At 71.7% G+C, this 57177-nt stretch carries 51 protein-coding genes, 2 tRNA genes and 1 pseudogene (2 of these 54 cut by a window edge); 33 read left to right on the top strand and 21 right to left on the bottom strand.

What is annotated here, in order from left to right; translation table 11 throughout:
* Positions 1–1415, bottom strand: partial view of a hypothetical protein gene (locus AC3EU2_RS07560; protein ID WP_488179096.1) — the 5' portion only. It extends 139 nt beyond the left edge of the window; only the first 1415 of its 1554 coding nucleotides appear in the window; the start codon lies at positions 1413–1415; its stop codon lies beyond the left edge, outside the window.
* A gap of 93 nt (positions 1416–1508) precedes the next feature.
* Between AC3EU2_RS07560 and AC3EU2_RS07555 the strand changes: the two genes are divergently transcribed.
* The 3 genes from AC3EU2_RS07555 to AC3EU2_RS07545 all read left to right on the top strand — a co-directional run bounded on the left by AC3EU2_RS07555 (position 1509) and on the right by AC3EU2_RS07545 (position 6939).
* Positions 1509–2960 (top strand): protealysin inhibitor emfourin, encoded by a 1452-nt coding sequence (locus AC3EU2_RS07555; RefSeq protein WP_488179095.1) that lies wholly within the window; start codon positions 1509–1511, stop codon positions 2958–2960.
* A gap of 131 nt (positions 2961–3091) precedes the next feature.
* Positions 3092–6118, top strand: coding sequence for an alpha/beta fold hydrolase (locus tag AC3EU2_RS07550; protein WP_488179094.1), 3027 nt, complete (start codon positions 3092–3094; stop codon positions 6116–6118).
* Positions 6115–6939, top strand: a complete 825-nt coding sequence (locus AC3EU2_RS07545) for an ABC transporter permease (protein WP_488179093.1) — start codon at positions 6115–6117, stop codon at positions 6937–6939. The genes AC3EU2_RS07550 and AC3EU2_RS07545 overlap by 4 nt, the downstream gene beginning before the upstream one ends.
* Here the strand turns inward: AC3EU2_RS07545 and AC3EU2_RS07540 are convergent.
* A complete protein-coding gene (locus AC3EU2_RS07540; RefSeq protein WP_488179092.1) occupies positions 6932–9622 on the bottom strand; it encodes an AMP-binding protein in 2691 nt (896 codons plus the stop codon). The two genes, AC3EU2_RS07545 and AC3EU2_RS07540, sit on opposite strands and share 8 nt — an antisense overlap.
* Positions 9623–9706: 84 nt before the next feature.
* Between AC3EU2_RS07540 and AC3EU2_RS07535 the strand changes: the two genes are divergently transcribed.
* From AC3EU2_RS07535 to AC3EU2_RS07465, 15 genes are all read left to right on the top strand, one after another.
* A complete protein-coding gene (locus AC3EU2_RS07535; RefSeq protein WP_488179091.1) occupies positions 9707–10738 on the top strand; it encodes an extracellular solute-binding protein in 1032 nt (343 codons plus the stop codon).
* 21 nt (positions 10739–10759) lie between these two features.
* A complete protein-coding gene (locus AC3EU2_RS07530) occupies positions 10760–12451 on the top strand; it encodes an ABC transporter permease (protein WP_488179090.1) in 1692 nt (563 codons plus the stop codon).
* Positions 12448–13542: an ABC transporter ATP-binding protein gene (locus tag AC3EU2_RS07525; RefSeq protein ID WP_488179089.1), complete on the top strand. Its 1095-nt coding sequence runs from the start codon at positions 12448–12450 to the stop codon at positions 13540–13542. The genes AC3EU2_RS07530 and AC3EU2_RS07525 overlap by 4 nt, the downstream gene beginning before the upstream one ends.
* A gap of 216 nt (positions 13543–13758) precedes the next feature.
* Positions 13759–14772, top strand: coding sequence for a methionine ABC transporter ATP-binding protein (locus AC3EU2_RS07520; RefSeq protein ID WP_488179088.1), 1014 nt, complete (start codon positions 13759–13761; stop codon positions 14770–14772).
* Positions 14769–15446: a methionine ABC transporter permease gene (locus AC3EU2_RS07515; RefSeq protein ID WP_488179087.1), complete on the top strand. Its 678-nt coding sequence runs from the start codon at positions 14769–14771 to the stop codon at positions 15444–15446. The genes AC3EU2_RS07520 and AC3EU2_RS07515 overlap by 4 nt, the downstream gene beginning before the upstream one ends.
* Positions 15447–15560: 114 nt before the next feature.
* Positions 15561–16412, top strand: coding sequence for a MetQ/NlpA family ABC transporter substrate-binding protein (locus AC3EU2_RS07510; protein WP_488179086.1), 852 nt, complete (start codon positions 15561–15563; stop codon positions 16410–16412).
* Between the two features lie 234 nt (positions 16413–16646).
* Positions 16647–17120, top strand: a complete 474-nt coding sequence (locus AC3EU2_RS07505; protein ID WP_488179085.1) for an acyl-CoA thioesterase — start codon at positions 16647–16649, stop codon at positions 17118–17120.
* Between the two features lie 32 nt (positions 17121–17152).
* Positions 17153–17911 carry a hypothetical protein gene (locus tag AC3EU2_RS07500; RefSeq protein WP_488179084.1) on the top strand — a complete coding sequence of 253 codons (759 nt, stop codon included), beginning with the start codon at positions 17153–17155 and terminating at the stop codon, positions 17909–17911.
* A 314-nt stretch (positions 17912–18225) separates the two neighbouring features.
* Complete coding sequence (gyrB, locus tag AC3EU2_RS07495) at positions 18226–20292, top strand: DNA topoisomerase (ATP-hydrolyzing) subunit B (RefSeq protein WP_488179451.1); 2067 nt, start codon at positions 18226–18228, stop codon at positions 20290–20292.
* A gap of 237 nt (positions 20293–20529) precedes the next feature.
* Positions 20530–23292 carry a DNA gyrase subunit A gene (gyrA, locus tag AC3EU2_RS07490; protein ID WP_488179083.1) on the top strand — a complete coding sequence of 921 codons (2763 nt, stop codon included), beginning with the start codon at positions 20530–20532 and terminating at the stop codon, positions 23290–23292.
* Positions 23293–23504: 212 nt separating this feature from the next.
* The gene (locus AC3EU2_RS07485) at positions 23505–23819 is read left to right on the top strand and encodes a DUF3566 domain-containing protein (RefSeq protein ID WP_488179082.1); all 315 of its coding nucleotides are present in this window, start codon (positions 23505–23507) and stop codon (positions 23817–23819) included.
* A gap of 151 nt (positions 23820–23970) precedes the next feature.
* Positions 23971–24047, top strand: a tRNA-Ile gene (locus AC3EU2_RS07480).
* Between the two features lie 30 nt (positions 24048–24077).
* Positions 24078–24242, top strand: a complete 165-nt coding sequence (locus tag AC3EU2_RS07475; protein WP_488179081.1) for a DLW-39 family protein — start codon at positions 24078–24080, stop codon at positions 24240–24242.
* Between the two features lie 28 nt (positions 24243–24270).
* Positions 24271–24346, top strand: a tRNA-Ala gene (locus AC3EU2_RS07470).
* 676 nt (positions 24347–25022) lie between these two features.
* Positions 25023–26210 carry a heparan-alpha-glucosaminide N-acetyltransferase domain-containing protein gene (locus AC3EU2_RS07465; protein WP_488179080.1) on the top strand — a complete coding sequence of 396 codons (1188 nt, stop codon included), beginning with the start codon at positions 25023–25025 and terminating at the stop codon, positions 26208–26210.
* Between the two features lie 101 nt (positions 26211–26311).
* On the opposite strand, the gene AC3EU2_RS07460 is transcribed toward AC3EU2_RS07465, so the two are convergent.
* On the bottom strand, positions 26312–26746 hold the full coding sequence (locus AC3EU2_RS07460; RefSeq protein ID WP_488179079.1) for a MarR family winged helix-turn-helix transcriptional regulator: 435 nt from the start codon (positions 26744–26746) through the stop codon (positions 26312–26314).
* 84 nt (positions 26747–26830) lie between these two features.
* On the opposite strand from AC3EU2_RS07460, the gene AC3EU2_RS07455 reads away from it, so the two are divergent.
* Positions 26831–27454, top strand: coding sequence for a mycothiol-dependent nitroreductase Rv2466c family protein (locus AC3EU2_RS07455; RefSeq protein WP_488179078.1), 624 nt, complete (start codon positions 26831–26833; stop codon positions 27452–27454).
* A 19-nt stretch (positions 27455–27473) separates the two neighbouring features.
* Positions 27474–28160 carry a maleylpyruvate isomerase family mycothiol-dependent enzyme gene (locus tag AC3EU2_RS07450; protein ID WP_488179077.1) on the top strand — a complete coding sequence of 229 codons (687 nt, stop codon included), beginning with the start codon at positions 27474–27476 and terminating at the stop codon, positions 28158–28160.
* Here AC3EU2_RS07450 and AC3EU2_RS07445 read toward each other — a convergent pair.
* The 6 genes and pseudogenes from AC3EU2_RS07445 to AC3EU2_RS07420 all read right to left on the bottom strand — a co-directional run.
* Positions 28157–29107, bottom strand: a complete 951-nt coding sequence (locus AC3EU2_RS07445) for a glycoside hydrolase family 130 protein (protein WP_488179076.1) — start codon at positions 29105–29107, stop codon at positions 28157–28159. The two genes, AC3EU2_RS07450 and AC3EU2_RS07445, sit on opposite strands and share 4 nt — an antisense overlap.
* A complete protein-coding gene (locus AC3EU2_RS07440) occupies positions 29082–30086 on the bottom strand; it encodes a glycosyltransferase family 4 protein (RefSeq protein ID WP_488179075.1) in 1005 nt (334 codons plus the stop codon). The genes AC3EU2_RS07445 and AC3EU2_RS07440 overlap by 26 nt, the downstream gene beginning before the upstream one ends.
* A gap of 7 nt (positions 30087–30093) precedes the next feature.
* Positions 30094–32373 (bottom strand): glycosyltransferase, encoded by a 2280-nt coding sequence (locus AC3EU2_RS07435; RefSeq protein ID WP_488179074.1) that lies wholly within the window; start codon positions 32371–32373, stop codon positions 30094–30096.
* 2 nt (positions 32374–32375) lie between these two features.
* Positions 32376–32585 carry a hypothetical protein gene (locus tag AC3EU2_RS07430; RefSeq protein WP_488179073.1) on the bottom strand — a complete coding sequence of 70 codons (210 nt, stop codon included), beginning with the start codon at positions 32583–32585 and terminating at the stop codon, positions 32376–32378.
* 145 nt (positions 32586–32730) lie between these two features.
* Positions 32731–33165, bottom strand: coding sequence for an NAD(+)--rifampin ADP-ribosyltransferase (arr, locus tag AC3EU2_RS07425; RefSeq protein WP_488179450.1), 435 nt, complete (start codon positions 33163–33165; stop codon positions 32731–32733).
* Positions 33166–33189: 24 nt separating this feature from the next.
* Positions 33190–33573, bottom strand: a pseudogene (locus tag AC3EU2_RS07420) (OsmC family protein); the annotation flags it as partial.
* A gap of 73 nt (positions 33574–33646) precedes the next feature.
* On the opposite strand from AC3EU2_RS07420, the gene AC3EU2_RS07415 reads away from it, so the two are divergent.
* Positions 33647–34045 (top strand): hypothetical protein, encoded by a 399-nt coding sequence (locus AC3EU2_RS07415; RefSeq protein ID WP_488179072.1) that lies wholly within the window; start codon positions 33647–33649, stop codon positions 34043–34045.
* A gap of 24 nt (positions 34046–34069) precedes the next feature.
* Here the strand turns inward: AC3EU2_RS07415 and AC3EU2_RS07410 are convergent, their stop codons facing one another.
* The 3 genes from AC3EU2_RS07410 to AC3EU2_RS07400 form a co-directional block, all read right to left on the bottom strand.
* Entirely contained in the window at positions 34070–35392 is a 1323-nt protein-coding gene (locus AC3EU2_RS07410; protein WP_488179071.1) for a glycoside hydrolase domain-containing protein, read from the bottom strand.
* 149 nt (positions 35393–35541) lie between these two features.
* On the bottom strand, positions 35542–36654 hold the full coding sequence (locus AC3EU2_RS07405; protein WP_488179070.1) for a PLP-dependent cysteine synthase family protein: 1113 nt from the start codon (positions 36652–36654) through the stop codon (positions 35542–35544).
* Between the two features lie 117 nt (positions 36655–36771).
* Positions 36772–37662, bottom strand: a complete 891-nt coding sequence (locus tag AC3EU2_RS07400) for a hypothetical protein (protein ID WP_488179069.1) — start codon at positions 37660–37662, stop codon at positions 36772–36774.
* 118 nt (positions 37663–37780) lie between these two features.
* Here AC3EU2_RS07400 and AC3EU2_RS07395 point away from each other — a divergent pair, with 118 nt between their 5' ends.
* The 3 genes from AC3EU2_RS07395 to AC3EU2_RS07385 all read left to right on the top strand — a co-directional run bounded on the left by AC3EU2_RS07395 (position 37781) and on the right by AC3EU2_RS07385 (position 40502).
* Positions 37781–38299: a peptidylprolyl isomerase gene (locus AC3EU2_RS07395; RefSeq protein ID WP_488179068.1), complete on the top strand. Its 519-nt coding sequence runs from the start codon at positions 37781–37783 to the stop codon at positions 38297–38299.
* 51 nt (positions 38300–38350) lie between these two features.
* Complete coding sequence (locus tag AC3EU2_RS07390) at positions 38351–39493, top strand: serine hydrolase domain-containing protein (RefSeq protein WP_488179067.1); 1143 nt, start codon at positions 38351–38353, stop codon at positions 39491–39493.
* Positions 39494–39569: 76 nt separating this feature from the next.
* The gene (locus AC3EU2_RS07385; protein WP_488179066.1) at positions 39570–40502 is read left to right on the top strand and encodes a rhomboid family intramembrane serine protease; all 933 of its coding nucleotides are present in this window, start codon (positions 39570–39572) and stop codon (positions 40500–40502) included.
* A 455-nt stretch (positions 40503–40957) separates the two neighbouring features.
* Here the strand turns inward: AC3EU2_RS07385 and AC3EU2_RS07380 are convergent, their stop codons facing one another.
* Positions 40958–41212 carry a cell division protein CrgA gene (locus AC3EU2_RS07380; RefSeq protein WP_488179065.1) on the bottom strand — a complete coding sequence of 85 codons (255 nt, stop codon included), beginning with the start codon at positions 41210–41212 and terminating at the stop codon, positions 40958–40960.
* 70 nt (positions 41213–41282) lie between these two features.
* Between AC3EU2_RS07380 and AC3EU2_RS07375 the strand changes: the two genes are divergently transcribed.
* Genes AC3EU2_RS07375 through AC3EU2_RS07360 form a run of 4 tightly spaced genes read left to right on the top strand, consistent with a single transcriptional unit; the run spans position 41283 to position 43628 of the window.
* Positions 41283–42032 carry a DUF881 domain-containing protein gene (locus AC3EU2_RS07375; RefSeq protein ID WP_488179064.1) on the top strand — a complete coding sequence of 250 codons (750 nt, stop codon included), beginning with the start codon at positions 41283–41285 and terminating at the stop codon, positions 42030–42032.
* On the top strand, positions 42029–42736 hold the full coding sequence (locus AC3EU2_RS07370) for a class E sortase (RefSeq protein WP_488179063.1): 708 nt from the start codon (positions 42029–42031) through the stop codon (positions 42734–42736). Before AC3EU2_RS07375 ends, AC3EU2_RS07370 begins: the two co-directional genes overlap by 4 nt.
* Entirely contained in the window at positions 42736–42969 is a 234-nt protein-coding gene (locus AC3EU2_RS07365; RefSeq protein WP_488179062.1) for a hypothetical protein, read from the top strand. The genes AC3EU2_RS07370 and AC3EU2_RS07365 overlap by 1 nt, the downstream gene beginning before the upstream one ends.
* On the top strand, positions 42966–43628 hold the full coding sequence (locus AC3EU2_RS07360) for an aminodeoxychorismate/anthranilate synthase component II (protein WP_488179061.1): 663 nt from the start codon (positions 42966–42968) through the stop codon (positions 43626–43628). The genes AC3EU2_RS07365 and AC3EU2_RS07360 overlap by 4 nt, the downstream gene beginning before the upstream one ends.
* Before the next feature lie 58 nt (positions 43629–43686).
* On the opposite strand, the gene pknB is transcribed toward AC3EU2_RS07360, so the two are convergent.
* The 8 genes from pknB to AC3EU2_RS07320 all read right to left on the bottom strand — a co-directional run bounded on the left by pknB (position 43687) and on the right by AC3EU2_RS07320 (position 53436).
* Positions 43687–45558: a Stk1 family PASTA domain-containing Ser/Thr kinase gene (gene pknB, locus AC3EU2_RS07355; protein WP_488179060.1), complete on the bottom strand. Its 1872-nt coding sequence runs from the start codon at positions 45556–45558 to the stop codon at positions 43687–43689.
* A 7-nt stretch (positions 45559–45565) separates the two neighbouring features.
* Positions 45566–47023, bottom strand: coding sequence for a peptidoglycan D,D-transpeptidase FtsI family protein (locus tag AC3EU2_RS07350; RefSeq protein WP_488179059.1), 1458 nt, complete (start codon positions 47021–47023; stop codon positions 45566–45568).
* Positions 47020–48402 (bottom strand): FtsW/RodA/SpoVE family cell cycle protein, encoded by a 1383-nt coding sequence (locus tag AC3EU2_RS07345; protein WP_488179058.1) that lies wholly within the window; start codon positions 48400–48402, stop codon positions 47020–47022. Before AC3EU2_RS07345 ends, AC3EU2_RS07350 begins: the two co-directional genes overlap by 4 nt.
* Positions 48399–49784, bottom strand: a complete 1386-nt coding sequence (locus AC3EU2_RS07340; protein WP_488179057.1) for a PP2C family protein-serine/threonine phosphatase — start codon at positions 49782–49784, stop codon at positions 48399–48401. The genes AC3EU2_RS07345 and AC3EU2_RS07340 overlap by 4 nt, the downstream gene beginning before the upstream one ends.
* A 3-nt stretch (positions 49785–49787) precedes the next feature.
* Positions 49788–50330, bottom strand: a complete 543-nt coding sequence (locus AC3EU2_RS07335; protein WP_488179056.1) for an FHA domain-containing protein FhaB/FipA — start codon at positions 50328–50330, stop codon at positions 49788–49790.
* Between the two features lie 19 nt (positions 50331–50349).
* The gene (locus AC3EU2_RS07330; protein ID WP_488179055.1) at positions 50350–51264 is read right to left on the bottom strand and encodes an FHA domain-containing protein; all 915 of its coding nucleotides are present in this window, start codon (positions 51262–51264) and stop codon (positions 50350–50352) included.
* Between the two features lie 160 nt (positions 51265–51424).
* A complete protein-coding gene (pcaD, locus tag AC3EU2_RS07325; protein ID WP_488179054.1) occupies positions 51425–52216 on the bottom strand; it encodes a 3-oxoadipate enol-lactonase in 792 nt (263 codons plus the stop codon).
* Positions 52216–53436 carry an acetyl-CoA C-acetyltransferase gene (locus tag AC3EU2_RS07320; protein ID WP_488179053.1) on the bottom strand — a complete coding sequence of 407 codons (1221 nt, stop codon included), beginning with the start codon at positions 53434–53436 and terminating at the stop codon, positions 52216–52218. Before AC3EU2_RS07320 ends, pcaD begins: the two co-directional genes overlap by 1 nt.
* Positions 53437–53543: 107 nt before the next feature.
* Between AC3EU2_RS07320 and AC3EU2_RS07315 the strand changes: the two genes are divergently transcribed.
* The 5 genes from AC3EU2_RS07315 to AC3EU2_RS07295 all read left to right on the top strand — a co-directional run.
* Entirely contained in the window at positions 53544–54446 is a 903-nt protein-coding gene (locus AC3EU2_RS07315; RefSeq protein WP_488179052.1) for a LysR substrate-binding domain-containing protein, read from the top strand.
* A gap of 301 nt (positions 54447–54747) precedes the next feature.
* Positions 54748–55851 carry a mandelate racemase/muconate lactonizing enzyme family protein gene (locus AC3EU2_RS07310; protein ID WP_488179051.1) on the top strand — a complete coding sequence of 368 codons (1104 nt, stop codon included), beginning with the start codon at positions 54748–54750 and terminating at the stop codon, positions 55849–55851.
* 50 nt (positions 55852–55901) lie between these two features.
* On the top strand, positions 55902–56780 hold the full coding sequence (gene catA / locus AC3EU2_RS07305; protein WP_488179050.1) for a catechol 1,2-dioxygenase: 879 nt from the start codon (positions 55902–55904) through the stop codon (positions 56778–56780).
* A gap of 19 nt (positions 56781–56799) precedes the next feature.
* Positions 56800–57120: a muconolactone Delta-isomerase gene (locus AC3EU2_RS07300; RefSeq protein WP_488179049.1), complete on the top strand. Its 321-nt coding sequence runs from the start codon at positions 56800–56802 to the stop codon at positions 57118–57120.
* Positions 57071–57177, top strand: the 5' portion of a protein-coding gene (locus AC3EU2_RS07295) for a 3-oxoacid CoA-transferase subunit A (protein WP_488179048.1). Its footprint extends 565 nt past the window's final position; only the first 107 of its 672 coding nucleotides appear in the window; it begins with the start codon at positions 57071–57073; the stop codon falls past the right edge of the window. Before AC3EU2_RS07300 ends, AC3EU2_RS07295 begins: the two co-directional genes overlap by 50 nt.

Genomic DNA, 57177 nt, shown 5'->3' with positions numbered 1-57177 from the left:
CACGTCTCCTGCTTCGCCCCCTGCGACCCCTGGCCGTCGGCGTGCAGGAGCCACTGGATCTCGTCGAGCGAGGTGTCGAGGCGCTCCCGGTCGCGGATCATCCTCAGGTTGAACTGGTGCAGGGTGAGCACCTTGGGCGGCAGGTCGTGGTCGCGGACGATCCCGGCGAGCCAGGCCCCGACCTCGTTGACCTCGTCGATGCCGACCGAGCCGATCTGGGTGAGGTGCACCTGGTCCGGGCGCAGCCGCCACTCGGGGTCGAGGGCGAGTCCCACCCAGGGACGCCGGAGCAGCTCCTCGTAGGCCTTGGCCTGGGTGAGGAAGTCGGAGCGGCCGGGCTGGAGGTCGAGGACGACGTAGACCCCGGCGTCCTCGGCGGCCTCGATCCACGGCAGGAGGGTCGAGATCTTCGTGCGGGTGGAGTAGGAGCCGTCCTGCTTCGACACCGAGGCCACGGTGGCGATGAGCTCGAACGCGGGGACGACGCGCGTGTCGGTCAGCGCGGCATACTCCTCCGCCAGCTCGGTGGCCCGCTCCACGGCCTCCGCGGGCCTCTGCTCGCCGAGCATCCCCAGCGCCGCGGTCAGCGGGTGTCCGTAGAGCGCGACCATCATCCGGTCCGGGAACGGCAGGAGCCCGCCACCGGGCAGCTCGGGGGCCCGGGCCGTGGTGCGCACCCGCTGGGCCAGCACGTGGTCCTCCCCGAAATCGGCGCCGAGGGCGAGCACCGGGCCGTTCGGGCTGGATCTCAGGGCCTCCCGGGCCGCGGTCGAGGTGCGGACGTCCGTCACCGTGACCTCCACGGGTGCGGAGCCGGCGAGGTGCAGCCAGGGCTCGAGCGCCGGAGGGACCGGGGTGCCGGCGCGAAGCAGGACCGTCGCCGCTCCCTTGCGGGGGGTCGCCGGCAGCCCGGGCAGGTCCGGGAGGTCTGCCACGGCCGTGCCCTCGACGACCTCGCGGTCACCGAGCTCCTCGGGGCCGTCGGGGCCGTCGGGGCCGGCTGGGCCGGCGGGCGGGCGAGGTGCGCGGGCGGCATACCGGATCACCGTGTGGGTGGCGAGCCGGTCGAGCTCGGCGACGAGCGCGGGCCCGGCGACGAGCAGCGGGACGCCGAGGTGGAGGGCCGCGGCCACGGCGTCCGCGAGGTCGGCGTCGTCGGTCGAGCTGACGACCACGGTGGTGGCACGGTCGAGCAGGGCGCGGGACGCGGCGGCGGTCACCTCGTCGAGCCCCGGGCCGGCCGGGTCCACGGCACCGGCGGTGCCCGTCGGCCGGAACGTCAGCTCGTGAGCCCGGTCCTCGCGGTCCTCCGTCCCGCCCGGGATCGAACAGGCGGCCACGGGTCCGCTCGCCAGGACGACGACGGCCGCGGCGACGGATCGGAGGGCGACACGGCGGGGCAAGGGTGTGGTCATGCGTGGTGACTCCGGGGGCGACAGGCGTCGGGCTGCCTCCACCATGACACGTCTGCAGGTGCGACTGTCGGAGGTGCGGGTGAGGATGGGCTCATGACGACGGACGAGCCGCAGGACACCACGACCCCCGCGCCCCCACCCGCGCGGTGCGGGATCGTGCCGCCCTACCTGCTCGAGGCGCTCGCCACCTCGGGCGAGCCGCACCTCGAGCAACCGGCCCGCGAGACGCTTCGCCTCGACCAGCTCCGCTACGAGCAGCGCGTACGCGACCGGACCCTGCGGGCGCGGCCGGGCGTGAGCCGCAGGGCCGCGCGGGCCACGTCGGTCGCCCCCAACCGGGTCGTCCACGACGCCACCCACGGCACGACGCTGCCCGGCACGGTGGTGCGCTCCGAGGGCGACCCGGCCAGCGACGACACCGCGGTCAACGAGGCGTACGACGGGCTCGGCGCGACCTGGGAGCTGTGGCACGCGGCATACGGGCGCAACAGCCTCGACGACAAGGGGCTCGGGCTGCTCGCGACCGTCCACTACGGCACCGACTACGACAACGCGTTCTGGGACGGCACCCAGATGGTCTTCGGCGACGGGGACGGCGAGGTGCTGCTCGGCTTCACCCGCAGCCTGGACGTCATCGGGCACGAGCTCGCGCACGGCGTCACCCAGTACACCTCCGGCCTCGTCTACCAGGACCAGGCCGGCGCGCTCAACGAGCACGTGTCCGACGTCTTCGGCATCCTCGTCAAGCAGCGGGCCCTGGGGCTGAGCGCGCAGGAGTCCGACTGGCTCATCGGCGCCGAGCTCCTCGGACCGACCGTGCAGGGCGTCGCGCTGCGCTCGATGAAGGAGCCGGGCACCGCCTACGACGACCCGCGGCTGGGCCGGGACCCGCAGCCGGGGCACATGCGCGACTTCGTCGTCACCGACGACGACAACGGCGGGGTCCACATCAACTCCGGCATCCCCAACAAGGCCTTCCACCTCGTGGCCACCACTCTCGGCGGCAACGCCTGGGAGCGTCCGGGCTCCATCTGGTATGCCGCGATCACCGGTGACATCAAGGCGGACTGCGACTTCGTGGCGTTCGCCGCGCTCACCGAGGAGGCGGCGGCCGGCGCCTACGGCGAGGGCTCCGCCGAGGTCGAGGCGGTCCGCTCCGCGTGGCGTTCGGTGGGCGTCTCCGACCCCCCCGTTGCGTCAGCGCCAACGGCTGTTCCAGCGACCGATGACGCTGACGTTGACGCGGGCGCGGGCGGGCCGGGAGGGGCGGTCGAGGTCCAGGTTCGCCGGACCGGCGGGTTCGCCGGCCTCGTCCGCGAGCGCACCATCAGCCTCGACGAGCTGCCCGCCGCCGACGCGTCCGCGTGGCGTTCGCTCCTCGCGGGGCCGACGCCGACGCTGCAGTCGTTCGCCGGAGGGCCGGCCCAGCCGGACCGCTTCTGCTACGGGGTGAGCTGCGAGTCGCCGCCGCTCGACGTCACCATCCCCGAGCCTGCTCTGCCGGGCGAGGTGCGCGAGCTCTTCGACCGCACCCTCGAGGCCTGATCCCCGACCGGGCCGTCGGGCGCTGGGGGCGTTGGGGCGCGGGCGGAACCAAGTCGTGGGGTCGAGACGTTCGTCGGGTGTGCGGTAGGCACAGGACCGACCCCCGGACGTCGTCGCGAGAGGATGAGCCCATGCAGCGGCTCGCTCAGGCACGTCGTCGTCGTGTCCTCGCGACCGTGGTCGGCGCCCTCACCGGGTTGTCCGTCCTCGGGGGCCATGCCGCCCCGGTCTCGGCCGCTGGCGGCACCACCTCCACCACGGCCGCGGACGCCACCTCCACCACGGCCGCGGACGTCAGGACGACCGACCAGCTCGTCGACGTCGGGGCCGAGACCGACGGCACGCCGGTCCGGCTCGACACCCGGCTCTACCTCCCCGGCGGCGACGAGCCGCGCCCTGCCGTGCTGCTCGCCCACGGCTTCGGTGGCAGCAAGGAGTCCGTCGACCGCGAGGCGCGGCAGTACGCCGCGGACGGCCACGTCGTCCTGACCTTCACGGCGCGCGGCTTCGGTCGCTCCGGCGGCCGGATCCACCTCAACTCGCCGGACCACGAGGTCGCCGACGGCACGGTCCTCCTCGACCTCCTCGCCGCCCGTCCCGAGGTGAGGCAGGACGGCTCGGGGGACCCGCGGGTCGCGGTCGTGGGCGGCTCCTACGGCGGAGCGTTCGCGCTCATGCTCGCGGGGGTCGACCAGCGGGTCGACGCCACGGTCGCCGCCATCACGTGGAACGACCTCTCCACTGCCCTCTTCCCCCAGGCGGCAGCGGGCAGCACCACGCCCGGCCCCTACAAGCAGCTGTGGGGCGCCCGCTTCTTCGGCGCGAGCGTCGGCTCCCTCACCAGCGCCGGCACCGCCACCGGCACCGCCGCCCCCACCTCCTCGGCCCCAGGTCCCTCCGCCGGGGCGGACCCGGCGTCAACCCGACTTATTGCGCATTCCGGTCAGACCGCGGAGCCCGCGCCGGTCAGCGAAGGGACCGGAATGCGCAATAAGTCGGGTTCCTGGGACCGCGATGCGCAATCAGTGGTGGGGGCAGTCGCGGCGGGCGCGGGCGCGGTGGCTGGCCCGGCGGACGTGCTGTGCGGGCGCTTCGAGCTGGGGCTGTGCGCCGCGCTCCAGAACGCCGCCGAGACCGGCCGGCCGAGCGTCGGGCTCACCGCGACCCTGCGTCGCAACAGCCCGCGCGGGACGATCTCCGCCGTCACCGCGCCGACCCTCCTCGTGCAGGGTGAGGCCGACACCCTCTTCGGGCTCGATCAGGCCGATGCCAACGCCGCCGGCCTGGCCGCCGCGGGGACCCGCCACGCCGTGCGCTGGACCGACGGCGGGCACGACGGCGCCTCCTCCAACCCCGGCCTCGACGAGGGCGCCGCCCGGACCTGGCTGCGCACGTACCTCGCCGGCAGCCGGACCGACCCGCTCCCCGTCCCCGCCTTCACCTACTCGCTCCCGGTCCCCCGGCGCAGCGACACCGCCCCCGTGGCGACCCTCGACGCGTACCTCGGGCTGCGGGGCACCCCCCGGCAGGTCCCGCTGCGCGTCCCCGACGAACCGGCGGCCCTGCTCACTCCTCCGGGCGGCCAGCCCAGCTCGATGACCTCCCTCCCCGGGATCGGCTCGCTGGAGCTGCCGACCTACCGGCTCGCCGCCCTCCCCGGCATGTCGACCGCCTTCGACAGCGCCGTGCTCGAACGCTCCCTCACGGTCGTGGGCACCCCCAGCGTGCAGCTCCGGGTGACGTCGACCGGGGAGGAGGCGACCCTCTTCGTCTCGCTCTGGCGGGTCGAGGGCACCGACGCGGTCCAGCAGCGCTCCCTCACCGCGCCCATCCGGGTGGCGCTGACACCCGGCCGGGCCACGGACGTCACCGTCGACCTCCCCGCCTCGGTCTGGTCGATGGCCGCGGGGAGCCGATGGCGCGTCCTCGTCACGACGACGGACACGGCGTTCACCACCCCCCGGCAGGCCCGTGCCGACCGCATCACCCTCGCCACCCCCACCCTCACCGTGCCGACGGCGGAGGGCCGTATCCTCCCGTCGACCACCGAGCGGGACACCGAGTCGATCGCCCTCGCCGGCGGCATCCTCGCCCTGCTCGGCGGGATCGGCGGGTCGGCCCTGCTGCGGAGCCGGCGCCGGCACCGGGAGCACGTGCGTGAGGAGTACGCCGACATCCCGCTCGTCGTCGACCGCCTCGTCAAGACGTACGCCGACGGGCACCGGGCCGTCGACGACGTGTCCTGGCGCGCGGAGCGGGGCCAGGTCGTCGGCCTGCTCGGTCCCAACGGCGCCGGCAAGACGACGACGATGCGGATGATGCTCGGCCTCATCACCCCCGACTCGGGGATGGTCCACGTCCTGGGTCGACCGGTCCACCCGGGCTCGGAGGTCCTCGGCCGGGTCGGAGCGCTCGTCGAGGGGCCGGGGTTCCTGCCCCACCTCACGGGCCGGCAGAACCTCCAGGCGTACTGGGCCGCCACCGGACGCCCCGCCGCCGAGGCCGGCATGGACGAGGCCCTCGCCGTCGCGGCGCTCGGCGGCGCCCTCGACCGTCCGGTGCGCACCTACAGCCACGGCATGAAGCAGCGCCTCGGCATCGCCCAGGCGATGCTCGGCCGGCCCGAGGTGCTCTTCCTCGACGAGCCGACCAACGGCCTCGACCCGCCCCAGATCGCCGCGATGCGCCCGATCCTCCAGTCCTACGCCGCGTCCGGACGCACCGTGGTCGTCTCCAGCCACCTCCTCGCGGAGGTCGAGCTGACCTGCAGCCACGTCGTCGTCATGAACGCCGGGCGCGTCGTCACCGCCGGTCCGGTCGCCGAGCTCCTCTCGAGCGAGGACACCACCGTCTTCGAACTGGCCTCCCTCGCCTCGCTCGCCCCCGCCCGGGCGGCTCTCGAGGGCGCCGACGGCACGCGGTCGCTCGAGGTCATCGACGACCCGTCGAAGCCAACCCTCACCGTCGTCTCCGACCGGCCCCGCGAGTCCGTCGTCCGCGCCGTCGTCGACGCCGGCGCTGAGGTCGTCGGGGTCGGCAGCCGGCGCCACCTCGAGGAGGTCTTCCTCGGGGTCATCGCGTCCTCGCAGGCCCCGTCCGCCGACGGGTCCGCGGACGGCTCGCTCGTCGAGCGCCTGCGCCAGGTGCGTGCCCGATGAGCCGGCCCCTGTCCTGGCGGGCCGAGCTGCGTCGCCAGCTCGGACGGCGTCGCACGCTCTGGATCATCGGGATCGTCACCGCGCTGCCGCTCATCCTCGTGACGGCGTTCTCCCTCGACAACGACCCCGGCCGGCCCGGCGACCCCACCGTCCGGCTCGTCGACCTCGCGACCGGCGGTGGGCCGAACTTCACCGTGTTCGCCTTCTTCGTCTCGGCCGAGCTGCTCCTCTTCATCGTCGCCGCGCTCTTCGCCGGCGACCCGGTCCCGGCCGAGGCGTCCTGGGCGTCGCTGCGCTACCTGCTCACCGCGCCGGTCACGCGAGCTCGCCTGCTCACGAGCAAGCTCGTCATCGGGTTCCTCTCGACCGCGGCGCTCGTCGTCACCCTCCCCGCGTGGGCCCTCCTCGTCGGCACCCTCGCGTACGGCACCGAGCCGTTCAGCATCCTCGGCGGCGGTGAGCTGCCCTGGGGCGAGTGGCTCCCCCGGATGGCGCTCGCGGTCGGCTACGTCCTCGTCATGATCGCTCCGGTGGGTGCCTTCTCGTTCTGGGTGGGCGTCCGGAGCCAGACCCCGCTCGCCGCGGTGGGCGGCGCGCTCATCCTGCTCATCGTCTCGGGCATCCTCGACTCGATCGACGCCCTCGGCGACTGGCGCAAGGCGCTGCCGGCGCACTACTCCCGGGCCTGGCTCGACCTGCTCGTCTCCGGACCGGTGGACTGGGCCGACCTGCGCCACGGCGCGCTGTGGTCGATCCTCTACACCGTGCTCTTCGTCGCCCTCGGCTACCGGCGCTTCCGCCGGCAGGACATCCTCAGCTGAGCGTCGCGCCGGAGCCCGAGCGCGCCGGCGTCTCCATCCGTCGCGACACCTGGCGACCGACCCACCGCGCGACCGGCTCGACGAGCGGGGTCGACCCGCGCCACACGATCCAGCCCGCGACGACCGCCGCCACGGCGCCGAGCAGCGAGTAGCCGACCCTGCCCAGCACCTCCCACTGCACGAGGTAGATGAACAGCGACGCCGACGCGAGCGGCACGAGCACCGGCACGAGGAACGCGGGCACCCGGACGGAGCGCACCCACAGCAGGACGAGCAGTCCGACGGCGACGGTGAGCTCGCGGGTCAGGTCACCGAAGGTGCCGGGCACGACCACGACGACGTATGCCGTGAGCAGCCACCGCTGCCACCTCGCGTCCGCGCGGGCCATCGCCCACCCGAGGGCGAACAGCCAGAGCACCGCGGCGGGCCGCCCGTTGACGTGGTGCGAGCCAACGTCGACGAGCCCGAACCGGATCACGAGACCGATCAGGGCGAGGCCGACCGGCACCGCGAACGGCCGGGCCCGCTCGAGCCGGTCGAGGGCCGGCACGCTCAGCAGCACCGCGACACCGGCGAGCAGGTGGACGAGCACCTCGACGAACCAGTAGCGCCACTGCGCGTTGACGTCGGCGCCGAGGACGGAGGTGAGCAGGGCGGCGTTCCACCCGGTGTAGCGCTCGTCGATGAGGACGAGCACCCCGATCCAGACGGCGCTGGGCACGGCGATCCGGGTCACCGACTCGAGGACGTGGGCGACCCGGTCGCCGCGACGCGCACCGGCGAGCTGGAAGCGCGCAAACGCGTAGCCGGCGACGGCGAGCAGCACGTGCGCCCCACCGCGGACCTCGAGGACACCCGCGTGGGTGAGCACGATGACCGCGATCGCGAGGGCACGCAGCAGGACCGAGGTCTCGACGACCCGCCCGCGCAACCACCGCCGCACCGGTCCCGGCTCGGCCTCGACCGGGACGCGCCGTGCCTCCGCCTGCTCCACGAGCTCCGCGATCGAGCGGACCTGCCACGACGCGGGCAGCGTCCCGAGCAGCCCTTCGAGCCGGACCGACATCTCGACGTAGGACAGCGAGTCACCGCGCAGGGTGACGAACGAGTCGTCGACGGTGGCGTCCGGCCGGTCGAGGACGACCGCGTAGAGCGCCCGCACCTCGTCCACCGCACCCGCCGCACCCGCACCCCCCGCTTGCGTCTGCGTCGATGGTGAGGTTTCTGACCATCCGCGCAGACGCTGGGCGCCCGGGGCCGAGGCCGGGGCGGGGGCCGGAGTCGGAGCCGGCGGCGGCGCGGAGAACTGGGCGGCGAGGGCGGGGCGGTCGACCTTGCCCGAGACGGTGCGCGGGGCCGCGTCGAGCGCGAGCACGGCCACCGCCGCGCGCGGGACGGCATACCGCTCGCTCACCGCACGGCGGACGCGCTCCGGGACGGCGTCGTCGACGGCCACGAGCGCAACGAGCAGGCGGTCCCCGCCATCGAGGACGTATGCCGTGTGGCCGTCGGCCGCGAGGTCCGTCTCGACCCGGTCGAGGTCGATCCGCAGGCCGCACACCTTGGCGACCCGGGTGCGGCGGCCGACGAGCTCGACGAGCCCGTCGGCGTCGAACCGGGCGAGGTCACCGGTCCGGAGCTCGTGCACCTCGGGGCCTCGGGCCAGGTCGGCGGGCGACTCGGCGTAGCCCATCATGACGTTGCCGCCCGTGTAGACGAGCTCGCCGACGCCGGTCCCGGCGTCCTCCGACGCTGACAGCGGCTCGATCCGGAAGTGGCCGCCGCGCACCGCGACCCCGACCGACGAGGGGTGCGTGCCGGCCAGCCGCGGCGGCAGGGTCGCCATGCGGGCGGTCGCCTCGGTCTGGCCGTACATCACGCACAGCTCGAAGCCGCGCTCCTCGCCGAGCCCGGCCCAGCGCCGCACGGTCGCTGGGTCCATCCGACCGCCGGCCTGGGTGAGGAGCCGGAGCGAGGGCAGGTCCATCGACGCGAACCCGACCGCGTCGAGCAGGTCGAACGTGTAGGGCACCCCGGCCAGGGTCGTCCCCCCGGCGGCGGCGAACGCGTCCCAGAAGCACGCGTCGACGACGGACAGGTCGGTGAGCAGCACCCCGGCGCCGACCGACAGGTGGCTGAGGAGGACGGACAGGCCGTAGCAGTACTGCAGCGGCAGCGTCGTCGTCGCGACGTCGTCCGGTCCGAGCTCGAGCGCGTCGGCGATCTGGACCGCGTTGCAGTCGAGGTTGGCCGCGCTGAGCCGGACGAGCTTGGGCGACCCGGTCGAACCCGACGTCGAGAGGAGGAGGGCGAGGTCGGGGTGGAATGTGTGGACGCTGCCCTCCCGCCGCTCGGCGAGCTCGCCGCCGCGCGCCACCACGTCGGGGTCGTAGGCCGTGACGAGACCGTCCGAGCCCGACGAGGTGACGAGCACCGGGTGGCCACCGGCGAGCGCGGCGAGCAGCGTCGTCACCGTCTCGAGGTCGTTCGTCGCCTCGAGGAGCACGAGCCGTGGAGCCGGCCCCAGCGTGGCCCGGCGGGCGTCGACGCGGTCGGCCAGGGCGGCATACGTCATCGTCTCGAGCCCTGCCGAACCGGCCCAGGACAGGGCGGTGGCACCACCGAACGACCGCAGCCGCCCGACGAGGGCGACGCGGTGCCGGGGCAGGGCGGGGGCCGTCACAGCGATCGATGGTACTGGGATTTGGTCAGGCTTACCTAACTCCGGTTCAATGGTGGGGTTCGCCGACCAGACCAGGAGTCCCTCGTGCCCCGCACCGCTCGCGTCCTCACCGCCGGCCTCGTCGCCACGGCGACCGTCCTGCCCCTCGCGGGGTGCGGCGTCCTCGGCATCGGTGGCAGCTCCGCCGACCTGCAGATCTACTCCGCGCGGCACTACGACCTCGAGGGCGCGTTCAAGGACTTCCAGGACGAGACCGGCATCAGCGTCGAGTTCATCTCGGGCAACGACGCCGAGCTGCTCCAGCGGATCAAGGCCGAGGGGGACGACGGCGAGGCCGACGTGTACATGACCGTCGACGCCGGCAACCTCTGGAACGCCGGCGAGGAGGGCGTCCTGCGCCCGCTCGACTCCACCGCGCTCAGTGAGGCCGTCCCCGCCGACCTGCGCGACAGCGGCAACCAGTGGTTCGGCCTCGCGATGCGCGCCCGCACGACGATGTACAACCCCGACAAGGTCAAGCCCACCGACTTCGACGCGACGAACACGTATGCCGGCCTCACCGACCCGAAGTGGAAGGACCGCCTCTGCATGCGAGACTCCACGTCGGCCTACACGCAGAGCCTCGTCGCGAGCCTCATCGACCTCGACGGCCGCGACAAGGCGCTCGCCACCGTCAAGGGCTGGGTGGCCAACGGCGTCGACATCAAGTCCAACGACGTCGAGCTGCTCAAGGCGATCGACGCCGACCAGTGCGACGTCGGCATCACCAACCACTACTACCTCGCCCGCGAGCTCGAGAAGAAGGCCGACCTCAAGGTCAAGCCGTTCTGGGCCTCTCAGTCCGGCGCCGGCACCCACGTCAACATCTCGGGGGCCGGTGTCGTGAGGTCCTCCGACAACGCCGCCCAGGCGCAGCAGCTCATCGAGTGGCTCGCCACCAAGGGCCAGAGCGCGTTCGTCGACGGCAACCACGAGTACCCCGTCAACGAGTCGGTGAAGCCCGAGCCGGTCATCGCCGGGTTCGGGGAGTTCACCCGCATGCCGCTGTCGGCGCAGGCGTACGGCTCGCAGAACGCCGAGGCCGTCAAGGTCCTCTCCGAGGCCGGCTACCAGTGACCGACCCGCAGTGAGCACGCCGTGAGCACCTGGCCGAGCACCCGCTCCAGCGCTCGTTCGAGCACCCGGGCGCGGTTCGCGGGGACGGGCCGGCCCTGGTGGTCGGCGACCGTCGTCGTCATCGCGCTCGTCGTCTCGGTGCCGGTGCTCTCCGTGCTCGCCGCGGCGGTCGCCTCCGTGGGCAGCCCCGCCTGGCCGGGTGACCTCGGCGAGATGCTGCTCACGACGGTCCTGCTCCTCGCGGGGGTGGCGGTGGGCACCGCGCTCCTGGGCGTCGGGCTGGCGTGGCTCGTCACGGCATACGACTTCCCCGGCCGCCGGGCGTTCTCCTGGCTGCTCGTCCTGCCGCTGGCGATGCCGGCGTACGTGCTCGGCTTCCTCTTCCTCTCGACGTTCGGTGCGGCCGGCGGGCCGGCGCGGGCGTCGCGCGACGTCTTCGGCGGGTCGGCGGTCGTCGAGCTCCTCGCCGGACACCTCGGCGCGCCCGTCGTGCTGTCGCTGACCCTGTACCCGTACGTCTTCCTGCTCTCCCGCGCGGCCTTCCGCGGGCAGGGGCAGGCGACCTGGGACGCCGCCCGGATGCTCGGTGCCTCGCCGTGGCGGGCCTTCCGGCAGGTGCTGCTGCCGCTGGCGCGTCCCGCGCTCGCCGGCGGGCTCGCCGTCGTCATGATGGAGACGCTCACCGACTTCGCCACGGTGCAGTACTTCGGGGTGCGCACCGTCTCGGTCGGCGTCTACCTCACATGGAAGGGGAGCTTCGACTTCGCGTCGGCGGCGCAGCTTTCCGTGCTCGTCCTCGTCTTCGCGGTCATGGTGCTCGCCGGCGAGCGGATCCTGCGCGGTGGCGCCCGCTACGACTCCCGCGGTGGCGGCCAGCGCCCGCCGGCCGCGCCGCACGTGCTCACCGGTGCCTCCCGCTGGTGGGCGTTCGCAGCGGCGGCCTCGGTGCTCGCCGCCGGCTTCCTCCTGCCGGTCGTTCAGCTGCTCTGGTGGGCGGTGAGCGCGACCCTGGCCGACTCCTCCTCGCTCTCGACCGGCCGCTTCGCCAGCAACCTCACCAACAGCGCGGTCATGGCCGCGCTCGCCGCGATCGCCTGCGTCGCGCTGGCCCTGCTCGTGACCCACGGGGTGCGCGTCACGGGTGGTCGTCTCGCCAGGGCGGCCGCGCAGCTCACGACCTTCGGGTATGCCGTCCCGGGCGCCGTCATCGGGATCGGCGTCCTCGTCGCCTTCGCCGCCCTCGACGGCTGGCTCGAGGCGCTCGGGGTGCCCGGCGGGACCGGCCTCGTCGTCACCGGCTCGGTGCTCGGCATCCTCGCCTCCTACGTCGTCCGGTTCCTCGCGCCGGCCTACCAGGCGGTCGACGCGAGCTTCGCGACGATCTCGGCGTCGGTGACGAACTCGGCCTTCTCCCTCGGCGCGAGCCCGATGCGGGTGCTGCGCAAGGTCCACCTGCCGCTGTCGCGCTCGGGCATCGCCGTCGCTCTCGTGCTCGTCGCCGTCGACGCCGTCAAGGAGCTGCCGCTCGTGCTGCTGCTGCGCCCCTTCGGGTTCACGACGCTCTCGGTGTGGGTCTACGAGCTCGCCAACGAGAACTTCTGGGAGCAGGCCGCGCTGCCCGCCCTCCTCATCGTCGCGCTCGCGATCGTCCCGGTGTGGTTCCTCGTGCGGCAGGTGCGCCTCGCCGAGCCGCACCAGCAGGTGACGTCATGACCGACGCCCTGCTGATCGACGGGGTCACCAAGTCGTACGGGGTCACCCCAGCCGTCTGCGACCTCGACCTCTCGATGCCGCAGGGCGAGATCCTCGCGCTCATCGGCCCGTCCGGCTGCGGCAAGTCGACCCTGCTGCGTCTCATCGCCGGCCTCGAGCGCCCGGACTCCGGCGCCGTGACCGTGGGCGGCCGCGTCGTCGCCGGACCGTCCTGGGTTCCACCGGAGAAGCGCCGGGTCGGCCTCGTCTTCCAGGAGCACGCCCTCTTCCCGCACCTGCGCGTCGGCGATAACATCCGCTTCGGCCTCGCCGACCGTCCGCGCGGAGAGCAGGACGCCCGGGTGCGTGAGGTGCTCGACCTCGTCCACCTCTCGCACGTCGCCGACCGCTACCCGCACGAGCTGTCCGGTGGCGAGCAGCAGCGGGTGGCGCTCGCCCGGGCCCTCGCCCCCCGGCCGGCGGTCGTCCTCATGGACGAGCCGTTCTCGTCGCTCGACGAGTCCCTGCGGGCGCGGGTGCGCGCCGACACCGTCGAGGTCCTGCGCGCCACGGGCACCACCGCCGTGCTCGTCACCCACGACCAGACCGAGGCGCTCGCCGTCGGCGACCGGGTCGGGGTCATGCGCGAAGGCGTCATCGAGCAGCTCGGCACCCCGGTCGAGGTCTTCGAGCGCCCGGTGAGCCGTTTCGTCGCCTCGTTCATGGGTGACGCCGACTTCCTGCCCGCCTCGCTCGTCGAGGAGGGTCTCGCCTGCGAGCTCGGCCTCGTCACCGTGCGCAGGGACACGGACCAGGCCGAGATCGTCCTGCGCCCGCACGAGGTCTCGCTCAAGCTGCCCGGCGTCGGGGTGCACGGGGCGCCGGCGGTCGTGACGCACGTCGAGTACCACGGTGCCTTCGTCCTGCACACCGTCCGGCTTGCGTCCGGTCGCACCGTCCGGTCGTGGCAGCCGCACTCCGTCCGCTACCCCGTGGGCACGGAGGTCCTCGTGTCGATCGTGCTCGGGATCATTCCCAGCGTCCTCGTCGGCGAACGCACCCTCGGCGCCTCCCCCGCGACGTCCCCACCCACCCCGGCGGCCGCTGGCTGACCCCGGAACGCGCGCCCCGGCATACGCCAGCGTCCGCAACCCTGGTCGGAAACTCGACCACCTCTGCGGACGCACCCACCCAGGGCCAGGGCAGCGTCTGCGTGGATGGTCAGAAACCTCACCATCCGCGCAGACGCAAGCCGTATGCCGGGCGCACCCGGACCAGCGCGTGGGACCGATTTGCTTATGCGACGAATAACCCTTGATTATGGATGTGTGGTTGACGATTCATCAGCTCCCCCGGCCCTGGCCGTGCGGGACCTCACCAAGACCTTCGAGTCGCGCAGCGGCGCCGTCACGGCGCTCGACCGGGTCTCCCTCACCGTCCCCCGGGGTGAGATCCACGGCATCGTCGGACGCTCCGGCGCCGGCAAGTCGACGCTGATCCGCTGCCTCACCGGGCTCGAGCGCCCGACGTCGGGAGAGGTCGTCGTCGCCGGCGAGGACATCACCGTCCTGCGCGGTGACCAGCTCCGGGCTGCGCGGCGCCGGTTCGGCGTCGTCTACCAGCACGCCAACCTGCTCGACTCCCGCACCGCCGCCGACAACGTCGCCCTGCCGCTCGAGATCGCCGGCTGGGACAAGGCCCGCATCGACGCCCGCGTCACCGAGCTGCTCGACCTCGTCGGCCTGGCCGACCGCGCCCGGAACCACCCCGGCCAGCTCTCCGGTGGTCAGCAGCAGCGCGTCGGCATCGCCCGGGCGCTGGCCGCGGACCCCGAGATCCTCCTCTGCGACGAGCCGACCTCGGCCCTCGACGCCGCCACCACCGGCTCGATCCTCGCCCTGCTCCGCGAGCTGCGCGACCGGCTCCGCATCACCATCGTCATCATCACCCACGAGCCCTCGGTCGTGCGCGAGGTCTGCGACGCCGTGACGCTGCTCGGCGACGGGGCCGTGCTCGAGCAGGGCCGCCTCGGCGAGCTCATCTCGGACCCGACCAACCGCCTGCACCGCGAGCTCATCCCCCTCGTCGAACCCGCGGCGGACGGACTCACCCGCCTCCAGGTCGCCCTCGGGCACCCCGACGCGACGGTCGGCACCATCGACGGCATCGTCGCCCTGCTCCGCCGCGAGGGCATCGAGTCCGACGTGGCCGCCGCGACCGTCGAGACCATCGCCGGGCGCCGGGTCGGGCGCCTCCTCGTCGAGCTCGCCGACCCGAGCCAGGTCGACCGCGCCCACGGCGTCCTCGACACCGCGCGCCTCCACCCGGAGGTGGCGGCATGAGGACCGAGGCCGAATGGCTCGACAACCCGGTCATCACCGAGGGGCTGCCGGTTGCGCTCGCGGAGACCTTGGCCATGACCGTCGGGTCGGCGGCGATCACCGCCCTGCTCGGTGTCGTCGTCGGAGTGCTGCTCCACAACAGCTCCCCGGGAGGCATCTCCCCCCGACCGGGCCTCAACCGCGTGCTCGGGGGCGTCGTCAACGTCGGGCGCTCGCTGCCCTTCCTCATCCTGATGATCGCGATCATCCCGTTCACCCGCTTCGTCGCAGGGACGACCGTCGGCTGGCGGGCGATGATCGTGCCGCTGACCATCGGCGCCGTGCCGTTCTTCGCCCGCCTCGTCGAGACCTCGCTGCGCGAGGTGTCGTCGGGCAAGGTCGAGGCCGCCACGATGATGGGCGCCACCCGCTGGGACGTCACCCGCAAGGTGCTCCTGCCCGAGGCCCTGCCCGGCATCGTCGCCGGGCTCACCACGACCGTCATCGCGCTCATCGGTTACAGCGCCATGGCCGGTGCGGTGGGTGGTGGTGGCCTCGGGGCCACGGCGATGTCCTACGGCTACAACCGGTTCCAGACCGATGTCATGATCGCGGCCGTCGTGCTGCTCGTCGCCGTCGTCCAGCTCGTCCAGGTGGCCGGCGACCGCGTCGCGCGCGCCGTCGACCACCGCTGAACCCCCGGGCGGCGTATGCCGTCCGCTCCCGACAGCGCCGTCGGCCCACCTGATCCGCCGCTCACCCGGCACACCCCCGTCGGCCGACCGGCCGGCACACCGAAAGGAATCCCCATGCCCTCCTTCCCTCGTCGTGGCCTCGCCGCCGGAGCCTCGTTCCTCGTCGCTGCGAGCCTCACGGCCTGCGGCGCCGGAGGTGGCGACAGCAGTGCCCCGGGGGCCGATGACCAGGGCGTCACCAAGCTCGTCATCGGTGCCTCGCCCACGCCGCACGCCAAGATCCTCGAGTTCGTTGACAAGGAGCTCGCCGCCGAGGCCGGGCTCGACCTCGAGATCAAGTCCTTCGACGACTACGTCCAGCCCAACGTCCAGCTCGCCGAGGGCACCCTCGACGCGAACTACTACCAGCACCTGCCCTACTACGAGGCGCAGGTGAAGGACCGGGGCTACGAGTTCGCGCACTACGAGGGCGTGCACGTCGAGCCGTTCGCGCTGTACTCGAAGAAGGTCACCGACGTCGCCGCGCTCACCGAGGGCGCCCAGGTCGGCATCAACAACGACCCGTCCAACCAGGGCCGGGCGCTCGAGCTCCTCGCCAAGGCGGGCGTCATCACGCTCAAGGCCGGCAAGGACGCGACCAACGCGACGATCTACGACGTCGACGAGAACGCCAAGAAGCTCACGTTCGTCGAGACCGACCCCGCGCAGCTCGTGCGCTCGCTCGACGACCTCGACGTCGCCGTCATCAACGGCAACTACGCGCTCGAGGCCAACCTGTCCCCGTCCAAGGACGCGATCCTCGTCGAGGAGGCGGACGGCAACCCGTACGCCAACTTCCTCGCGGTGCAGGCCGCGGACGAGTCCAACCCGGCGCTCAAGAAGCTCGACGAGCTGCTCCACTCGCCCGAGGTCAAGGCCTACCTCACGAAGACCTGGGCCGACAGCTCGGTGCTCCCCGCCTTCTGACCCCTGCGCGTTGCGGCACGGCCGACTCAGCCGTCCCCCGGGCCCTCCGCCTCGTTGCGTCAGCGTCAGTGGTCGCTCTAGCAGCCGCCGACGCTGACGCAACGAGGGCGCCTGCTCGCAACGTCAGCGTCGAGGGTCGCTCTAGCAGCCGTTGACGCTGACGCAAGGGGAGAGGGCATTGACGCGACGGCCCGCGACGGCGCGCGCCACCAGCGCGCAACTAGCCTGAGAGGCATGACCTCGGACCAGCCCGACCCCCGCACCCTCGAGCGCTCGGACTTCCCCGAGATCCAGCGGGTCTCGACGCGGTGGTCCGACAACGACATGTACGGCCACCTCAACAACGCCGTCTACTACGAGCTGTTCGACTCGGTCCTCAACGCCTGGCTCATCCGGGAGACCGGGATCGACGAGACGGTCTCGGAGGCGATGGGCGTCGTCGCCGAGTCGTCGTGCCGGTTCTACTCCGAGCTCGCCTACCCGCAGCCGATCGACGTCGGCGTCCGGGTCGAGCGGGTCGGGACCAAGAGCGTGACCTTCGCCTTCGGCCTCTTCGCCGAGGGGAGCGGCGCCATCGCCGCCCATGGGCTGTGGGCGCAGGTCTACGTCGACCGGGGCGCACGGCACACGGTCCCCCTGCCGGACGTCGTGCGTGAGGTCGTCGAACGCACCGCCGCCGCCCAGCCCACCCGCCGCGTGGCGAACTAGTCACACCAGTCACTCCCGTTACAGTGAGCGCCATGACGACCCGGGGTTCCCTCCTGTCCACCCGCCGCACGCTCCGCACCGTCCGCGTGGCCGCGCCGATGCTCGTCGCCGTCCTCGCGCTCGGTGCCTGCTCCGACAACGAGCCGACCGCGGCGCCGTCGAGGTCGTCAAGTCCCAGCACCTCGCCGTCGGAGACGCCGACCCCGAGCGAGACGCCCAGCGCCACCCCGACCGTCACGACGACGCCGACCGCCACCCCCTCGGTGACCCCGACCCCGACCCCCACCTCAACCCCGAGCCCGACCGCGACGGCCACGCGCGCCCCCTCGGCGACGCCGTCGCCCACCCGCGCGAGCTGCCCCGCCTCGAAGTCCGGCGCCCCCAACACGAGCGGCATGACCAGCGCAGCCGCCGCCACGGCCAAGAAGGTGCACGCCGCGGCCAAGGCCTGCGACGCCGCCGCCCTCGTCTCGATGGCCAAGGCAGACGCGACCGGGCTCGCCGGCGACCAGGCGCCCTCGGCGATCTTCACGACGCGCACCCCGCAGAACTTCGTCGCGCTCGCGACGCTGCTCACCCTGCCGCTGACCGAGACGTTCGACGGGACGATCCAGCCGCGCGTCTTCTCCGAGCAGTACGCCCAGACCGACGCCGAGTGGGACGTCGTCGTCTCCGCCGGCCTCGTCACCCGCGCCGCCGCGACCAAGATGCGCCAGGACGGCGGCTACACCGGCTACCGCGTCGGGATCGCCGGCGACGGCACCTGGACCTTCTTCACGACCGGCCGCTGAGCCCTCGACGGTCCCTCGCCGACCCCTCGGCAAGCTGCTCGAGAACGCGCCCCAGACGGCCTCTGAGGGGTGGGGGCCGTATGCCGGGTCGGAAACCGGTCTCATCTGTCGAAGAAACCGCCTTCCCGGGCCTCCACTGGCGTGCGTCGACAGTCCTGACAGGTAAACTTCAGGGTGAACGTCGCGCCCAGGGTGCATTTGCGCCCCGGGCGCGCGGCATGAGCCAGACCAGCTGAAGGAGCACCGTGCCCAGCACGCCCGAGGACAACAGCATCGAGACGCCCGAGGCACCCGAGACGACGTCGGCGACGACGCTGGACGGCGCCACACCCGCACCGGCACAGGCCCCGGACCCGTCGGGGCGGACGACCACCCCGGGACGGCAGTCGTCCGCGGTCGCCGAGGACGCGGCATACGACGCCTCGGCGATCACCGTGCTCGAGGGTCTCGAAGCGGTCCGCAAGCGCCCGGGCATGTACATCGGGTCCACGGGTGAGCGCGGCCTGCACCACCTCGTCTGGGAGATCGTCGACAACTCCGTCGACGAGTCGCTCGCCGGGCACGCCGACACGATCGACGTCACCCTCCTCGAGGACGGCGGCGTCCGGGTCACCGACAACGGCCGAGGCATCCCCACGGGCATGAACGAGGCCTACGGCGTCTCCACCGTCGAACTCGTCCTCACCCAGCTCCACGCCGGCGGCAAGTTCGGTGGCGGCGGCTACAAGGTCTCCGGTGGCCTGCACGGCGTCGGCTCGTCCGTCGTCAACGCGCTCGCGACCCGGCTCATCGCCGAGGTCCGCCAGCTCGGGCACGTGTGGCGCATCGAGTTCGACCACGGTGAGCGCATCGCCCCGCTCGAGAAGGTCGGCGAGACCGACGAGACCGGCACGACCATCACGTACTGGGCCGACGACCAGATCTTCGAGACGGTCGTCTACGACTACGAGACGATCCGGGCCCGCTTCCAGCAGATGGCCTTCCTCAACAAGGGCCTGACGATCAACCTCGTCGACGAGCGCGTCCAGGAGAACCCCGAGGACGCCGAGTCCGACGCGGTCGAGGGCAACGAGCGCCGCCAGCGCACGGTCTCCTACCGCTACGACAACGGTCTCGTCGACTACGTCACCCACCTCGTGTCGAGCAAGAAGTCCGAGCCGGTGCACCCCGAGATCATCAGCATCGAGGTCGAGGACCAGGAGCGCGAGCTCAGCCTCGAGCTCGCCATGCAGTGGACGGGCGCCTACAGCGAGTCGGTCCACACCTATGCCAACACGATCAACACCCACGAGGGCGGCACCCACGAGGAGGGCTTCCGCTCCGCGCTCACGAGGATGATCAACGACTTCGCCCGCGAGCAGAACCAGCTCAAGGACAAGGACGAGAACCTCACCGGCGACGACGTCCGCGAGGGCCTCACCGCCGTCATCAGCGTCAAGCTCGGCGAGCCGCAGTTCGAGGGCCAGACCAAGACCAAGCTCGGCAACTCCGAGGTCAAGGGCTTCGTCCAGCGCGCGATGACCGACTCGTTCGGCGACTGGCTCGAGCGCCACCCCGCGGAGGGCCGCGACATCGTCCGCAAGGCGATCCAGGCCGCGACCGCGCGCCTCGCCGCCCGCAAGGCCCGCGAGGCCACCCGCAAGCGCGTTCTGGAGTCCGGCGGCCTGCCGGGCAAGTTGCGCGACTGCCAGGCCAAGGACCCGGCGGTCTCCGAGGTCTACATCGTCGAGGGCGACTCCGCCGGAGGCTCGGCCGTGCGTGGCCGCAACCCGTACAACCAGGCGATCCTCCCGATCCGCGGCAAGATCCTCAACGTCGAGCGCGCCCGCCTCGACCGTGCCCTGGGCAACCAGGAGGTCCAGGCGCTCATCTCCGCGTTCGGCACCGGCATCGGCGAGGACTTCACGATCGAGAAGGCCCGCTACCACAAGATCGTCATCATGGCCGATGCCGACGTCGACGGCATGCACATCCGCACGCTGCTGCTGACGCTGCTCTTCCGGTTCATGAAGCCGCTCATCGAGGCCGGCTACGTCTACCTCGCGCAGCCCCCGCTCTACCGCATCAAGTGGAGCAACGCGGCGCACGAGTTCGCGTTCACCGACCGCGAGCGGGACGCGCTCGTCGCCGAGGGCCAGAGCCGCGGCCGGCGCATGCCCAAGGAGAACGGGATCCAGCGCTACAAGGGTCTCGGCGAGATGGACTACCAGGAGCTGTGGGAGACCACGATGAACCCGGACACCCGGGTCCTGCTCCAGATCACGCTCGACGACGCGGCTGCCGCCGACGAGATCTTCTCGGTCCTCATGGGCGAAGACGTCGAGTCCCGCCGCTCGTTCATCCAGCGCAACGCTCGCGACGTGCGCTTCCTCGACATCTGATGCGTATGCCGTCCGGTCGCGTCACAGACGAACATGCCGTTCGCCGCTGTCCCATCCGACGTTCGCGCGCTGAGCGCGCTCGCGTCTCCCGCCAGGCCCAGCCGGCGGCGAACGGCACGTTCGTCTGCTCGCAGGCACGGCACCTTCCGGCGTGATCACCACACGCACCTCGGCTCGCTCCCGGTTCTTCCGGGCGTGCGGCTCTGATTTGAACTGTACTGAGAGACAAGGGAACTGATGGCTGACGACATCGACGGCATGGACGACCTCGACGTGGAGGACACCGGCGAGCAGGGCTCTGTCGCGCCAGACCGATCCCCGGGTGAGACCGACCGGATCGAGCCGGTCGACCTCAACACCGAGATGCAGCGCTCCTACATCGAGTACGCGATGAGCGTCATCGTGAGCCGCGCGCTGCCGGACGTGCGCGACGGGCTCAAGCCCGTGCACCGCCGCGTGGTCTACGCCATGTACGACGGCGGCTACCGGCCCGACCGCGGCTTCAACAAGTGCAGCCGCGTCGTCGGTGACGTCATGGGCCAGTACCACCCGCACGGTGACGGCGCGATCTACGACGCCCTCGTGCGGCTCGTCCAGGACTGGTCGCTGCGCTACCCCCTCGTGCAGGGCCAGGGCAACTTCGGCAGCCCCGGCGACGACCCCGCCGCCGCCCCCCGGTACACCGAGTGCCGCATGGCGCCGCTGTCGATGGAGCTCGTCCGCGACATCGACAAGAAGACGGTCGACTTCGCCCCAAACTACGACGGCAAGACGATGGAGCCGACGGTCCTGCCGGCCCGCTTCCCCAACCTGCTCGTCAACGGCTCGTCCGGCATCGCCGTCGGCATGGCCACGCAGATCCCCCCGCACAACCTGCGAGAGGTGGCCGCGGCCGCGCAGTGGCAGCTCGAGAACCCGAACGCCTCCCGTGAAGAAGCCCTCGAGGCCGTCATGTCGCGGGTGCACGGCCCGGACTTCCCCACCGGCGCGCTCATCATGGGCCGCAAGGGCATCGACGACGCCTACCGCACGGGACGCGGCTCGATCATCATGCGAGCGGTCGTCGAGGTCGAGGAGATCCAGGGCCGGCAGTGCCTCGTCATCACCGAGCTGCCCTACCAGGTCAACCCGGACAGCCTCGCCCAGAAGATCGCCGAGCACGTCAAGGACGGCCGCCTCCACGGCATCGCCGACATCCGCGACGAGACCTCCGGCCGCACCGGCCAGCGCCTCGTCATCGTGCTCCGCCGAGACGCGATCGCCAAGGTCGTGCTCAACAACCTCTACAAGCAGACCCAGCTGCAGACCTCCTTCGGCGCGAACATGCTCGCGCTCGTCGACGGGGTGCCCCGAACGCTGCCGATCGACTCGTTCATCCGCTACTGGGTGGACCACCAGATCGACGTCATCCAGCGCCGCACGGCCTTCCTCCTCAAGGAGGCCGAGGACCGCATCCACATCCTGCGCGGGCTGCTCAAGGCGCTCGACCTGCTCGACGAGGTCATCGCCCTCATCCGCCGCTCCCCGACGGCCGAGGCGGCGCGTGACGGCCTCATCGAGCTCCTCGAGATCGACGAGATCCAGGCACGCGCGATCCTCGAGCTCCAGCTGCGTCGCCTCGCGGCGCTCGAGCGCCAGAAGATCATCGACGAGCACGACTCGATCCAGCGCGAGATCGAGGACTACGAGGACATCCTCGCCAAGCCCGACCGCCAGCGGACGATCATCTCCGAGGAGCTGGCCGACATCGTCGCGAAGTACGGCGACGACCGCCGCACCGTCATCCACGGCTTCGACGGTGACATGTCGATGGAGGACCTCATCCCCGAGGAGGACGTCGTCGTGACGATCACCCGGGGCGGCTACGCCAAGCGCACCAAGGTCGACGCCTACCGCTCGCAGAAGCGCGGCGGCAAGGGTGTCAAGGGCGCATCGCTGCGGGGCGAGGACGTGGTCGCGCACTTCTTCACGACGACCTCGCACCACTGGCTGCTGTTCTTCACCAACCTTGGCCGGGTCTACCGGGCGAAGGCGTACGAGCTGCCGGACGCGAGCCGTGACGCCAAGGGCCAGCACGTCGCCAACATCATGGCGTTCCAGCCCGACGAGCAGATCGCCCAGGTGCTGGCGCTCAAGGACTACCAGCAGTCGCCCTACCTCGTGCTGGCCACCCGGAACGGGCTCGTCAAGAAGACCCGGCTCTCCGAGTACGACTCGCCCCGTTCGGGCGGCCTCATCGCCGTCAACCTGCGCGACGGCGACGAGCTCGTCGGCGCCGGTCTGACGTCTTCCGCCGACGACCTGCTGCTCGTCTCCCGCACGGGACAGTCGGTCCGTTTCCACGCTGACGACGCAACGCTGCGTCCCATGGGTCGCTCGACGTCCGGTGTCACCGGCATGAAGTTCCGCGGCGACGACTCGCTCCTCGCGATGTCGGTCATCGACGACGGCACGGACCCCGACGTCTTCGTCGTCTTCGAGACGGGAATGGCCAAGCGCTCCAAGGCCTCGCAGTGGAACGTCAAGGGTCGCGCGATCCTCGGTGTCACCGTCGCGAAGCAGACCGAGAAGGGTGGCGACCTCGTCGGCGCCCTCACCGTGGACGAGGACGACGAGGTCATGGTCGTCTTCGAGCGCGGCAACATCGTCCGCTCTCGGGTCGACGAGGTCCGCCTGACCGGCCGCAACACCGGTGGTGTCTGGTTCGCCAAGCCCAACAAGAACGACGCGATCGTGGGCGTGGCCCGCAACGCCGAGAAGGTCGTCGAGGAGGAGGTCGCCGAGGCCGACGCCGACGGGGTCTCCCCGGTCGACGGCACCCCGGTCGACCCGCCCATCGAGGCCGCCGCCGAGATGGCCGGCGACCCCGTCTCGACGGGCGGTGACGACACGTCCCCGGTCGCCGGTGCGGAGGATGACCTCGGCACGAGCGATGGCGTACCGTCGTCCACCATGGACGACGCCACTGGCGACGACGAGCGTGACGGAGACGACGAGTGAGCACGGCAGACCAGGCAGGGACCTCGATGCGATCGGCGTCGGGCTCCTCGTCTCCGGAGCCCACCCGGCCCATGACCCGCTCCGGGTCCGACACCAGCAGCGCCAACAGTTCCAGCACGCTGGCGCCAGCATCACCGGCACCAGCGTCGGTTCAGGCCGCGCGCGGTCGTCGCGTCCGGCTCACCGTCTCGAGGGTTGACCCGTGGTCGGCGATGAAGATGTCGTTCCTGCTGTCGGTCGCCCTGGGCATCGCCGGCGTCGTCATGGTCTCCGTGCTGTGGATGATCCTCGCCGGCATGGGCGTCTTCGACCAGGTCAACGGCCTCGTCGGCCAGATCATCCAGGACGGCGAGAACACCTTCGACATCATGGACTTCCTCGGCTTCGGCCGGGTCGTCTCGCTCGCGATCGTCGTCGGCGTCATCGACGTCATCCTCATGACGGCACTCGCGACGCTGGCCGCGTTCCTCTACAACGTGTCGAGCAGCCTCGTCGGCGGCCTCCAGCTCACCCTCACCGACGACTGACCGGACCACCCACATCCGGTATGCCGTCCGCTCGCGTGGGGTCCCACGCTCCGCGTGGGCGCGGGCGGCATACCGTTTTGTGGGTAGACGGGACGGTGGGGTAACCTCGTCTCTCGCGCCGCCCTGAAGGTGGCGCCGCCGGATCGGCGACGGGCCTATAGCTCAGACGGTTAGAGCGCTTCCCTGATAAGGAAGAGGCCAGAGGTTCAAGTCCTCTTAGGCCCACCATCCGATCATCGACCCGCTGAGGTGGCTTGCGTGAAGAAGATCCTCGTCGTCGCGTTGACCGCGCTGACCGCCGGCATCGTCAAGAAGAAGCTCGACGCCCAGGGCGCCGACCAGCGACTGTGGGCCGAGGCCACTGGCGGTGGTGGGGTGAGCGGGACGGACCTGCCCGCGACCACCCCTGCCGGCCAGAACTGAATCACCCGCGTGGCGCCCGCGTCACCGAGGGGCCATGGCGCAATTGGTAGCGCACCTGCTTTGCAAGCAGGGGGTTAGGGGTTCGAGTCCCCTTGGCTCCACCACAGGTCAAAGCCCCTTTTCCAGTTCTGGGAAGGGGCTTTGCCGGTCCTGTGCAGCAGCAAAGTGCAGCAGTGCGGTCGCTGACTCTGCAGTCTCCGACGGCACGAACGACTTCCCGAGTCGGGCCAGTGCGGCCCTGGTGCTCGCCGGCGCCCCTGCGCGTAGATGTCCATCGTCACCGCGATCTGGGAGTGGCGGAGGATCTGCACCTACCAGCCTCGACGCTGGTCCGGTCGTGGATCCTCGAGCGGCTCGAGAAGGAAGAGTCGGCCTGAGCCACATCGAAGAGTGCAGCCGCAAAGTGCGGCAGCAGTGCCCGGAGTCCCTGTCCCTCAGCGCCTTTCAGCGTGGCGCTCGTGCTCAGAAGTGCAACACAATAGGTCCGGCGTCCTTGCAAGCAGGGGGCTAGGGGTTCGAGTCCCCTTGGCTCCGCCGCACGTCACTCATCGACGTTCCCTCTTGCGCGGAGCCTCCCTCCGCGCACGATCCGTGTCCCACGCTTCTTGGGACACCCTCTCGCCGCAACCCTGTTCACTGCGCTCTCCCTCATCGCCGGCTCCCGTCGCCAAGTCCAGCTGGCCACGAGCCGGCTCGCCATCGGACTGCCCTGAAGATCTGGTTGTCACTTCCTGCCGGCCGTCACCTCCGATGGGTGCCCTGAGCGCTAGGGTGCCGGTCGTGCCCGCCGCCACTGCCACTGACACCGCCACTCGCACCGACACTGACGCTGTGCCGGTGGCCGGGAGCACTGCCCGGCCGGTGAGCTCCTCTCGGCGACGCCCGAGCCTGGACATCGCCCGGGGCCTGATGCTCGTGGTGAGCGTGGCGGTAAATGCCTGGCTGACGATGCCTGCATCCTTCAAGCACGCCGCCTGGGCAGGGGTGAACGCGGTGGACCTGGTGTTCCCGGTGTTCGTGACCCTGTCCGGTGCGGGGCTGGGGTACGCCTTCGCTCGGCGCGTGGCGGTGAGAACGACGCTGAGGCGGTTCGCGGTGCTGCTCGTCGTGGGCCTGCTGTACAACGCGATCATTCAGTACGGGTCCACTGCCACCTTCTCGCTCGCGACGCTGCGGTGGACCGGTGTGCTGCAGCTCTACGCCGTGATCGTGCTTCTCGTGGCATTGATGCACCTGATCACCCGCTCGTGGATCGGGTGGCTGCTCATGGCCGTGGTCCTGGCCGGGCTGTACACCACCTGGTTGTGGTACTTCGCGTCCACGTGCCCCGGCGCCGAACTGACCCTCCAGTGCAATCCCTCTGGTGCTGTCGACCCCGTCGTCTTCGGTCGGCAGCACCTCTACGGCTCGGGGGAGGCCGGCCACGACCCGGAGGGCGTGTTCACCATCCTGGGTGCCCTCATCAGCGCCAGCGTGGGAGCGACCGCCGCCCACCTGCTGATCGCTCACCGACACCGACCGTCGTGGGCCCTGCTGCGCGGTGCGGTCATCACCATCGGGGTTCTGGGCGCCGGCGTCCTCATGACCAGCCAGCTCACCATCACGGCCAAACGGCTGTGGACCCCGCCGTTCGGGCTGAGCATCGCCTTGGCCACCGTCGGGGCGCTGTGGCTGCTGGCGCTGCTGTTCGACTACTGGCCCCGCACCCCCAAGGTCATGGGCTACCTCACCTACCCCTTGGTCGCGCTCGGGCGCAACAGTCTCTTGGTCTACTTCGGCTCGCACATCCTGATGTTCCTGCTGATCGTGTCGCGCCCTCGTTCGTCCGAGCTGTCCTGGGCCAAGGAGCTGACCATCTCCCTCTCCGGCAGCGCCGACGACGTCCTCCCCCTCGTCCTGGCCGCCATCACCTTCTGGACACTGCTCAGCATGCTCCTGCACCGCAAGCAGCTCTACCTGCGTCCCTGAGGAAGCGGACCACTCGCCGCCGTCTCGCGCTGCCGGCGGTGCTGTTCCAGCGGATCGTGTCCTCGGGAGGCGGCTCGACCCTGCGCGCTGGAGGGGGTGGACTACCGGTACGGGTCGGTGATCTCGCGCAGTGCGGTGAGCGCCTCACGCAGCTGCGCCATGCGCTTCGGGCCGAGGTGCGCCTCCCACTCGGCTTCGATGCGTGCCTCCTCGGCTCGGGCGATCGGGATGACGGCCTCGGCGCGTGCGGTCATCCGCACCAGTCGCGCCCGACCGTCGGTGGGGTCGGGGACCCGTTCCACGTAGCCGGCTCGCTCGAGCTTGTCGACGATGGCCGTGGCCGTCTGCTTGGCGATCTGCGCCCGGTCGGCCAGGACGCTGAGCCGGGTGCCCCCCGGGTCGAGACCCATCGTCAGCCTGCTCTGCGCGATCGTCACGTCGGTGAAGCCGGCGTCCTGCAGGCTCCTGAAGATGCGGTCGGCAGCGGCTCGCGACGAGATGAACATCAGCAGGCTGGTCGGCAGCTCGCGTTCCATCGGACCCCTTCACATAGTCCCATGAACGAACTATAGTAGTTCGATCATGGGACTATTCTAGCGAGGTGGGTCGAGATGGAACCCGTGAACGACACGGCGATCGTCGACCTGTGGTTCGACCCGGTCTGCCCCTACTCCTGGACGGCGTCGCGGTGGCTGCACGAGGTCGGGCGGAGCCGGCAACTGCAGGTTCGGCATCACCTCCTCAGCCTGTACGTCCTCAACGAGCACCGCACCGACATCACACCGGAGTACCGCCGCACCACCGAGACCACACGCGGCCCGGCGCGCGTCGCGATGGCCGCGGTCACCCGCTTCGGCGAGGAGGTCCTGGGCGGGTTCTACACCGCCTTCGGGAAGCGCGTCTTCGACGAGTGGCGTCGCCCTGATCCGGCCGAGTACCACGTCGCCCTCCGTGGCGCACTCGCCGAGGTCGGCCTCCCCGCGGACCTCGAGGACGCCATGGAGTCCGGCGATCACGACGAGGCACTCCGACACAGCCACGACACCGGCCTCGCCCTCGTCGGCGGCGACGTCGGCACCCCCATCACGTGCATCGACGGCCGCGCGTTCTACGGCCCGGTGCTCAACGCCATCCCGCGAGGTGACGACGCGCTGACCGTCTTCGACGGCGCACGGCTGCTCGCGGCATACCCGCAGTTCTTCGAGCTCAAGCGGACCCGCCTGAGCCCACCGGTCTTCACCTGAGGGAGGAACAATGACCACGATGACGACAACCCAGGCCGATGCGGTGTGGGCCGCGATCGACGACCAGCGCGAACGCACTGCGGACATGCTGGAGCACCTCACCGACGAGCAGTGGGAGCATCCGTCGCTGTGCGAGGGCTGGACCGTCCGCCACGTCGCCACCCACCTGACCCTCCAGCGGCAGCACGTGAGCGACGTCGCCGCCCTCGTCTCGGCCAACCCGGTCCTCCTGCGCAGCCTGACGCTCAACCGGATGATCCACGACTCGGCCGTCCTGCGAGCCCGTCAGCTCGAGACCGACGAGATCATCCAGCGGATCCGGGTCGGGATCGGGTCGCGCCGGCACAACTCCTTCGTCACGCCGCTCGAGACCCTCACCGACATCCTCGTCCACAGCCAGGACATGGCGATCCCGCTCGGCGTGGACCTCGCCATGCCCCCGGAGGCCTGTGCGGTCGCGGCCACCCGGCGGTGGGACACCCGCCGGAGCTGGATGTCCGCGGTCTTCCGCCGGCTGCCGCTCGCCGGATACCGCCTCAGCGCCACCGACATCGACTGGACCCGCGGTCACGGCGGCGAGGTGACCGGAACGGTCGGGGCCCTGCTGCTTCTCATCACCGGCCGCCCCGCCTCCCTCGACCGGCTCACCGGGGCCGGCGCCGAGGCGCTGCGCAACACGCAGGAAGCCAAGCGCGAGAACCTCTAGTCGCACCGCGACAGCAGGTCCATCACCTCCGACATCGTCGACTCGGCCATCGCGACGACGGAGTCCGCGCCGCCGTAGTAGAGGCGCAGCGAGTCCGTGATCGGGTCGTGCAGCCAGCCGCACGGGAACACGACACCCGGCACGTCACCCTGCAACTCATAGGGCGTCACCGGCCCGAGGAACCACTCCCGCGACCGCTTGAGCACCACCCGCGGGTCGTCGAGGTCGAGCAGCGCCAACCCGACGCGGTAGAGCTGGCCCGCCACGGTCTCCCGCACCCCGTGGTACGCGACCAGCCATCCCTCGGGCGTCTCGATCGGCGGCGGTCCCATCCCGATCCGGGCGCTGTCCCACATGCCCGCCCGCGCCCGGAAGACCGGCTCCGGTGCGAGCCAGCTCCGCAGGTCCGTCGAGCGGGACATCCAGATGTCGGCGTGGTTGCCCACGACCGTCCGGGGGCGGTGGAAGAGGACGAAGTGGCCGTCGATCCGGCGGGGCAGCAGCGCCGCGTTCTTGTCCTCGGGTGGGCAGACCACCCCGATGCGTTCGGCGGTCCGGAAGTCGGTCGTCGTCGCCAGCGAGACCGCCGGCCCGGTCGGTCCGTACGCCGTGTAGGCGATGACCCACAGCCCCAGCTCGTCGACCCGGGTGATCCGCGGGTCCTCCGCCCCCCACAACTCCGTCGGATGGTCCTCCGAGGGGTGGATCAGCGGCTCGGTGTCGATGGACCAGCCGTTGAGCCCGTCCGAGGAGCGGGCGACGCTGAGGTGGCTGCGACCCTGGAAGTCCTCCACCCGGCACACGAGGATCGTCTGCTCACCGTCGTGAGCGGCCGCAGGGTTGAACACGGCGTTGACCGGATAGGGCCAGTCGTCGGCCGTGAGCAGGGGGTTCGCGACCGCCCTGCGGAAGACCCTCTGCTCACCGGGGTGCCACGACTCTGGCATAGACCCCAAGGTAGTCCTCGACCATGCGCGATGCGCTGAATCGGGAGACGCCGCGCTCGCGACACGCACGCCGGTCCAGGGCCACCGCGGTCCCGACGGCGGCCACGGCCTCGTCGACGTCGGACACGAGGCAGCCGGTGACCCCCTCGTCGACGACCTCGGGCATCGACCCGCGCCGGAACGCCACCACCGGTGTGCCACAGACCATCGACTCGACGACCGACAGCCCGAACGGCTCGTCGAAGGCGACCGGGTGCAGCAGCGCCGCGGCTGCGCCGAGCACCCGCGCCCTCTCCGTCGGCCCGACCGGCCCGAGGAAGTCGACTCCGTCGCCGTCGACGTGCGGGGCGACCTCCTCGTCGAAGTACCTCTCGTCGTGGACGATCCCGCACAGGACGAGGCGCCGACCCGCCCGCCGCGCGATGGCGATCGCCTCGGCGACGCCCTTGTCGGGGTGGATCCGGCCGAGCGACACGAGGTCGTCGCCCCCCGGCCCGAACGGCAGCGCCTCGACGTCGACGCCGTGGTGGACGGTGGCGACGTAGTCCAGGTCAGGGGACCGGTCGGAGTCCGAGATCGAGACGTACGCGGACCTCGCGTGTCGATAGGCGGGGAGTATGCCGGGTGCCGAGAACCCGTGGATGGTCGTGACGAGCGGCGCCCGGAAGGCATGCGAGAAGGCGAGGGGCAGCCAGTCGAGGTGGTTGTGGACGAGGTCGAAATCCCCGGAACGCTCGAGGACGTGGGCGACGTGGAGCGCCTCCCAGACGCGACCATCCATGCTGGGGTCCTCGGAGTACCCGTGCGCGGCGACGGCGTCGAGCAGAGCCCGGGTCCGGGAGTCGGCGGTGGCGAAGAGGGTGACGTCGACGCCGCGGTCCGCGAGTCCGTCGGCGAGGAGCCCGGCCACCTGCTCCCAGGGTCCGTAGTGCTGAGGAGGGGTGCGCCAGCTGATCGGACCGAGGATCCCGACCCTCACCGACCCGTCACTCGTCCCCTCCGGAGGGCAGCAGGTCGACGGAGTCCAGGGCCAGCCAGGCCTGGAAGTAGGACAGCGTCGACTCGGCGCCCTGGTTCCGGTTGAGGCCGCGCGAGCTGACGCCGTCGTGGCACCCGCCGCTCACTTCGTCGTAGAGCGCCACCCCCCAGCGGTTCCGGCCGTGGAACCACGCGAAGGCGTTGCGGGCCCGGCGGGCGAAGACCGTCGAGCCGGTGGCCCGGTAGGCCTCCACGCACGCCTCCACCAGCGCCGCGGCGTCGACGCACTGCTCGTCGCCCTCGTCCCAGTCCGGGTCGTGCGGGTCGTGGGGCGCCGACTCGCGCCGCCGCCAGTGGTTGCCGACGAGCACCACCGCGCCGGAGTCCACGGCGCACTGCCCGCAGTACCACTCGAGCGCCTCCAGCCCGAGGCGCAGCTGCTCGGCGTGGCGTTGGGAGGCGCCGGCGGCGATGAGCGCCTGTGCGAGCCGCCCGTTGTCGTAGGTGAGCTCGTCCTGGAACCACTCCCACTCCGGGGAGACGTTGGCGGTGTAGCGCGCGGCCAGCTCGGCGGCGAGGTGCCGCAAAAGGCGGCGGCCGGGCTCGTCGAGGTGCTCCCCCGGGAGGCGGGTCAGGCCGAGGACGGCGAACGCGGCCGCCCGGGGGTCGCGCAGAGACGGCTCGGTCGAGACGATGTCGTGCAGCAGTCCTCGGGCCCACGGGGCGACACCGCCGGGATCGGCCCCCAGGTCACCGAGGGCCCAGATCGCCCGGCCGAGGTGGTCGCCAGGGTGCGGCTCGTCGAGCCACCGGCCCGAGACCTCCCGCACGTTGCGCATCTGCCCGCTGACGTCGTCCCAGGCCTCGTCGAGGAACGTCATGCACCGGCGGACGACGAGGCCCAGCACCCCCGGGTCCGATCCGGGATCGCGCCGCTCCAGCGCCGCGGCCACCAGGCCCAGCCGGGTGACGTCGTCGACGCAGTACCCGGTCGACCGGTCGGGCTCCCGGCCGACGGCGTGCTGAACGATCCCCCCGACCTCGACGAGCCGCAGGAGGTGGGTCAGTGGCGGGATGGAGCGCAGCGGGACGGAGCCGTTGGTCGCCGTGGCGAGCACCTTGGTCATCTCCCGGCCGACCTCGGGCCAGGTGTACTGGCTCCCGACGCGGTATGCGGTCCGCGACGCCTCGCGCAGCAGCTCCTCGTCACCGAGGAGCTCGACGAGGGCGGCGGCCGTGCCGGCAGGGTCGTCGAACGTGACGAGCCGGCCGGCGCCGGTCGAGAGCAGCTCGGTGGCGTAGAAGTACGGTGTCGAGACGACCGCGCACCCCGCGACGAGCGCGAAGGTGAGCACGCCGGACACCACCTGCTCCGCGTGCCGGTAGGGCGTGACGAAGACCTCCGTGTGGGTGAGGAGGTCACGGATGTCATCGTCGGTGAGGTAGCGGTCGAGGAAGAGGACGTGCTCCTCCAGGCCCAGCTCGGCGGTGAGGCGCTGCAGCCCTTCGCGGTAGCGCTCGCCGTCCTGGCGCACGACCTCGGGGTGGGTGCGGCCGGCGACGACGTAGAGGGCGTCCGGGTGGGCGTCGGCGACCGTCCGCATGGCGCGGATCGCGACCTCCAGCCCCTTGCTCGCCGACAGCAGCCCGAACGTGGACAGCACCCGTCGTCCTTCGTATGCCGCGAGCTCCGGGATCGTGGACCGCTGCGTCTCGCGGTTCGGCACCCCGGTGGAGGGCCGGAACGGCTGGAGGTCCTCCGGCGCTCCGTGGTTGACCACGGCGACGCGGCTCCACGGCACCAGCCCGCTGCGGACGAGCTGGTCGCGCGCGAGCGCCGTGAACACGGTGACCTGGGCCGCGCCGTCGACGACACCGCGCAGCACGGCGCGCTGGCGGGGGCTCGGCTCGAGCAGCAGGGTGTGCAGGGTGACGACATAGGGCACGGTGAGTGCGGCGAGCAGGTCGAGGAGGTTGCCCCCGGCGTCCCCGCCGAAGATCCCGTACTCGTGCTGGACGAGGACGACGTCCACGCCGCTCTCGTTGAGGACCCGGGCGGCGCGCGGGTAGTCCTCCCGGTCGTGCTGGCGCAGCGTGAGCAGGACCTCGGGCCCGCGTGGGCCGTCCGGGTCCGGCGCGGCGAGGGCGTCCGGGGAGTCGTCGAGCACTGCCGCGACGAGCACCTCGACCGAGCTGTCCGCGGCGAGGACGGCGTGGCGCAGGTCCGTCGTGAAGGTCGCCAGCCCGCAGCGCCGGGGCGGATAGGTGGACAGGACCGCGACCCTCATGGTCACGTCCCCGACCCGTCGCCGGGGTCGGGGTCGGGGAGGCGCGGCTGCGACATCGCGTCGCCGCCACCCTCGTCGCCGCCGTCCTCCCGCTCGAACGCCCCCTCGAGCCGCTCGAGAGGGTCGACGTAGCCGGGTGGGGCCGGGGGGTCCGGTGTGACCGGAGGGAAGGTGGTGCCGTCGGGCCGCAACCGGGATGTGTGGTGGTTCATGGGTATCTCCTCCCCCTGTTCATTCCCCGAAGAGGGGGAGGCCAAACCGTGGAGTGACGGTTCACCCTGCGCTGCGGAGGAGGTACGCCGCCAGGGTGAGCATGACCACACCGATGGGGGAGAAGCCGGAGGCTTCGTGAGCGACTCAGTCGTCGACGGCCTCGACGCCCTGCCGGTCGAGCGCCGCGAGGTGCTCCCGCATCGTCCCCAGCACCTCCGGCGGGTGCGGCTCCCAGTCGAGCACCTCGCGGACGACGCGCACCGGGTGGCGCGTGCGGTAGGACCGCGTCGGGTTGCCCGGGAACCTCATGTTCGTGAGGTTGGGGTCGTCCTGGAGGGGGCCGGTCGGCTCCACCTCGTAGACACGCCCGCGTCCCTCACCCACCGCGAGCTCGGCGCCCCACGTGGCCGCGTCGAGCGTGGCGCTGACGTAGACGTGGTTGGCCTCACGGCGTTCGCCGAAGTTCGAGGCGTAGCCGGGCACGAGCACGTCCTCCGCGACGAGGTCGGCCTTCGTGCCGTGGAAGAACGGCCCCGGGTCCGAGACGGCGGACGGCCGTGGCTCGTGGCCCGAGCGGATCCGGGTGCCGGTCAGCCGGACCACGGCGCCGTGCCGCAGCGCCGATGGGATCTCGGCGACGTCCTCGACCCGCGCGACGAGGTCGCGCAGGGCGGGCTCCGAGGCGTTGCTCTCGACCTCGACCCGGTACGCCACCCCCGTCGACCGGCTCGGGTCCCCGCCGAACCCGCCGTCGGCGACCACCCGCACCCGGGTGAGCACGATCCCCCGGGCCCTCGCCTCTCGGAACAGGTCGTTCGACACGCAACCCGCGACGGCCAGGTGGAGCAGGTGTCCACCCGTGAACCCGTCCACCGACGCGACGTGCGACTGGCCCGTGTGCCCGTTGCGCACCTCGACGACGAGGGGACCGGCCTCCCCGATCGTCCCGTCGCCCGTGGTCTCCACCACTGCCTCGAAGTCACCCATGATCCGACTGTCCCAGAGGTCCGCGGAGGAGGTGTGGTCAACGGGGGTGCCCGGACCGGGATACCTTGCAAACATGAGCAATGACTGCAAGCACGGTTTGAACCCCGCGTGGTGCGCCTCGTGCCGAGGTGACGACGACCGTGCGCTGTCGCCCGCAGGAGGACGCAACGTCTACGGCGACGGCATGCAGGCCCAGGTGGACCGACTGTGCCGGCAGCTCGGGATCCCGATGGTCAAGGTGGGCGCCCTGAGCACCCTGCCGCCGGAGGTGTTCACGGCTGCGGCCGAGGCCTGCGGGGTGGAGCCCGGCACGATCCCCGAGACCGCGGCCGCCATCGCCGCGAAGTCCGGCGTGCGGTGGACCTCCGCCTGTGACAACCGGGCCACGCCCAAGGGCGCGGCCACCGAGGTCACCCGTGAGGGCCTCATCGTGCTCAACCGCGCCGTCGGCGTGATGCTCGCCCGCGCCTAGCCGTGTCCAGACCCACGGCGAGGGTCACGGGCAGCGGGGGACGGGTGAGCTGTAGGTCGTGTTCGAGGCGTTGGACACGTAGTAGTCGCTGAGCCACCGGCCGTCGACGAGCTGGTTCCACACCCGTGTCGTGCCGACCAGTGTGCCCGCCTTCTGGCACGCCACGTACGCGAGCGCGCCACCCTGCAGCGAGCCGTTGACGGCATACGTCGTGCCCGGTCCGGCGCGGGTATTGACGGGCGTCCCGATCGTGATCTGGCCCGGGTAGGAACAGCGCTGCAGCGGCGCGCTGAAGGTCGTCCCCGACGGCGTGGAGACGTAGCGGTCCGAGACGTAGCCACCGGTGCTGATGCGGTCCCACACCGAAGTCGTCCCGACCACCTGCCCGCGGGCTTGGCAGATGACCGACACGGTGGAACCCGAGGCCAGCGAACCGATGACCGGATAGGCGCTCGACGGACCGCTGCGGACATTGAGGGTGCCGGAGCTCGTGACGCGGTAGGGCCGAGCGACCGTTGCCACCGGACCCCGGATGATGTCGCTGTCGATGATGATGGTCACCCCGCCCCAGGTCTCGGGGTGGTCGCCGCGGTACTGCTTGGCGCGCTGCCACTCGGCCCAGAGGCCGTTGCCGGCGGTCGGCCAGTTCACTGTGGTCGCGACGTTGTCCCAGCGCGCCATCCAGATGGCGTCCGGCCGCGCCAGGGTCGTCGACAGGTAGCTGGCCGCGAGGTCACGCACCCCCGAGTCCTGGTGTGCGTAGACGCCGGCGAGGAAGCCGGACCGGTGCAGGGCCCGCGTCCACTCCGACACGTAGGTGCGCACGGCGGTGGTGCACCCGGCGGCGGCCCGGTTGTAGTGCTCGACGTCGGCGTAGAGAGCGCTGCCGGGCAGCAGACCGAGGGCGCGGGCCTTCGCGACCGCGTCGGCGCCGTCCGCCGCACCCCGGGCAGCCGCGCTGCTGGCGGTGTACCGGTAGGTCTTGGTCCCGAAGATGCAGAACGGCTGGTCGCCCATGTAGGTCGGGACGAGGAACCACCCACCCGCCGTCGCGCTGCGCACCCAGGCAGCCGTGAGGTTGGGCTGGGGGCAGGCCCGGTTGCGCCCCCCGAAGTAGATGTTGACGCCGCTGTACGGTGCCCGCCCCTTCCACGCGGACAGGGCGGACGGTGAGGGCGCCGTGCACGTGTCGAAGAACTGCGCGGACACGCGCGTTGCCGACGACGCCGCGGGGTAGCTCGCGGGCGTGCTCGGGTCGGCGGCCGCTGGAGTCGGCAGGACGGTGCCGACCGCCAGGGCGGTGAGGACTGCGGCCAGCCAGGCCGCGGCGCGTCGTGCAGGGCTCATGGTCCACCTCCAGCGGACCGCACCGGGCGCGCGGCCCCACCCCTTCCATGATCCGCCTCGAGGGCGCCCGGCCACAGAGGTTGAGACAACTGGTCGGTGACAATTTCGGAGGACCTGACGTCATCACCACGTCGAGCAGATGACCGCGCTCAGCCCAACCAGACGCCGTCGTCCCACGCGGACGCCAGCACGCCGGCATACCGCGCGAGGTCGTGACCCTTGCCCGCCACCCACGCGTCGGAGTTGTAGGTCTCGTCGTAGCGGTCGCCGCGGTCGCACACGAGCGTGACGATCGAGCCGCGCTCGCCGGCTGCCTGCATCTCCGCGGCCAGCCGCAGCGCGCCGTAGATGTTGGTGCCGGTGGACGGCCCCGCGTGGATCCCGGTGCGCTCGCGCAGGAACCGCGTCGCGGCGATCGACGCGCAGTCGGGCACCCCGAGCATCCGATCGACGACGAGCGGCAGGAACGACGGCTCGAGCCGCGCCCGCCCGATCCCCTCGATCCGCGACGGCTCGAGCCGGGCCTCCCCGTCGCCCTGCCACGCCGGCAGGAAGGCCGAGTGCTCCGGGTCGACGACGCACACCCGGGTGTCGAGCGCCTGGTAGCGCACGAAGCGGCCGATCGTCGCAGAGGTCCCGCCGGTGCCGGCGCCGACGACGATCCAGGTCGGGACCGGGTGCTCCTCGAGCGCCATCTGCTCGAAGATCGACTCGGCGATGTTGTTGTTGCCGCGCCAGTCCGTCGCCCGCTCGGCGTTGCTGAACTGGTCGAGGTAGACGCCGCCGGCCTCGTCCGCCACCCGCCGCGCCTCGTCGTAGACCGTCGTGGGGTCCTCGACCAGGTGGCAGCGACCCCCCTCCCGCTCGATTAGCGCGATCTTCGCGGGCGAGGTGCTCGAGGCCATCACCGCGATGAACGGCACCCCGAGCATCTGCGCGAAGTGCGCCTCGCTCACCGCCGTCGAGCCGGACGACGCCTCGACGACCGTCGTGCGCGGGCCGATGATCCCGTTGCAGAGGCCGTAGAGGAACAGCGAGCGGGCGAGCCGGTGCTTGAGGGAGCCGGTCGGGTGCGTCGACTCGTCCTTGAGGTAGAGGTCGACGCGGCCGCAGCCGGGCAGGTGCACCTTGATGAGGTGGGTGTCCGAGGTCCGCGTCGCGTCGGCGCGCAGCTTGCGGATCGCTCCCTGCACCCAGGCCCGGTCGGGCTCGGTCCGCAGCCCGGTGTCGACGAGCGGGGTCGGGGCGGTCGGCGATGACATGCGGCTCAACCTATCGACGCCCCTGCCCGCCCACCACCGGCCCCACGGCGGAACGACGAGAGGCGGTATGCCGGGTGGGCACCCGGCATACCGCCTCTCGTCGTGCGCCCCGAAGGGTCAGCTGTTGTTGCTGCGGCCCTCGTCGAGGTGCGGCGTCGACAGGTCCGAACCCTCGGACGTGCCGGAGGTCGACGGCGCCGCGCCCTCGGCCCACTCGCCGGCGTCGGTCCAGGCGTCGCCCTCGCTGACGGTCTCGGTGGTCGGCTCGCCGGAGTACTCGGCTGCGTCGTCCGCGGTGAACTCGTCGGTCGTGTCGCTGGCCTTGTCCTTGACGTCGGCGGCCTTGTCGGTCGTCTTGTCCTTGACCTCGCTGGCCTTGTCCTTGACGGCCGTTCCCGCGGCAGCAGCCTTCTCCTTGGCGGCGGCGGCGAGGTCGGTGACCTTGTCGCCGACCGTGGCGCCGTTGTGTGCGCCACCGACGGACGAGTCACGGCCGGAGCCGGGAGCGGTGTAGGCCCCGGCGGTCGCCCACGGGTCCTTCTTCTCGGTCGACTTCTTCCACGCGAGCGCGGCAGCGCCGGCCGCGAGGAGGCCGAGGAGCAGGAGGCCCTTGCCGCCCTTCTTCTGCTTGACGACGGCGTCGCCCTTGAGCACGTGGTAGGCGTCGGGGGCGCGGTCGGCGGCCTCGGCCGCGGCGGCCTTGGTGGCCGCGGCGCCGGCGAGGACGGTCGCGAGGGCGGACGCGAGCTTGGGCACGACCTCCTCGACGAAGGTGTCCTTGGCGTCGTGGACCTTGGGTCCGGCCTCGGCGGCGTAGTCGCGGGCGGTCTCGCGTGCGCTCTCCACCCTGGGGGCGGCCCTGTCCTTGAGCTCGGCGGCGCGGGCCCGGAGGTCGGCTGCCGTGGAGTGGGCGCTGGACGAGGCGTCAGACGCGGTGGAGGCGGCGGTCTCGACCCGAGCCGCGACGGCCTCACGGGCCTGTTCGGTCTTGCTCTTCGTGCGGAACACGACGATCTCCTATCGATGGACGAGTGAACGGTGTCGCCGTTCAACGACTGCTTCCATCAAACACTGTTTGACCAGCACTGTCACAGTTGGGCCCCGGGGCAACCCATACGATGGACGCATGAAGGCAACCCTGAAGACCAACCACGGCACGATCAACGTCACCCTGTTCCCCGACCACGCGCCCAAGACGGTGAAGACCATCACCGGCCTGGCCTCGGGTGAGCTCGAGTACAAGGACGACGCCGGCCGGAGCAACCCGGACAAGTACTACGACGGCCTGATCTTCCACCGCATCATCCCCGGCTTCATGATCCAGGGTGGTGACCCGATGGGCCAGGGCTTCGGTGGCCCCGGCTTCACCTTCGACGACGAGATCCACCCCGAGCTCCAGTTCGACCGGCCCTACCTCTTCGCCATGGCCAACGCCGGGAAGCGCATGGGCAAGGGCACCAACGGCAGCCAGTTCTTCATCACCGTGACCCCGACCCCGCACCTCAACGGCAAGCACACGATCTTCGGCGAGGTCGCCGACCAGGAGAGCCGCGACGTCGTCGACAAGATCGCCGCCGTCAAGACCGGCGCGAACGACAAGCCCGCGCAGGACGTTGTCATCGAGAGCTTCACCATCGACACCTGAGCCCGACCCGCGCACGCACGCCCCCAGGAGAACTGACCACGACCGTGGTCAGTGCTCCTGGCGCGTGGTGGACAGGATCACGAGGAGGGGGACGACACGCTGGGTCAGGACGCCGTAGACCCCGCGGACCGCCGTTGGCTGCTCGTCATCGGGGCGTACGCAACCGTGTGGCTGTCGATGTCCTTCCCGCTCATGGTGCTCGTGCCCCGGCTGCGACGGCCGCTCATCATGATGGCGTGTGACCTCATCTTCGTGAAGGGTCACCTCGAGTGGGCACGCGCGCGGATCGCCCAGGGATGTGAGTACTCCCATCGTCGACAGGAGATCGTCGTGAGACTGTTCAAGAAGCGTCAGGCGCACGTGGTCCTCAAGGACGGCGCCGTCGTGTCGCGTGAGCTCGGCAAGGCCTACGTCGAGGGCAACGACGTCGAGTGGGGCTCGATCACCAAGACGGTGACGTCGGCCGCGGTCGCTGAGCTCGTCGTCTCGGGGCGGCTCGCCTACGACCAGCCGGTCGTCGACATCGTCGGTGGTCGCCTCCCCGCACAGATCACGGTGGACCAGCTCGCCCGGCACACCTCGGGGATGCCCCGCGTCCATCCGGGCATGAAGGGCGGGCTCAACCACGACCCGTACGAGGGCACGGGTCCCGACTTCCTGTCGGCCCTGCTCGACGAGTTCGACCCTTCCCTGCTCGAGACCCCGGGCGTGGTCGCCTACTCCAACCTCGGGTATGCCGTCCTCGGCCGGGTCATCGAGACGGTCACCGGCGAGGACTGGTTCCCGTCCGTGCGCGGACTCGTCCTCGAGCCGTGGGGCCTGACCGGCGTGACGGTCCGCCCTCCGGAGGAGCGGTGGACGGCGATCAAGGGCTTCGACCGGAAACCGCACCAGCCCTGGCGGCTGGACCGGTCGGCATACGCGCCCGCGGGAGCGCTCTGGAGCACTATCGACGACCTCGCACGGTACGGTCAGGAGACCCATGAGCGCGGTGGGTACGACGTGGCGCGACGTGGCTGGCAGGAGACCGAAGGGCGCTGGTGGCACAACGGCCAGACGCGCGACGCTGGTGCGTGCCTCGTCATCGACCCCGGTGCGCGCCTCGTTGTCGCTACGCACGCGCTGGCCCGGCTCCCCGGATCTGCGGACCGGTTGGCCGACACTCTCATCCGGGAGCAGCTCGAGGCCGCGTGAGGTCCGGGACCCGGCTGCCGGGTCCTCACGGCCCACGCTCAGGGCGTTCCCACCTGGCGTCGTTAGACTCGCGGTGATGAGTGAGCCGACGGCATACGGACAGACCGGCACCCCCGAAGAGGTGCCGGTCTGCCCGCGCCATCCCGACCGGGTCTCGTACGTCCGCTGCCAGCGCTGCGGCCGCCCGGTCTGCCCTGAGTGCCAGCGGTCGGCGGCGGTCGGCGTGCAGTGCGTCGACTGCGTCCGCGAGGGCCAGAAGTCGATCCGCCAGGGCCGGACGGTCTTCGGGGGCGACGTCAGCACGGTCGGCGATCGGCCGTTCGTCACGACGACGATCATCGGCATCTGCATCGCCGTCTTTTTGGCCCAGCTCGCCTCGCCCACGGTCACCGACAAGGTGGCGTTCGTGCCCTACCTCGGCGACAGCGAGCCGTGGCGCTTCATCACGTCGGCGTTCGCGCACAGCCCACGGATGCTGCTCCACATCGGCTTCAACATGTACGCGCTGTGGGTCATGGGGCAGTACCTCGAGCCGATGCTCGGCAGGGCCAGGTTCGCGGCGCTTTACCTCATCAGCGCGGTCGGCGGCTCCGTCGTCTACCTGCTCCTGTCCTTCCCGCAGTCGGTCGACGAGCTCAACATGCGCGACTTCGGTTCGTGGGAGACGCCCGCTGTCGGGGCGTCTGGAGCGGTGTTCGGGCTGTTCGGGGCGTTCCTCGTGCTGCAGCGCCGGCTGGGACGCTCGGCCGCGGCGATGTACGCGACCATCGGGATCAACGCGGTCCTCGGCTTCGTCATCCCCGGCATCGCCTGGCAGGCGCACCTCGGTGGGCTGCTCGTCGGGGCGGCGTGCGCTGCGGTCGTGGCCTACACGGGGCGCCGGCCGGAGGGTGCGGCGCTGACGCAGCGCGCGAACTTCGGCGTGCACTGGGTCGGGCTGGGCGCCATCGCGGTGGTGCTCGTTGCGCTCACCGTGCTGAAGTACGCGCTGACGTCGTCCCCGATTTGACCTGTGCACTGCTGCGCTGACCCGCAGCAGCGCCGCCTGCCCGACCCCCCACGCCGCACGGTGCACTGCTGCGCTGGGGTGCAGCAGTGCACACCCTGAGTCCGTCGTGACTGTGCACTGCTGCGCCGAGCCGCAGCAGTGCAGACCCTGAGTCCGTGGTGACTGTGCACTGCTGCGCTGGGGTGCAGCAGTGCACAGCGGTGGGTGGCTGGCGTGCTGCGCTGGGGCGCAGCAGTGCACTGGGCGTACCGCGACGACGTGCGAGCGGCCGATGACCAACCGGCGACCACCAGCCGGATTACATGGCTGTCATTCATCCACATTGGGGACAACTCCTGTGGATAACGTCGAGTTGTCCACAGCTTGTCCCCAGAATCGGTGCACAGGCGACACGGAACGGCCCCCGACCGACGTGGTCAGGGGCCGTTCCGCGTGAACCGGGGGACGGGCGGGCGTCAGCGCCAGCGCGTCGTCATGAGGAAGCCGGCCATCATGAAGGCAAAGCCGGCACCGAGGTTCCAGCGCCCGATCTGGGGCAGCGGGTACTCCTTGGCGCCGGAGATATAGTACGTCACGACCCAGACCAGACCGATGAGCATCAGCCCGAGCATCACGGGCACGAACCAGCGCGGGTTGGGCTTGGTGGCGTTGGCCTGCGCCGTGCGGGGCGGCGTGTAGGCGGGCTTGGCGCGGCCCTTGGACTCTGGCACGGACTGTCTCCTTGGCATTCGGGGTCGTGGCCTAGCGTAGAGCCTGTTCCAGAGAGAGGTGGTGACCCCCGTGGCCGAGCGCAGAACCTTCCTCACGACGCGACCCACGGCGTGGTCGCTGCTCGTGCCCGTCGTGGCGATCCTCGCGGGCATCCTCTTCGCCACGAGCGGGTCGGTGGCGCAGGGTCGCAGCCTGCGATCGGACGGGGCCGGCATCCCGGACATCATCCGGCAGCAGACCAAGGACAACACCCGGATGACCGAGGAGCTGCAGACCCTCGAGGCCGAGGTCGAGCAGCTCACCCGGACGAGCACCCCCGGCAACGCCGCGATCGGCGAGCTCAAGCGCAAGGCTGACGCGATTGCCGTCACCGCCGGCCGAGTCCCCGTCGAGGGACCCGGCGTCGAGGTCCAGCTCGACGACTCCGACCTCGAGGTCGACGCGCTGCCCGCGGGCTTCTCCGCCGACGACATCGTCGTGCACCAGCAGGACGTCCAGGCCGTCGTCAACGCGTTCTGGGCGGGGGGCGCGGAGGCGATGATGATCCAGGACCAGCGGATCATCTCGACGAGTGCCGTCCGCTGCGTCGGCAACACCCTCATCCTCCAGGGTCGCGTCTACTCCCCGCCGTACCGCATCCGCGCCATCGGCGACCCCCAGCGGCTGCGCGAGATCCTCGACCAGTCGCCCGAGGTCGCGATCTACCGCGAGTACGTCACCGCCGTCGGCCTCGGCTACGACGTGACCTCCTCCGACGCGTACTCCTTCCCGGCCTACGCCGGCTCGATCACCCCCGACTACGCCTCGGTGGAGCAGTGAGTCGGAGCCGCGGCGGCAGGTCGACGGGGGCGGGGGTCGTGGGGGTGCTCGGCGAGGTCCTCGTGACGCTCGGTGCGCTCGTCCTGCTCTTCGTCGTGTGGCAGCTGTGGTGGACCGACGTCGAGTCCGACCGCGCCCACGCGCAGACGGTGTCGACCCTCGAGCGCGGGTTCGCCGAGGCGTCCTCCGGCGCCGCGGCCGAGGTCGAGCCCAAGGTCCAGGGCGACGCCTTCGCCGTCGTGCGGATCCCCCGTTTCGGCTCCGACTACGCCCGCCCGCTCGTCGAGGGCACGTCGGCCAAGGAGCTCGCGCAGGGTCTCGGGCACTACGTCGGGTCGGCCGCCCCCGGAGAGGTCGGCAACCTCGCCATCGCGGGGCACCGCACGACCTACGGCAAGCCGCTCGCCGACATCGACCGGCTCCGCCGGGGGGACGAGGTCATCGTCGAGACCGCCGGGGGCGAGAGCGTGTACGCCGTGACGAGCCACGAGATCGTGCGCCCGTCGGAGTCCGACGTCATTGCCGCCGTGCCGGGGGACCCCGCTGCGACGCCGACGAAGGCGGTCCTCACCCTCACGTCGTGCCACCCCAGGTTCAGCGCGAAGCAGCGCTGGATCGTTCACGCCGAGCTCGTCCTCACCCGGACGCGCGACCAGATCGCGCTGTCCGACAACCTCCCCGCCCCGCGGGTGGAGCCGTCCTGATGTATGCCGGCCTGTGGCGTGCGCTCCCCGGTCCCGCCCTGCTCCGTGCGGCGCTGATCGTGGTCCTGTTCGGTGCCGTCGTCGTGGTCTGCTTCGAGTGGCTCTTCCCCCTCGTGGCCTCGTGGCTGCCCTACGACGAGACCACCGTCGGCTCCGACACCGCCGCAGCCCTTCCGGGACGTCCGGCCCTCCCCACCCTTCCCTCCCCCCGCACCCTCGAGGACCTCGCATGAGCGACCCCACCCGCATCCTCGTCATCGACAACTACGACTCGTTCGTCTTCACGATCGTCGGCTACCTCGAGCAGCTCGGCGCCGAGTGCACCGTCGTGCGCAACGACGCGATCGCCCCCGCCGACGGCGCCGACTTCGACGGCGTCCTCGTCTCGCCGGGGCCCGGCACGCCCGAGGAGGCCGGTGTCTCGATGGCGATGATCGAGGCCTGCGGTGAGCGCTCGCAGCCGATGCTCGGCGTCTGCCTCGGCCACCAGGCCCTGGGGGTCGTCGCCGGCGGGGTCGTCGGCCGTGCGCCCGAGCTGCTCCACGGGAAGACCTCGCTCGTGCACCACGAGGGCGCCGGGGTGCTCGCGGGGCTGCCCACGCCGTTCACGGCGACGCGCTACCACTCGCTGACGATCGACCCCCCGACCCTGCCCGAGTCGCTCGTCTCCACGGGTCACACCGAGAGCGGCATCATCATGGCGGTCCAGCACCGCGAGCTGCCGCTGCACGGCGTTCAGTTCCACCCCGAGTCGGTGCTGACCCAGGGCGGTCACCACCTCCTCGCCAACTGGCTCCAGGTGTGTGGCGACGCCGAGGCCGTCGAACGGTCGGTCGGCCTCAGCCCGCTCGTCCACGACGCCGCCCACGTCGCGGCGCACGTCACCGACTGACCCGCGCACCCCGCACCCGCCATTCTCTCCGCCGCCGGTGGAGGCGCGACAGTCTGGGTCAGCTGCCGCTCGGGGTGGGGCTCGGCGATCCCGTGGGGCTCGGCGTCGGAGTGGGCGTGGCGGTCGCCGACGGGGTGGGACTCGGCGAGGGGGTCGGAGGGGGAGGCGGCGGCGGGGGCGCCTTCTGCGCGACCGTGATCGTCACCTCGGACCCGATGGCGACGATCTCCTCGGCGTCGGGGTCCTGCGCGACGACGGTGCCCTGGGTGGCCCGGGACGTCTGGCGGTACTCCGTCTTGGGCTTGAGGCCGATGGCGAGCAGCGCGGCCGAGGCCTCGTCCTGGGTCTTGCCCGTGAGGAGGGGGACCTCGACCTGGCCGGAGGACACCGAGACGTTGACGATGCTCCCGGGCGGGAGGGACTTCCCGGCGGCGGGGGTGCTTTCGACGATCCGGTCCTTGGGCTGCTTGTTCGTGTTGACCTTGACCGTCCGGCCGATGGCGAGTTTCGCGCCCGTGAGCAGCTCCGTCGCCTCCTCCACGGTCCGGCCGGCGAGGTTGGGAACGACGACGGCGGTCGGGCCGGTCGAGATGGCGATCCGCACGGTGGTCGTCGAGGCGACGACCCGGGCGCCGGGGTCGGGGTCCTGCGAGATGACCGACCCGTCGGGGACGGTGGCGCTCGCGGCGGCCGTCTCGACGAACGTGAGACCGGCCCGCCGGAGCTCGGCCACGGCGGTGGCGCGGGGCTTGCCCTCGAGCACGGGCACCGAGACCTTGTTCGCCTCCGCCTGCACCTCGCGGTACTGCTGCACCCCGAGGCCGAGCAGCGCAAGAGCCGCAAGACCGAGCAGGACCATGACCACCCGCAAGGCACCGCTGCGGCGGCGACGCGGCGGCGCGTGCCCGACGGCGGGGAAGGTCGACGTCGTCGAACCCGCCGCGGCCGCGGGAGGTGCCCCGTTCGCGGGACTGGTCTGCGCGGCATACACCTCTGTGGGTTCGGAGGTGCTGATCGCCGGGTGCCCCGCGGTGAGCAGCGCGAGCGAGGTCATCGCCGCGTCGCTCACCGGGCGGCCGAGGCGTGCCGACTGCAGGTCGGCGCGGAAGGCCCCGGCGTCCTGGTAGCGCTTCTCGCGGTCCTTGGTCAGGGCGTGGAGGACGACCGCGTCGAGTCCCTCGCTGAGCGAGTCCTCGAGGATCGACGGCGGGGTCGGCTGCTCGCCGACGTGCTGGTAGGCGATCGACACCGGGCTGTCGCCGACGAACGGCGGCCGGCCGGTGAGCAGCTCGTAGAGCATGCAGCCGGCGGAGTAGAGGTCGGACCGCGCGTCGACCGGCTGACCCTGCGCCTGCTCGGGCGAGAGGTACTGGGCGGTGCCGATGACCGCCTGGGTCTGGGTCATCGTCGCGGCCGTGTCGGCGATGGCGCGGGCGATGCCGAAGTCCATGACCTTGATCGACCCGTCGGCGGCGATCATGACGTTGGCCGGCTTGATGTCGCGGTGGACGATGCCCATGCGGTGGCTGTAGGCGAGCGCGTCGAGCACCCCCTCGGTCACCCGGCAGGCCTGGTTGATCGACATCCGGCCCTGCTCGGTGAGGACCTCGCGCAGCGTGCGCCCCTCGACGTGCTCCATGACCATGTAGGGCACCGCGACGCTGGCGCCGCCGGACTCGACGACGTGGTCCTCGCCGGAGTCGTAGACCGCGACGATGGAGGCGTGGTTGAGGCCCGCCGACGACTGCGCCTCGCGGCGGAAGCGCTTGATGAAGGAGGGGTCGCGGGCGAGGTCGCTGCGGAGCATCTTGATCGCGACCTTGCGCCCGAGCCGGGTGTCGTGGCCGAGGTGGACCTCGGCCATGCCGCCGCGACCGATGAGCTCGGCGACCTCGTAGCGCCCCCCGAGGAGCATCGTCTCCCCCTTCATGACGTGCTCACCTCTTCAGCCCTGCCTCGATCATGGCCTTGGCGATGGGGCCGCCGACGGCGCCACCCCCGCGCGTCTCGCTGTCGGCGTCGCCGCCGCTCTCGACGACCACGGCGACGGCGATCTGCGGGTCCTGCGCCGGCGCGAAGCCAGTGAACCACGCGTGCGCCCGCTGCTTCGGGTCGTGCTCGGCGGTGCCGGTCTTGCCGGCGACCCGCACACCATCGACCTGCGCCGGCTTGCCGCTGCCGTTCTCGACGACGGCCTCCATCATCTCGGTGAGCTGGGCGGCGACCTCGGGCGTGACGGCCTCCGACAGCTGCTCGGGCTCCGAGCGCTCGATGACGCTGAGGTCGCTGGACAGGACCGACCGCACGAGGTGCGGCCTCATGACGATCCCGCGGTTGGCGACGGCCGCGCTGAACATCGCGACCTGCAGCGGCGTGACGCGCACGTCGTACTGGCCGACCGCCGACTGGGCCAGCTGCGGCTCGTTGAGCTCGGCCGGCACGCTGCTCGGCGTGACCCGCATCGGGATCGACAGCTGGTCACCCACGCCGAACTTCGCGGCCTGGTCGCGCAGCGCGTCGGCGCCGAGCTCGAGCCCGAGGTAGCCGAAGGCGCTGTTGCAGGAGATCTCCATGGCGTGCAGGAACGTCGTCTCGTCGTTGTCGCCGCACGCCCGGTTGCCGATGTTGGGCAGGTCGGTCGTCGTCTGCGGCAGGTCGAGCGCGGCCGGCCCGGGCAGCACCGAGTCCGGGGCGAAACGTCCGCTCGACAGGGCGGCGGCGGCGGTGACGATCTTGAAGGTCGAGCCGGGCGGGTAGAGGTCGCCGCCGATGGCCCGGTTGACGAGCGGCTTGTCCGCCCGACCGTTGAGGGCCTTGTATGCCGTGTCGACCTTCCCGAGGTCGTGGCCCGACAGCGTGGCCGGGTTGTACGACGGGTTGCTCACCATCGCGAGGATCTCGCCGGTCGACGGGTTGACCGCGACCGCGGCGCCCTTGCGCCCGTCGAGGGCCGTGATCGCGGCCTGCTGCACGCGGTCGTCGAGGGTGAGCTCGAGGCTGGCGCCGGTGGTCCTGCGGCCGGTGAAGAAGTCGGAGACGCGGCGGAACGCGAGCTTGTCGCTGCTGCCGGAGAGCAGTCCGTTCTCGGCCTGCTCGAGGCCGCCGCCGGCGCCGTAGAAGGAGTAGTAGCCGGTGACGTGGGCGTAGGCCGCCCCCAACGGGTAGGTGCGCAGCCACTTGTAGTCGTTGTCGGCCGGCACCGACTTCGCGGCGGCGGTGTCACCGACGAGGATCTGGCCGCGCTCCCGGGCGTAGCTGCTGAGCAGGGTGCGCCGGTTGTCCGGTCGGGCGTTGAGGTCCTTGGCGTAGACGAACTGGATCATCGTCGTCGACACGAGGAGCGAGGCGAAGAGGAAGGCGACGACGAAGGAGAGACGGCGGATCGGTGAGTTCATCGCACCTTCACCACCTGGGTCTGTTCGTGGGACACGGGGTGGGGGACCTCGGGGTCGGGGACGGGTCTGCGGGCGTGGTCGCTGATCCGCAGCAGGAGCGCGACGAGCGTCCAGTTCGCGAGCAGCGAGGAGCCGCCCTGGGAGAGGAACGGCATCGTCAGGCCGGTGAGCGGGATGACCCGGGTCACGCCGCCGACGACGACGAAGCACTGCAGGGCGACCGAGAACGCCAGGCCCGAGGCGAGCAGCTTGCCGAAGCCGTCACGGGCGCCGATCGCCGTGCGCAGGCCCCGCTCGACGAGGAGGACGTAGAGCAGGAGCAGCGCGAAGAGCCCGACGAGGCCGATCTCCTCGCCGAAGCTCGGCACGATGAAGTCGCTCTCGGCGAAGTAGGTCAGCTCGGGGCGGCCGCGGCCGAGACCGGTGCCGAACATGCCTCCGGACGCCATGCCCATGAGTCCGCGGGCGAGCTGGTCGGAGGTGTCGAGCGCCTCTCGGCTGAACGTGTCGAGCCACAGCAGGACGCGTCGCTGGACGTGGCTGAAGATCATGTTGGCGATCCACGCGCCGACGCAGAAGAGGACGAGGCCGATGGCCACCCACGACGTCCGCTCGGTCGCGACGTAGAGCATCGCGACGAAGAGGCCGAAGAAAAGCAGCGACGAGCCGAGGTCCTTCTCGAGCACGAGGACGCCGACCGACAGCATCCACGCGACGAGGATCGGGCCGAGGTCGCGGGCCCGCGGCAGGGTGAAGCCGAGGATGCGGCGGCCGGCGACGGACAGCGCGTCGCGGGTCTGGACGAGGTAGCCGGCGAAGAACACGGCGAGGACGATCTTGGCGACCTCCCCCGGCTGGAACGAGAACGGCCCGACCGCGATCCAGATGCGGGAGCCGTAGTTCTCGACCCCGAGCCCGGGCACGAGGGGCAGCAGGAGCAGCCCGAAGCCGAGCGCCCCGGCGAGGTAGGTGTAGCGGCGCAGGATTCGGTGGTCGCGCAGGATGATGAGTGCCGCGATGGCGAGACCGGCCGCGATCGCGCTCCACATGAGCTGGCGCAGCGCCATCCCCTCGGCGAGGTCGCGCCCGTTGGCGAGGTCGAGCCGGTTGATCATGACGAGCCCGAGCCCGTTGAGCAGCGTCGCGATCGGGAGGATGAGCGGGTCGGCGTACGGCGCCCGCCAGCGCATCACGAGGTGGAACGCCACCGTGATGACGAGGAAGCCGGTGCCCACGGCGATGAGGCTCGGCGGGATCGTCCCCTCGACCGCGAGGCCCACGTTGGCGTAGGCGAGCGCGACGATGCAGACCGCGAAGACGAGGAGCGCGAGCTCGACGTTGCGGCCCTTGCGGGCGGGGATGGCGGAGACGGTGGTCATGGTGCAGCCGTGGCGCTCGGGGTCGGCGCGACGGTGAGCGTGCCGGTCGGGGTGGGGGTCGGGGTCGGGGCACTGGCGGTCGGCGTCGGCGTCGGGGTGGGCGACGGTGTGGTCCAGGTCGTGGGGACGGTCGCGCAGTCGCGGGACTGCGACTTGGCCCAGCGGCACGCCTGCGCCTGCACCTCGAGGTTGCGCACGAGGGCGGCCGCGTCGGACCGCGTGCTCATCGAGATGCCGCGGCCGAGCTGCCCGCGGTAGAAGTCGGGCAGGTCGTCGACGGCGATGCCGCTCGTCGTCTCGGCGCGGGAGAGGTCGATTGGCCCGAAGGACTGGTCGACCCCCTTGAAGACGGCGACCCGACCGTCGTTGACGCCGACGTAGAGCTGGGACTGCGTCCAGGCGTATGCCGCGTAGCCGCCGGCCACGAGGACCACGGCGGCGAGGAGGGACGCGCCGAGAGCGCGCAGCAGGGTGGTGCGGCGGCTGCGCGGCCCCTCCTCGGCGAGCTGGAGGTCGCCGGGGTCGGTCGCGCCGGTCGCCTCCTGCGAGAGGGCGGCCGCCTTGGCCGCGGGCGTCACGGGGATCGGTCGGGTGCGTGGACGGGAGGCAGCGGCGGCACCGACGACCTGGGGCGAGTCGCTGGGTACCGGGCCCTTGGTGAGGTCGACGACGTCGCCGACGACCACGGTGACGTTGTCCGGGGCGCCCGCGCGCAGGGCGAGCTGGACGAGCCGCTCGGCGCAGACGTCGGGCTTGCGCTCGGTCGTGAGGATCTCGTCGATGGTGTCGCGGGCGACGTAGTCGGACAGGCCGTCAGAGCAGATGAGGTAGCGGTCGCCGACGACCGCCTTGCGCACGACGACGTCCGGCTCCTCGTCCTCCGAGCCGGTGAGGACGCGGGTGACGAGCGAGCGCTGCGGGTGGGTGCTCGCCTCGTCGGGGGTGAGCCGCCCCTCGTCGACGAGGGACTGGACGAAGCTGTGGTCCTTGGTGATCTGGGCGACCTGGCCGTCCCGCACGAGGAAGGCGCGCGAGTCGCCGATGTGGGCGAGGACGAGCTTGTCGCGGGCGCGCAGGATCGCGATGAGGGTCGTGCCCATGCCGTCGAGGTCGGGGTCCTCCTGCACCATCCGGCCGAGCTCGGCGTTGGCCGCGGTGATCCGCTGGAGGAGGGCCCGGGTCGCGTCGGCGCCGGAGAACGACTCGCCGTCGAGGCCGACGAGCGCGCCCATGATCGTCGACGACGCGACGTCGCCGCCGGCGTGGCCACCCATGCCGTCGGCCATCGCGAGCAGGTGCGGGCCGGCATACCCGCTGTCCTCGTTGTTGGTCCGCACCATGCCGACGTCGGAGCGGGCAGCGAAGTGGAAGGCGATCGCCACGCGCTACCTCCGCAGCTCGACGACGGTCGTGCCGAAGCGGATCTCGGTGCCGGCCGTGACCGGGGTGGGGGTGCTGAGGCGCAGGGGGCCGATGAAGGTGCCGTTGGTGGAGCCGAGGTCCTCGACGACCCAACCCTCCGGACCCTTGTAGATGCGGGCGTGCCGACCGGAGGCGAAGTCGTCGTCGAGCACGAGGGCCGACTCGGGGCTGCGCCCGATGAGGATGCCCGCCTCGCGCAACGGCAGGCTCGTCCCGGCGAGCGGTCCGCTCGTGACCCGCAGGTGGCTGGGCTCGCGGTCGGGCGAGCGGGTCGTGAACCGGCGGGCGGCGGGGCGGGGCACCGGACGCTGCTCGGCGGGGACGGCGGCCGGGCTGGCGCCGCGCGCGGCCGGGCGCGGGGTCGCGGCCCGCGGGGGCGCCGTCCGACGAGGAGTCACCTGGGTCCCGTAGAGGTCACCGCGGAGCACGCCGACGACGGCGATGACGAACGCCCACAGGGCGACGAGCAGGCCCAGGCGCATGATGGTGATGGTGATCTCAGTCACAACGTGGCCCTCACTCCTGTCATCGGCGGCCGGCGCGGTAGGTCACCGAGGTGCGGCCCACCGTGACCCGGTCACCGCTCGCGAGGTGCTCGGTGGTGATCCGCTCGCCGTTGACGAACGTGCCGTTCGTGGAGCCGAGGTCGCGGATGGTCGCGACCGTGTGAGGGCCGTCCTGGGTCACGCGGATCTCGCTGTGCCGGCGCGAGATCCCGGGGTCGTCGAGGATGATGTCGGCGCTGTCGTCGCGGCCGAGGACGGTGATCGCCCCCATGAGCGGGTAGCGCTCGCCGTCGACGTCGAGCCACGGCCGGTCGGCCGGGTTGGTGCGCCGCTTCACCGCCGGCGGCTTCGCCGGTCGGTATGCCGCGGTCTCACCGAGCTCGTCCTCGTCCACCGCGCGCTCGGCCGGCCGCGTGCGCGCCCGCTCCGGGGCGGCGGGTGCGGGGGTCGGCACGGGGACGGCGGGTGCGGGGGCTGCGGCGGGCGAGTCACCGGCATACGCGTCCGGTCGGGGGGACCGGCGCACGGACTGGTGCTGGCCGGTCGTCCCGGTGGCGCGGGGGCGCTTCGCGGTGCTGGGGCGGATGCGGAAGACGCCGGTCTCGAGCTCGTCGTCCTCGTCGAAGAGGATGTCGATCGGGCCGCCCGGCTGGTAGTGCTGGCTGTCGGCGTGCTCCTCTGCGGCGGCGATGAGCTCGTTCTCGAGCTCGACGCCGTGGTCGGTGAGGCGCTCGTAGTCGGTCTCGCTCAGCTCGATCGTGAAGACGTTGGGGACGAGGCTGCGCCCCTTGCCGGCGGTCGCGGCGCGGTCGTCCATGGCGCGCCGGATGGCGCTCGCGATCTCGACGGGCTGCACCTCGGAGCGGAACGCCTTGGCGAAGACGCCGTTGACGGCGCGCTCGAGCTTGCCCTCCATGCGGTCGAACAGGCCCATCGCTCGCCTCCTTCGCTCGTCGGTCCTGGTGTCAGTCGCTCCGGCCGATGCTATCTGCCGGGGCTGTGGTGACTCGTGAGGAGACGCGAGTCGAGAGGTCACGACACCCCGGATGCGCACACGGCATACGGGGTGTCGTGACCACTCGACGGGTCCAGCGTCAGGCGGGGTGGGCCAGCCCGAGGTGCTCGAGGATGGCCGGGGTGATCGTCCGCGGCTGCTCGTCGTTGGCGAGGTGCGCGGACCGCGGGACGACGAGCAGGCGCCCGTCCTGCACCGAGTCCGCGATGAGCCGCAGGTGCGGAGGTGGGGTTGCCGGGTCGTCGGCTCCGGCGATGGCCAGGGTGGGAGCGGAGATCGAGGGCAGGTCGGGCCGCAGGTCCATGCCGGCGATGGCCTCGCAGCAGCCGGCGTAGCCCTCGGGCGGGGTGGCGCTGACCGTTGCGACGGCGGCCGCGACGCGCTCGGTCTCGGAGGCCCGGAACGCGTCGGTGTACCAGCGGGCGACCACGGCGTCCGCCACGGCCGCGCTGCCCCGCGACCGCACCGTCGCGGCCCGGTCGAGCCAGCCCTGGGTCGGCTCGAGCCGGGGCGAGGTGCAGAGGACGACGAGCCGGTCGACCCGCTGCGGGTTCCGTGCGGCGAGCCGCATCCCGGTCATGCCCCCGAGCGAGAGCCCGACGACGTGTGCCCGCTCGAGCCCGAGCCGGTCGAGGAGGGCGACGACGTCGTCGGCGAGGTCGTCGATCGAGTAGGGCCCGTCCGGCACCGGCGACGCACCGTGGCCGCGGGTGTCGTAGCGGACGACCTGGGCCACCCGGCTCAGCTGCTCCACCTGCGCGTCCCACATCGCCGTCGTGGCGCCGAGGGAGTTCGACAGGACGACGCTCGGGGCGTCCGCGGGCAGCGACGGGTCACGGTCGATGCGGTGGGCGACCTCGATCGCTCCCATCAGGAGACCGACTCGAAGACGGCGGCGAGGCCCTGGCCGCCGCCGATGCACATGGTCTCGAGGCCGTAGCTCCCGTCGCGACGCCGCAGCTCGTGCGCCATCGTCGCGAGGATCCGTCCGCCGGTGGCCCCGACGGGGTGGCCGAGGGAGATGCCGGACCCGTTGACGTTGACCCGCTCCACCTCGGCGTCGGTGAGGCCCCACTCGCGGACGACGGCGAGGACCTGGGAGGCGAAGGCCTCGTTGAGCTCGATGAGGTCGAGGTCGGCGAACGCCAGACCCGCACGCTCCAGCGCCGCCCGCGCTGACGGGACCGGACCGATGCCCATGAGCTCAGGCTCGACACCGGACACGGCCCACGAGCGGAGCCGCAGCATCGGGTCGAGCCCGCGCCGCTCCGCCTCGGCTCGGGTCGTCACGACACACATCGCGGCGCCGTCGTTCTGCCCGCTGGCGTTGCCGGCCGTGACGGTGGCGTCGGGGTCGCTCCTGCCGAGGATTGGTCGCAGGCCGGCGAGGGCCTCGGCCGTCGTCTCGGGGCGGGGGTGCTCGTCGACCGCCACGGTGACGGTCTCACCGCGCTTGGCCGGCACGGTCACCGGGACGATCTCGTCGTCGAACCGCCCGGCCGCGGCGGCTGCCGCCGTGGCCTGCTGCGAGCGCAGGGCCCACGCGTCCTGGTCCTCGCGGCTGACGGCATACCTCGCCCTGACGTTCTCGGCGGTCTCGAGCATCCCGCCGGGGATGGGGTGGTCGCGGCCGCCGGCGGTGACGCGCGCCCGGGCCAGCCGGTCCATGAGCTGGACCCCGTCCCCGCGGACCCCCGTGCGCAGCCCGAGGGCGTAGTGCTCGACCTGGGACATCGACTCGACGCCCCCGGCGACGACCGTCGTGGCCCCGCCCGACGCGACCTGGAGCACGGCGTAGATGACCGCCTGCAGGCCCGACCCGCAGCGACGGTCGACCTGCACGCCGGGGACGCCGGCGCCGAGACCGGCGTCGAGGGCGGCGATCCGGCCGATCGCCGGGGCCTCGCCGCTCGGGTAGCACTGGCCGAGGATGACGTCGTCGACGTCACCCGGGCCCAGACCGGTGCGCCCGGCGAGCTCGCGCAGGAGCCCGCTCGCGAGGTCGGCGGCCGAGAGGGACGCGAGGGCGCCACCGAACCGGCCCACCGGGGTGCGCAGCGGGGAGCAGATGACGACGTCGTCGAGGGTCATGCTCGCCAGCGTAGGGTCGCTCGATCGATACGTGCCAATACCCATTCCGCCTCCACTGGGACGTCAGAAGTCTGGACATGAGCCCGGTCGAGGCATACCGTCCGAGCATGGAGCTCCGTCACCTGCGTTATTTCGTCGCCGTCGCCGAGGAGCTGCACTTCGGCCGGGCCGCGCAGCGCCTGCACATGGCGCAGCCGCCGCTCTCGCAGCAGATCAAGCAGCTCGAGGCCGAGATCGGGGTGCAGCTCCTCACGAGGTCGACGCGGCGGGTCGACCTCACCCCGGCCGGCGAGCGCTACCTCGACCGGGCCCGGGCCGTGCTCGCCGCCGTCGACGACGCCGGCGACGAGGCGCAGCGGGTGGCGGCCGGCGAGGTCGGCCGGGTGGCGCTGGGGCTCATCGGCTCGGCGACCTACGAGCTGCTGCCCACGATCGTCCCGGCCCTGCGGGAACGGTGCCCCGACATCGTGCTCGACCTGCACGGCGAGCTCCTCACGCCCGCGCAGGAGGAGGGCCTGCGCGACGGCACGCTCGACATCTGCATCCTGCGGCCCCCTGTGCGCGACCCGGGTTTCCGCGTGCGCGTCCTGCGGCGGGAGCCGCTCATCGCCGTGCTGCCCGCGGCCCACCCCCTCGCCGAGCGGGCGAGCATCCGGCTCGAGGACCTGCGCGACGAGCCGTTCATCACCTACCCGTCCCGCCACCGCTCGGTCGTCCACGACTCGATCTTCGACGCCTGCCAGCGCGCGGGCTTCGTGCCCCAGGTCGTGCAGGAGGTGAGCGAGACCTCGACCCTCGTCGTCTTCGTCGCCGCCGGGCTCGGGGTCGCCCTCGTCCCCGAACCGGTGCGCCACCTCACCATCACCGGCGCGGTCTACCGACCTCTCGAGGGCGCACCGTCGTCGGTCGAGCTCGCGGTGGCGACCCGGGGCGACGAGAGGTCGCCGCACGTCCTGCGGATCCTCGGCGCCCTCCGCTCCCTCCTCTCCCCCGCCACCACGACCGACTGATTGCGCACGGCGTTCCCCAAACCCCGACTGATTGCCCGCGGCGTTCCCCGAACCCCGACTGATTGCCCGCAGCGTTCCGCGAACGTGGCTCGTCGGGCGCCCGCCCGTTCCTGTGGCGCAATCAGTCGGTCAACAGCGGCCTGTGGCGCAATAAGTCGGGGGTGTGGGGACGGCATACGGGGATTGGGGTTGAGAGGCGCAGGCTCTCAATGGGGACGAAGTGTGTCCTTCACACGGCATGGTGGAGCGAGCAGACTTCGAGGACCCGGACAACGGCGCCGGCTGATCCCCTGGAGCTCACGTGAAGATCACCGCAGTCGAGGCGATCCCCTACGCGATCCCCTACCGCAAGCCCCTGCGCTTCGCGAGCGGCGAGATCCTCGCCGCCGAGCACGTCCTCGTCCGGGTCCACACCGACGACGGTCTCGTCGGGAACGCCGACGCCCCGCCGCGCCCGTTCACCTACGGCGAGACCCAGGCGTCGGTCACCTCGGTCATCCGGGACCGCTTCGCCCCGGCGATCCAGGGCCTCGGCATCCTCGAGCGCGAGGTCGTCCACGCACGGCTGAACCGCACCGTCGCCAACCCCGTCGCCAAGGCGGCCATCGACATGGCCGTCTGGGACGTCATCGGCCAGTCGCTGGGCGTCTCGGTGAGCGAGCTGCTCGGCGGCTTCACCGACCGGCTCCGGGTCTCGCACATGGTCGGGTTCGCCCCGCCGGCGCAGATGGTCGCCGAGGCCGAGCGGATCCGCGACGAGTACGGCATCACGACGTTCAAGGTCAAGGTCGGCCGCGACCCGTTCACCGACGACGTCGCCGCCGTCCGCGCCCTGCGCGAGGCGCTCGGACCCGACGTCGAGCTCTACATCGACGGCAACCGCGGCTGGACCGCCCGTGACGCCGCGCGGGCGCTGCGCCAGATGGCCGACCTCGACCTCACCTTCGCCGAGGAGCTGACCGACGCCGACGACGTGCTCGGCCGTCGCTGGCTCGTCTCGCAGAGCACGATCCCGATGTTCGCCGACGAGAGCGTGGCCCGCCCCGGCGAGGTCACCCGCGAGCTGCTCGGCGGCTCGGCCAACGGCATCAGCATCAAGACCTCGCGCACCGGCTTCACGACCAGCCAGCGCATCGTCGGCCTCTGCGAGGGGCTCGGTGTCGACGTCGTCATCGGCAACCAGATCGACACCCAGATCGGCTCGCTGTGCGCGGCGGCGTTCGGCGCGGCGTTCCCGAGCACCGCCCGCCGACCCGCCGAGCTGTCGAACTTCCTCGACCAGACCGACGACCTGCTCGCCGAGCCGCTCGTGATCTCGCAGGGCTCCCTCCGGGTGCGCCAGGGCGTCGGCCTCGGCATCGAGGTCGACGAGGACAAGCTCGCCCACTACCGCAAGGACATCTGAACTCCTCCCCACCGACGGCAACGACGCCGTCACCGATGAAAGGCAGTCCCATGAACTCCCAGACCTCCGAGACCCACCAGCTCGACGAGACGGACGCCAAGGCCGCCGTCACCGGCGCCGACGCGACCCGCTACTTCAAGGAGAAGGAGAAGTCCGGCGGGGCCATCGACCAGGAGCGCGTCTCCACCGTCGCCGGGGCCGCGCTCAAGGCCCTCCACGACGTCATCCGGGAGCACGACGTCACCTACGACGAGTACGACGCCCTCAAGGCGTGGCTCATCCAGGTCGGGGAGGACGGCGAGTGGCCGCTGTTCCTCGACGTCTTCGTCGAGCACGTCGTCGAGGAGACGGTCAACAAGGAGCGCAACGGCACCAAGGGCAGCATCGAGGGTCCGTTCTACGTCCCGAACTCCCCGAACCTCGGCGCCGAGGGCACCCTGCCGCAGCGGGACGACGAGCCCGGCACCCCGCTCGACTTCGGCGGCGTTGTCCGGTCCGTCGACGGCACGCCGCTCGTCGGCGCGACGGTGGAGCTGTGGCACGCGGACGACCTCGGCTTCTACAGCCAGTTCGCCCCCGCCCTGCCCGAGTGGAACCTCCGGGGCAGCTTCACCACCGGTGACGACGGTCGCTTCATGGCGCACACGGTCCAGCCCGCGCCCTACCAGATCCCCCACGACGGGGCCACGGGCGCGATCATCGCCGCGGCCGGCTGGCACGCCTGGCGCCCCGCCCACCTGCACCTCAAGGTCGCGGCGCCGGGACACCAGACGATCACGACGCAGCTCTACTTCGAGGGCGGCGAGTACCTCGACTCCGACATCGCCTCGGCCACCAAGCCCGAGCTGATCCTGTCGCCGACGGCCAAGGCCGACGGCACGGGGGCCGAGGTCACCTACGACTTCACCCTCGACCTCGACAGGGCCTGACGTGCTGTATGCCGTGACGATGGATATCGACATCCCGCGCGACCTCGACGAGGACGTGCGAACCGAGACGCTCGCCCGCGAGAAGGCGTACAGCCAGGACCTCCAACACGGCGGTGAGTGGGTGAGCATCTGGCGGCTGCCGGGCCGGTACGCGAACCTCAGCATCTTCGACGTTGCCAGTCACGACCGGCTGCACGAGATCCTGTGGAACCTGCCGCTCTTCCCGTTCATGCAGATCGACGTCCACCCCTTGCTCAGCACCCGTCGGCGCTGGCACCGGACGACCGCTGATGGTCGACTTCGTCGCGACGGCGGCCGAGGCCGTCGCCGGGGTCGGTGACGGCGCGACCGTCATGGTCGGCGGCTTCGGCGCCGCGGGTCAGCCGGTCGAGCTCAT

Source organism: Knoellia sp. B-D-2, assembly GCF_057714695.1.
The sequence above is the reverse complement of the archived record's forward strand: the minus strand, read 5'-3'. Positions and strand labels throughout refer to the sequence as shown.

Coding starts and splice junctions, on each gene's coding strand:
- AC3EU2_RS07445 (WP_488179076.1), bottom strand. CDS start 29,107: ATGCCAGAGTCGTGGCACCCCGGTGAGCAGAGGGTCTTCCGCAGGGCG.
- AC3EU2_RS07550 (WP_488179094.1), top strand. CDS start 3,092: ATGCAGCGGCTCGCTCAGGCACGTCGTCGTCGTGTCCTCGCGACCGTG.
- AC3EU2_RS07410 (WP_488179071.1), bottom strand. CDS start 35,392: ATGAGCCCTGCACGACGCGCCGCGGCCTGGCTGGCCGCAGTCCTCACC.
- AC3EU2_RS07415 (WP_488179072.1), top strand. CDS start 33,647: ATGAGCAATGACTGCAAGCACGGTTTGAACCCCGCGTGGTGCGCCTCG.
- AC3EU2_RS07435 (WP_488179074.1), bottom strand. CDS start 32,373: ATGAGGGTCGCGGTCCTGTCCACCTATCCGCCCCGGCGCTGCGGGCTG.
- AC3EU2_RS07320 (WP_488179053.1), bottom strand. CDS start 53,436: ATGACCCTCGACGACGTCGTCATCTGCTCCCCGCTGCGCACCCCGGTG.
- pcaD (WP_488179054.1), bottom strand. CDS start 52,216: ATGGGAGCGATCGAGGTCGCCCACCGCATCGACCGTGACCCGTCGCTG.
- AC3EU2_RS07350 (WP_488179059.1), bottom strand. CDS start 47,023: ATGAACTCACCGATCCGCCGTCTCTCCTTCGTCGTCGCCTTCCTCTTC.
- AC3EU2_RS07515 (WP_488179087.1), top strand. CDS start 14,769: ATGAGGACCGAGGCCGAATGGCTCGACAACCCGGTCATCACCGAGGGG.
- AC3EU2_RS07385 (WP_488179066.1), top strand. CDS start 39,570: ATGAGTGAGCCGACGGCATACGGACAGACCGGCACCCCCGAAGAGGTG.
- AC3EU2_RS07345 (WP_488179058.1), bottom strand. CDS start 48,402: ATGACCACCGTCTCCGCCATCCCCGCCCGCAAGGGCCGCAACGTCGAG.
- AC3EU2_RS07405 (WP_488179070.1), bottom strand. CDS start 36,654: ATGTCATCGCCGACCGCCCCGACCCCGCTCGTCGACACCGGGCTGCGG.
- AC3EU2_RS07555 (WP_488179095.1), top strand. CDS start 1,509: ATGACGACGGACGAGCCGCAGGACACCACGACCCCCGCGCCCCCACCC.
- AC3EU2_RS07505 (WP_488179085.1), top strand. CDS start 16,647: ATGACCTCGGACCAGCCCGACCCCCGCACCCTCGAGCGCTCGGACTTC.
- pknB (WP_488179060.1), bottom strand. CDS start 45,558: ATGAAGGGGGAGACGATGCTCCTCGGGGGGCGCTACGAGGTCGCCGAG.
- AC3EU2_RS07460 (WP_488179079.1), bottom strand. CDS start 26,746: ATGGAACGCGAGCTGCCGACCAGCCTGCTGATGTTCATCTCGTCGCGA.
- AC3EU2_RS07510 (WP_488179086.1), top strand. CDS start 15,561: ATGCCCTCCTTCCCTCGTCGTGGCCTCGCCGCCGGAGCCTCGTTCCTC.
- gyrA (WP_488179083.1), top strand. CDS start 20,530: ATGGCTGACGACATCGACGGCATGGACGACCTCGACGTGGAGGACACC.
- AC3EU2_RS07330 (WP_488179055.1), bottom strand. CDS start 51,264: ATGGGCCTGTTCGACCGCATGGAGGGCAAGCTCGAGCGCGCCGTCAAC.
- AC3EU2_RS07450 (WP_488179077.1), top strand. CDS start 27,474: ATGACGACAACCCAGGCCGATGCGGTGTGGGCCGCGATCGACGACCAG.
- AC3EU2_RS07395 (WP_488179068.1), top strand. CDS start 37,781: ATGAAGGCAACCCTGAAGACCAACCACGGCACGATCAACGTCACCCTG.
- AC3EU2_RS07525 (WP_488179089.1), top strand. CDS start 12,448: ATGACCGACGCCCTGCTGATCGACGGGGTCACCAAGTCGTACGGGGTC.
- AC3EU2_RS07365 (WP_488179062.1), top strand. CDS start 42,736: ATGTATGCCGGCCTGTGGCGTGCGCTCCCCGGTCCCGCCCTGCTCCGT.
- AC3EU2_RS07360 (WP_488179061.1), top strand. CDS start 42,966: ATGAGCGACCCCACCCGCATCCTCGTCATCGACAACTACGACTCGTTC.
- catA (WP_488179050.1), top strand. CDS start 55,902: ATGAACTCCCAGACCTCCGAGACCCACCAGCTCGACGAGACGGACGCC.
- AC3EU2_RS07300 (WP_488179049.1), top strand. CDS start 56,800: ATGGATATCGACATCCCGCGCGACCTCGACGAGGACGTGCGAACCGAG.
- AC3EU2_RS07315 (WP_488179052.1), top strand. CDS start 53,544: ATGGAGCTCCGTCACCTGCGTTATTTCGTCGCCGTCGCCGAGGAGCTG.
- AC3EU2_RS07500 (WP_488179084.1), top strand. CDS start 17,153: ATGACGACCCGGGGTTCCCTCCTGTCCACCCGCCGCACGCTCCGCACC.
- AC3EU2_RS07430 (WP_488179073.1), bottom strand. CDS start 32,585: ATGAACCACCACACATCCCGGTTGCGGCCCGACGGCACCACCTTCCCT.
- AC3EU2_RS07485 (WP_488179082.1), top strand. CDS start 23,505: ATGAAGATGTCGTTCCTGCTGTCGGTCGCCCTGGGCATCGCCGGCGTC.
- AC3EU2_RS07545 (WP_488179093.1), top strand. CDS start 6,115: ATGAGCCGGCCCCTGTCCTGGCGGGCCGAGCTGCGTCGCCAGCTCGGA.